55 protein-coding genes (1 of these 55 running past the window's edge) are annotated in these 55929 nt (G+C 64.7%); 28 read left to right on the plus strand and 27 right to left on the minus strand.

The window, feature by feature from the left end; genetic code table 11:
* Positions 1-44: 44 nt before the first annotated feature.
* Entirely contained in the window at positions 45-815 is a 771-nt protein-coding gene (locus U5A57_RS23555) for a transporter substrate-binding domain-containing protein (protein WP_321914043.1), read from the minus strand.
* Positions 816-949: 134 nt separating this feature from the next.
* On the opposite strand from U5A57_RS23555, the gene U5A57_RS23560 reads away from it, so the two are divergent.
* The gene (locus U5A57_RS23560) at positions 950-1873 is read left to right on the plus strand and encodes a LysR family transcriptional regulator (RefSeq protein ID WP_321914156.1); all 924 of its coding nucleotides are present in this window, start codon (positions 950-952) and stop codon (positions 1871-1873) included.
* Between the two features lie 8 nt (positions 1874-1881).
* Here the strand turns inward: U5A57_RS23560 and U5A57_RS23565 are convergent, their stop codons facing one another.
* Positions 1882-2784, minus strand: coding sequence for a LysR family transcriptional regulator (locus tag U5A57_RS23565; protein WP_321914044.1), 903 nt, complete (start codon positions 2782-2784; stop codon positions 1882-1884).
* Positions 2785-2914: 130 nt separating this feature from the next.
* Here U5A57_RS23565 and U5A57_RS23570 point away from each other — a divergent pair, with 130 nt between their 5' ends.
* Positions 2915-3928 carry an NAD-dependent epimerase/dehydratase family protein gene (locus U5A57_RS23570; RefSeq protein ID WP_321914045.1) on the plus strand — a complete coding sequence of 338 codons (1014 nt, stop codon included), beginning with the start codon at positions 2915-2917 and terminating at the stop codon, positions 3926-3928.
* A 62-nt stretch (positions 3929-3990) separates the two neighbouring features.
* Here the strand turns inward: U5A57_RS23570 and U5A57_RS23575 are convergent, their stop codons facing one another.
* Together U5A57_RS23575 and U5A57_RS23580 are read right to left on the minus strand one after the other, a co-directional pair.
* Positions 3991-4722 (minus strand): peptidoglycan DD-metalloendopeptidase family protein, encoded by a 732-nt coding sequence (locus U5A57_RS23575; RefSeq protein ID WP_321914046.1) that lies wholly within the window; start codon positions 4720-4722, stop codon positions 3991-3993.
* A 280-nt stretch (positions 4723-5002) separates the two neighbouring features.
* Positions 5003-6745: an IlvD/Edd family dehydratase gene (locus tag U5A57_RS23580; protein ID WP_321914047.1), complete on the minus strand. Its 1743-nt coding sequence runs from the start codon at positions 6743-6745 to the stop codon at positions 5003-5005.
* Between the two features lie 268 nt (positions 6746-7013).
* Here U5A57_RS23580 and U5A57_RS23585 point away from each other — a divergent pair, with 268 nt between their 5' ends.
* The 8 genes from U5A57_RS23585 (at position 7014) to U5A57_RS23620 (ending at position 15801) form a co-directional block, all read left to right on the plus strand.
* Entirely contained in the window at positions 7014-7982 is a 969-nt protein-coding gene (locus U5A57_RS23585) for an ABC transporter substrate-binding protein (protein WP_415765808.1), read from the plus strand.
* Positions 7983-8074: 92 nt separating this feature from the next.
* Positions 8075-9592, plus strand: a complete 1518-nt coding sequence (locus tag U5A57_RS23590) for a sugar ABC transporter ATP-binding protein (protein WP_321914048.1) — start codon at positions 8075-8077, stop codon at positions 9590-9592.
* Positions 9589-10626 carry an ABC transporter permease gene (locus U5A57_RS23595; RefSeq protein ID WP_321914049.1) on the plus strand — a complete coding sequence of 346 codons (1038 nt, stop codon included), beginning with the start codon at positions 9589-9591 and terminating at the stop codon, positions 10624-10626. The genes U5A57_RS23590 and U5A57_RS23595 overlap by 4 nt, the downstream gene beginning before the upstream one ends.
* Before the next feature lie 33 nt (positions 10627-10659).
* A complete protein-coding gene (gene yjfF, locus U5A57_RS23600; RefSeq protein ID WP_321914050.1) occupies positions 10660-11805 on the plus strand; it encodes a galactofuranose ABC transporter, permease protein YjfF in 1146 nt (381 codons plus the stop codon).
* A 256-nt stretch (positions 11806-12061) separates the two neighbouring features.
* On the plus strand, positions 12062-13165 hold the full coding sequence (locus U5A57_RS23605; RefSeq protein ID WP_158763405.1) for a sugar ABC transporter substrate-binding protein: 1104 nt from the start codon (positions 12062-12064) through the stop codon (positions 13163-13165).
* 27 nt (positions 13166-13192) lie between these two features.
* A complete protein-coding gene (locus tag U5A57_RS23610) occupies positions 13193-14203 on the plus strand; it encodes an ABC transporter permease (RefSeq protein WP_321914051.1) in 1011 nt (336 codons plus the stop codon).
* Positions 14203-15021, plus strand: coding sequence for an ATP-binding cassette domain-containing protein (locus U5A57_RS23615; RefSeq protein WP_415765805.1), 819 nt, complete (start codon positions 14203-14205; stop codon positions 15019-15021). The genes U5A57_RS23610 and U5A57_RS23615 overlap by 1 nt, the downstream gene beginning before the upstream one ends.
* 54 nt (positions 15022-15075) lie before the next feature.
* Entirely contained in the window at positions 15076-15801 is a 726-nt protein-coding gene (locus U5A57_RS23620; protein WP_321914052.1) for a FadR/GntR family transcriptional regulator, read from the plus strand.
* An 8-nt stretch (positions 15802-15809) separates the two neighbouring features.
* Here the strand turns inward: U5A57_RS23620 and U5A57_RS23625 are convergent, their stop codons facing one another.
* From U5A57_RS23625 to U5A57_RS23680, 12 genes are all read right to left on the minus strand, one after another.
* Complete coding sequence (locus U5A57_RS23625) at positions 15810-16709, minus strand: hypothetical protein (protein ID WP_321914053.1); 900 nt, start codon at positions 16707-16709, stop codon at positions 15810-15812.
* A 28-nt stretch (positions 16710-16737) separates the two neighbouring features.
* Entirely contained in the window at positions 16738-18318 is a 1581-nt protein-coding gene (locus tag U5A57_RS23630; protein WP_321914054.1) for a hypothetical protein, read from the minus strand.
* A gap of 71 nt (positions 18319-18389) precedes the next feature.
* A complete protein-coding gene (locus U5A57_RS23635; protein ID WP_321914055.1) occupies positions 18390-18959 on the minus strand; it encodes a DUF1906 domain-containing protein in 570 nt (189 codons plus the stop codon).
* Between the two features lie 457 nt (positions 18960-19416).
* The gene (locus tag U5A57_RS23640; RefSeq protein WP_321914057.1) at positions 19417-19545 is read right to left on the minus strand and encodes a hypothetical protein; all 129 of its coding nucleotides are present in this window, start codon (positions 19543-19545) and stop codon (positions 19417-19419) included.
* Positions 19546-19602: 57 nt separating this feature from the next.
* Positions 19603-19797, minus strand: a complete 195-nt coding sequence (locus tag U5A57_RS23645; RefSeq protein WP_321914058.1) for a hypothetical protein — start codon at positions 19795-19797, stop codon at positions 19603-19605.
* Between the two features lie 51 nt (positions 19798-19848).
* Positions 19849-20859 (minus strand): L-arabinose ABC transporter permease AraH, encoded by a 1011-nt coding sequence (gene araH / locus U5A57_RS23650; RefSeq protein ID WP_321914059.1) that lies wholly within the window; start codon positions 20857-20859, stop codon positions 19849-19851.
* 90 nt (positions 20860-20949) lie between these two features.
* Positions 20950-22518: an L-arabinose ABC transporter ATP-binding protein AraG gene (gene araG / locus U5A57_RS23655; RefSeq protein ID WP_321914060.1), complete on the minus strand. Its 1569-nt coding sequence runs from the start codon at positions 22516-22518 to the stop codon at positions 20950-20952.
* 44 nt (positions 22519-22562) lie between these two features.
* Positions 22563-23567 carry an arabinose ABC transporter substrate-binding protein gene (locus U5A57_RS23660; RefSeq protein WP_321914061.1) on the minus strand — a complete coding sequence of 335 codons (1005 nt, stop codon included), beginning with the start codon at positions 23565-23567 and terminating at the stop codon, positions 22563-22565.
* Positions 23568-23623: 56 nt separating this feature from the next.
* The gene (locus U5A57_RS23665) at positions 23624-24553 is read right to left on the minus strand and encodes a Gfo/Idh/MocA family oxidoreductase (RefSeq protein ID WP_321914062.1); all 930 of its coding nucleotides are present in this window, start codon (positions 24551-24553) and stop codon (positions 23624-23626) included.
* Positions 24554-24609: 56 nt separating this feature from the next.
* Positions 24610-25539 (minus strand): dihydrodipicolinate synthase family protein, encoded by a 930-nt coding sequence (locus U5A57_RS23670; RefSeq protein ID WP_321914063.1) that lies wholly within the window; start codon positions 25537-25539, stop codon positions 24610-24612.
* A 40-nt stretch (positions 25540-25579) separates the two neighbouring features.
* Positions 25580-26935 carry an MFS transporter gene (locus tag U5A57_RS23675; protein ID WP_321914064.1) on the minus strand — a complete coding sequence of 452 codons (1356 nt, stop codon included), beginning with the start codon at positions 26933-26935 and terminating at the stop codon, positions 25580-25582.
* A gap of 96 nt (positions 26936-27031) precedes the next feature.
* The gene (locus U5A57_RS23680) at positions 27032-28783 is read right to left on the minus strand and encodes an IlvD/Edd family dehydratase (RefSeq protein ID WP_321914065.1); all 1752 of its coding nucleotides are present in this window, start codon (positions 28781-28783) and stop codon (positions 27032-27034) included.
* Between the two features lie 166 nt (positions 28784-28949).
* Between U5A57_RS23680 and U5A57_RS23685 the strand changes: the two genes are divergently transcribed.
* From U5A57_RS23685 to U5A57_RS23710, 6 genes are all read left to right on the plus strand, one after another.
* Positions 28950-29933, plus strand: a complete 984-nt coding sequence (locus U5A57_RS23685) for a LysR substrate-binding domain-containing protein (protein WP_321914066.1) — start codon at positions 28950-28952, stop codon at positions 29931-29933.
* Between the two features lie 34 nt (positions 29934-29967).
* A complete protein-coding gene (locus U5A57_RS23690; RefSeq protein WP_321914067.1) occupies positions 29968-30828 on the plus strand; it encodes a class I SAM-dependent methyltransferase in 861 nt (286 codons plus the stop codon).
* 269 nt (positions 30829-31097) lie between these two features.
* A complete protein-coding gene (locus tag U5A57_RS23695) occupies positions 31098-31700 on the plus strand; it encodes a DUF1326 domain-containing protein (protein WP_321914068.1) in 603 nt (200 codons plus the stop codon).
* Positions 31693-32493 (plus strand): DUF2182 domain-containing protein, encoded by an 801-nt coding sequence (locus U5A57_RS23700; protein WP_321914069.1) that lies wholly within the window; start codon positions 31693-31695, stop codon positions 32491-32493. Before U5A57_RS23695 ends, U5A57_RS23700 begins: the two co-directional genes overlap by 8 nt.
* Positions 32494-32594: 101 nt before the next feature.
* Positions 32595-33005: a metalloregulator ArsR/SmtB family transcription factor gene (locus U5A57_RS23705; RefSeq protein ID WP_321914070.1), complete on the plus strand. Its 411-nt coding sequence runs from the start codon at positions 32595-32597 to the stop codon at positions 33003-33005.
* Complete coding sequence (locus tag U5A57_RS23710; RefSeq protein WP_321914071.1) at positions 32998-33519, plus strand: SRPBCC domain-containing protein; 522 nt, start codon at positions 32998-33000, stop codon at positions 33517-33519. Before U5A57_RS23705 ends, U5A57_RS23710 begins: the two co-directional genes overlap by 8 nt.
* A gap of 117 nt (positions 33520-33636) precedes the next feature.
* Here the strand turns inward: U5A57_RS23710 and argC are convergent, their stop codons facing one another.
* Positions 33637-34566, minus strand: a complete 930-nt coding sequence (gene argC, locus U5A57_RS23715; RefSeq protein ID WP_321914072.1) for an N-acetyl-gamma-glutamyl-phosphate reductase — start codon at positions 34564-34566, stop codon at positions 33637-33639.
* A 129-nt stretch (positions 34567-34695) separates the two neighbouring features.
* Between argC and U5A57_RS23720 the strand changes: the two genes are divergently transcribed.
* On the plus strand, positions 34696-35580 hold the full coding sequence (locus U5A57_RS23720) for a LysR family transcriptional regulator (RefSeq protein WP_321914073.1): 885 nt from the start codon (positions 34696-34698) through the stop codon (positions 35578-35580).
* 69 nt (positions 35581-35649) lie between these two features.
* On the opposite strand, the gene U5A57_RS23725 is transcribed toward U5A57_RS23720, so the two are convergent.
* Both U5A57_RS23725 and U5A57_RS23730 read right to left on the minus strand, forming a co-directional pair.
* A complete protein-coding gene (locus U5A57_RS23725; protein WP_321914074.1) occupies positions 35650-36120 on the minus strand; it encodes a ribonuclease in 471 nt (156 codons plus the stop codon).
* 555 nt (positions 36121-36675) lie between these two features.
* On the minus strand, positions 36676-37788 hold the full coding sequence (locus tag U5A57_RS23730; protein WP_321914075.1) for an alkene reductase: 1113 nt from the start codon (positions 37786-37788) through the stop codon (positions 36676-36678).
* A 380-nt stretch (positions 37789-38168) separates the two neighbouring features.
* Between U5A57_RS23730 and U5A57_RS23735 the strand changes: the two genes are divergently transcribed.
* Positions 38169-39461, plus strand: coding sequence for a D-amino acid dehydrogenase (locus U5A57_RS23735; protein ID WP_321914076.1), 1293 nt, complete (start codon positions 38169-38171; stop codon positions 39459-39461).
* Between the two features lie 343 nt (positions 39462-39804).
* On the opposite strand, the gene U5A57_RS23740 is transcribed toward U5A57_RS23735, so the two are convergent.
* From U5A57_RS23740 to U5A57_RS23760, 5 genes are all read right to left on the minus strand, one after another.
* Positions 39805-40545, minus strand: coding sequence for a 3-ketoacyl-ACP reductase (locus U5A57_RS23740; protein WP_321914077.1), 741 nt, complete (start codon positions 40543-40545; stop codon positions 39805-39807).
* 348 nt (positions 40546-40893) lie between these two features.
* Positions 40894-41145, minus strand: coding sequence for a hypothetical protein (locus tag U5A57_RS23745; protein ID WP_321914078.1), 252 nt, complete (start codon positions 41143-41145; stop codon positions 40894-40896).
* A gap of 85 nt (positions 41146-41230) precedes the next feature.
* Positions 41231-43186 (minus strand): AI-2E family transporter, encoded by a 1956-nt coding sequence (locus U5A57_RS23750; RefSeq protein WP_321914079.1) that lies wholly within the window; start codon positions 43184-43186, stop codon positions 41231-41233.
* A 189-nt stretch (positions 43187-43375) separates the two neighbouring features.
* Positions 43376-44026 carry an ABC transporter substrate-binding protein gene (locus U5A57_RS23755; protein ID WP_321914080.1) on the minus strand — a complete coding sequence of 217 codons (651 nt, stop codon included), beginning with the start codon at positions 44024-44026 and terminating at the stop codon, positions 43376-43378.
* Positions 44027-44235: 209 nt separating this feature from the next.
* The gene (locus U5A57_RS23760; RefSeq protein WP_321914081.1) at positions 44236-44466 is read right to left on the minus strand and encodes a hypothetical protein; all 231 of its coding nucleotides are present in this window, start codon (positions 44464-44466) and stop codon (positions 44236-44238) included.
* Between the two features lie 397 nt (positions 44467-44863).
* On the opposite strand from U5A57_RS23760, the gene U5A57_RS23765 reads away from it, so the two are divergent.
* From U5A57_RS23765 to U5A57_RS23810, 10 genes are all read left to right on the plus strand, one after another.
* Entirely contained in the window at positions 44864-45730 is an 867-nt protein-coding gene (locus U5A57_RS23765; RefSeq protein WP_321914082.1) for an STAS domain-containing protein, read from the plus strand.
* Positions 45731-45767: 37 nt separating this feature from the next.
* Complete coding sequence (locus U5A57_RS23770; protein WP_321914083.1) at positions 45768-46127, plus strand: STAS domain-containing protein; 360 nt, start codon at positions 45768-45770, stop codon at positions 46125-46127.
* A gap of 53 nt (positions 46128-46180) precedes the next feature.
* A complete protein-coding gene (locus U5A57_RS23775; protein WP_321914084.1) occupies positions 46181-46606 on the plus strand; it encodes an anti-sigma regulatory factor in 426 nt (141 codons plus the stop codon).
* Complete coding sequence (locus tag U5A57_RS23780) at positions 46591-47733, plus strand: ATP-binding protein (RefSeq protein ID WP_321914085.1); 1143 nt, start codon at positions 46591-46593, stop codon at positions 47731-47733. The genes U5A57_RS23775 and U5A57_RS23780 overlap by 16 nt, the downstream gene beginning before the upstream one ends.
* On the plus strand, positions 47726-49132 hold the full coding sequence (locus U5A57_RS23785) for a sensor histidine kinase (protein WP_321914086.1): 1407 nt from the start codon (positions 47726-47728) through the stop codon (positions 49130-49132). The genes U5A57_RS23780 and U5A57_RS23785 overlap by 8 nt, the downstream gene beginning before the upstream one ends.
* Complete coding sequence (locus tag U5A57_RS23790) at positions 49129-50652, plus strand: response regulator (protein ID WP_321914087.1); 1524 nt, start codon at positions 49129-49131, stop codon at positions 50650-50652. Before U5A57_RS23785 ends, U5A57_RS23790 begins: the two co-directional genes overlap by 4 nt.
* Before the next feature lie 49 nt (positions 50653-50701).
* Positions 50702-51169 carry a GNAT family N-acetyltransferase gene (locus U5A57_RS23795; RefSeq protein WP_321914088.1) on the plus strand — a complete coding sequence of 156 codons (468 nt, stop codon included), beginning with the start codon at positions 50702-50704 and terminating at the stop codon, positions 51167-51169.
* 136 nt (positions 51170-51305) lie between these two features.
* Positions 51306-51683, plus strand: a complete 378-nt coding sequence (locus U5A57_RS23800; protein WP_321914089.1) for a DUF2306 domain-containing protein — start codon at positions 51306-51308, stop codon at positions 51681-51683.
* A complete protein-coding gene (locus U5A57_RS23805; protein ID WP_321914090.1) occupies positions 51680-52813 on the plus strand; it encodes a sensor histidine kinase in 1134 nt (377 codons plus the stop codon). Before U5A57_RS23800 ends, U5A57_RS23805 begins: the two co-directional genes overlap by 4 nt.
* Entirely contained in the window at positions 52810-53688 is an 879-nt protein-coding gene (locus U5A57_RS23810; protein ID WP_321914091.1) for a LytTR family DNA-binding domain-containing protein, read from the plus strand. The genes U5A57_RS23805 and U5A57_RS23810 overlap by 4 nt, the downstream gene beginning before the upstream one ends.
* A 24-nt stretch (positions 53689-53712) precedes the next feature.
* On the opposite strand, the gene U5A57_RS23815 is transcribed toward U5A57_RS23810, so the two are convergent.
* From U5A57_RS23815 to U5A57_RS23825, 3 genes are all read right to left on the minus strand, one after another.
* Positions 53713-54501: a helix-turn-helix transcriptional regulator gene (locus U5A57_RS23815; protein WP_321914092.1), complete on the minus strand. Its 789-nt coding sequence runs from the start codon at positions 54499-54501 to the stop codon at positions 53713-53715.
* A gap of 174 nt (positions 54502-54675) precedes the next feature.
* On the minus strand, positions 54676-55437 hold the full coding sequence (locus U5A57_RS23820) for an ABC transporter ATP-binding protein (protein WP_321914093.1): 762 nt from the start codon (positions 55435-55437) through the stop codon (positions 54676-54678).
* Positions 55428-55929: the end of an ABC transporter permease subunit gene (locus U5A57_RS23825; protein ID WP_321914094.1), read on the minus strand. The gene runs 1367 nt beyond the window's last position; the window shows 502 of its 1869 coding nt (coding positions 1368-1869); the start codon falls outside the window, past its right edge; the stop codon is at positions 55428-55430. Before U5A57_RS23825 ends, U5A57_RS23820 begins: the two co-directional genes overlap by 10 nt.

The raw sequence follows: 55929 nt of genomic DNA on the forward strand, positions 1-55929 counted from the left end.
TTTAATGCGGTTTCAAATAAGTGAGCGGCGAAGTGTGCGGCGGCTCAGTTGCCGTACGGATCGAAGTCGAAATAGCGGCGCGCGATCTGCGCGTACGTGCCGTCCTTCAGCATGCCCGCAATCGCGTCGTTCATCTGCGCGGCAAGCGCCGTTTCGTCCTTGCGCATGCCGATGCCCGTGCCGCGGTCGCCCATCGCAATCGGGCCGCCGGCAAACGCGAAGCCGTTGCCCTGCGGCGTGCGCAGGAAGCCGTAGTCGGCTTCGACATAGCCCAGCAACGCAGCGTCGAGCCTGCCGTTGACGAGGTCGGCAAATACCTCCTCCTGGCTCTTGTAGGTGACCACGTGCACGCCCGCCGGCGCCCAGTTCGCGAGCGCATACGTCTCGAACTGCGTGCCCGACTGCACGCCGACCGACTTGCCGGCCAGCGACTGCGCGGTAGCGCCAAACGGGGCGCCCTTGCGCGCGACGAGCCGCGACTTGAACTGGAATAGCTTCGACGTGAAGAGAATTTGCTGCTCGCGCTTCGCGGTGATCGCCATCGACGACATGACCGCGTCGATCTTGCGCGCCTGCAGCGCCGGGATCATGCCCGAGAACTCCAGTTCGACCCACTGGCAACGCGCGTGAATGCGGCGGCAAATCTCGTTGCCGAGATCGACGTCGAATCCTTTGAGCGAGCCGTCGGGCGCCTTGGCGTCCATGGGCGGATAGGTCGGATCAATGCCGAGGCGCACGGTGTCGCCCTCGCGCGCGAAGGCACCGCTGCTCAAGGCCAGTGCAAGGGAAAGCAAGATCGACGGGATTTTTTTCATGATGAACGCGTGATGAACGGCGGCGGAAAGTAGGGAGTCTCTTGCCCGCCCGATGGTAGGACGTCGCAGCGTTCGGGAAAAGCCCGGATTCATCTATCATGATCACATCTACCGATCACCGAAAATCGTCGCCCATGAGTCTCACGCTTTCCCAGTTGCGTGTTTTCGTCGCCGTCGCCCAGCGCGGCAGTGTGCGGGCGGCCTCGCGCGCGCTCGGCGTGGCGCAAAGCGGCGTGACGCAGCAACTGCAGAATCTCGAAGCCGAACTGGGCGGCGCCCTGCTCACGCGCACGAATCGCGGCGTGACACTCACGGTGCTCGGGCAGCGCCTGCTGGTGCGCGCGGCGTCGATTCTCGGCGAGTGCGAGCGCGCAAGCGAAGAGGCGCAGCAGTTGCGCGGCGACTACGCGGGCGAAGTGGCGTTCGGCCTCACGACCGACCCGCTCATGGACGCGCTCGTGCCCGTGCTCGGCCAGTACAGCACGCGGTTTCCGCGCGTGGCGCTGCGCCTGCGCACGGGCACCTCACGCATGATGATTTCGTGGATCCGCGAAGGCACGCTCGATTTCGCGCTCGCGCTCGTTTCGGACCAGACCGATACGACCGATCTTTCGGTGACGGAGCTTTACCCGTCGGACCCGGTGGTCGTTTGCCGCCGCGACCATCCGAAGGCGGGGGCGCGCTCACTGCGCGCGCTCACGCATTGCGACTGGCTCGCAACGCGCTCGCCCAATATCGCGGACGCCTTCGCTTCGAGCCGGCTCACGACGTTCTTCACCGACCACGGCTTGCCGCCGCCGCGCATCGTCGCGACGGTGGAAGGGCTTTTCGAAACGCTGCATTGGGTCAGCGAGACGGATTGCCTCGCGCTGGAGTCGTCGGTGGTCGCGAGGCGCGGGCCGTTTGCCGAACGGCTTGCACACATCAAGATCGCCGAGCGGCCGGCGGCGCAGCAGGTTTGTCTGCTGCAGCGCGCGGCCGTGCCGCTCACGCCTGCCGCGCAGGAACTCGCGACGATGCTGGCTTCGTATGCGCGGGCCGGCCGCGCGCCGCGTTGAGGCGGCCGCTACGCGCCTTGTCCCTGGATATACGCATTCAGCCCCGACGCAAGCGCTGCAAATGTCACGGCGCAGCGCGCGCTCGTGCGTAAGTCCTCATGCATGGCCACCCACGTATCGAGCGTCAGCGAGAACTCCTTGCGCAGAACACGGACCAGTTTCGGGTCTTTTGCTGCCAATGGCGACTGGCACCCGCCAATACCGAAACCCGCGCGTATCGCGGCCAGCTGGGCGAGATCGCTGTCGGCCCGAAATGCAAAGCTGTTGCGGTTGTAGGCCGCAAACCTGGCCTGGAGCGAGCGAATGAACGCGTTTTCCTGATCGAAGCCGATGATCGTATGGCGTGACAGGTCTTTCATCGACTTGGGCGCGCCATGAAGCGCCAGATAGCGTTCGTGGGCGTGCAAGCCGACTTCGATCGCGCCAACGCGTTTGGCGACCAGTGCCTCCTGCACGGGCCGGAACATGCGTATCGCGATGTCCGCTTCACGACGGAGCAAGTCGTCAGCCTTGTTCGACAGCACCAGTTCGATCGACAGCTCCGGATAGTCGTAGCGCAAGGCTGCGAGTATCGGCGGCAGGACCTCAACGCCGATGATTTCGCTCGCCGTCAGCCGCACCGTACCGCGCACGCCCGATCCATGACTGCTTGCCGCGCGGCGCAACGCGGCCGTGGTCATTGCGATGCCGACAGCGTACGGCCTCAGTTCATTGGCCGCCGCGGTTGGCGAAAATCCATCGGACGAACGGGTAAACAGCGTGAGTCCCAGCGCCGCTTCCAGACTGTCGACGTGCCGCCCGACAGTCGGCTGCGTGATGCCCAGCGCGCGGGCGGCGGCCGACAACGAGCCGCTCTCCAGGACCTGGAGAAAACTCCTGTACCACTCCCAGCTCGGTTCCTTGTCGGCCATGTCCGGTTCCCTATTCAGATCGCAGGCTATACGTAAATGTATAGCCTATCTCCTATTTTCGGCAATTTTCTATTGACGGCAAGCGGCGCAGAATGCCCTTCATGACAGCTCACCCGCAAGGAGAACCGGCATGAACGCCATCCCCATCCATCGACAGAACCGCGCGCTCGTGCTTGGCGCAAACGGCGGAATCGGCAGCGAGGTCGCGCGCCAGTTGCTCGACGCCGGCTGGCAAGTCCGCGCGCTGCGGCGCGGCGGCGCGCCGGCCACGGGTGCCGTTGCGGCAAGCGCGATCGAATGGCTAGACGGCGACGTGCTCTCGCGCGAAGCAGTGGTACGCGCGGCGCAGGGTTGTTCGGTGATCGTGCACGCCGTGAACCCGCCGGGCTACCGGCGCTGGGCGCAGGTCGTGCTGCCGATGATCGACAACACGCTCGCCGCCGCGGCCGCCGCGGGCGCGACCGTCGTGCTGCCAGGCACGGTCTACAACTTCGGGCCCGACACCTTCCCGTTGCTGCGCGAGGACTCGCCGCAGCAGCCGCTCACGCGCAAGGGCGCGATTCGTGTGGAACTGGAGCGGCGCATGCGGGCCGCGAGCGAGCATGGCGTGCGCTCGATCGTCGTGCGTGCGGGGGACTTTTTCGGGCCGCGCGTGGGCAATAGCTGGTTTGCGCAAGGGCTCGTGAAGCGTGGCGCGCCGGTGCAGGTCGTGCGCCAGCCTGGTACGCGCGGCGTGGGCCACGCGTGGTCGTATGTGCCCGACGTCGCGCGCACGATGCTCGAACTGATCGGGAAGCGCGACATGCTGCCCGCGTTCGCGACGTTCCATATGGCCGGCCATTGGGACGCCGACGGCTCGCAGATCGTCGAAGCGATTTGCCGCGTCGCCCGCAATCACGGGCTGAAGCCGCAAAGCAAGCCCTTCGCCTGGGCCTTCGTGCGCGCCATCTCGCCCTTCGTGACGACGCTGCGCGAACTGATGGAGATGCGCTATTTGTGGCGCGAGCCATTGCAGCTCGACAACGCCCGGCTCGTGAGGGAACTCGGGCGCGAGCCTCATACGCCGCTCGACGAAGCCGTCGAGGCCACGCTTCTGGGCCTGGACTGCCTCGGCGTCGATGAGCGTACGCCAAAAGCGGCCTGACGGTTGCGTTTTTACGCGCCAGCCGATTTGTTACGGATTCCAAATCATATCGAAAGGCACCGTCAAGGCGTGACCGGCCCCGACCCCGGCGGCAAATACGCGAGTGGGTCCACGGGGCGGCCATCCTCACGCATTTCGAACTGCAACACCGCCTGGCCGTCGCGGCCCGTCCCCATCTCGGCGATGGTCGTGCCGCGCGGCACGCTCGCGCCTTCGGCCACCATGAGCCGGCGGTTGTTGCCATACGCGGTGACGAAGTGGTCGTCGTGCTTTACGATGACCATGAGGCCGTATTGCTTGATTTTGTCGCCGGCGTAGACGATCCGGCCGCCATCCACTACCTTGACCGGCGTGCCGGGGCGCGCGGCGATCTCGATGCCGCGCGAACCTTGCGCACCGAACTCGCGCACCACGGTGCCTGCAACGGGCCAGACGAAGCGATTCGCGGCGCCCTCAGGCTGCGCGGCCGCGAACGGCGGCGCGGGCGAAACGCTCGCAACGCCCGACGGCGGCCCCACGCGCAGCATCTGCCCTGCACGCACGGTGGAAGCCGCCTCCATAGCGTTCCATTGCGCGATCTCGCCAGGCCGCCGCCCGAACGAAGCCGCGATCGAGTCGAGCGAATCGCCGGGCTGCACGCAGTAGTAACCGGCGGCGGCGCTCACACATGCCCCGGCTTCGTAACTGGGCATGCTGAACGGCCGCTGGGCGACACAGCCCGAAAGCAGCCCCAGCGCGACGAGTGCGCCCGCCGCGCTCGTGCGCCATCGCCATGAGCGAAGACGGGTTGGCATGCATCGTTGTTTCATGGCGAATCTCCGCGAATGGCTGAATAGGTCACAGGCGCCAGCCCGCCGGCTGGCCTCCGCTTAACGCGACCCATGTTTTCGCGTTGACCGCCGCATATGACGCATGACAAGCCTTTGCGTGCACACGATCAAACGTTGCGCAAGACCTTAAACAATCAGGAAAACGAAGGTAGGGAAACGCCGACAAAGACTCGTCGAAGTTTTAATTTTCAATGCAAGGACGGGAACCTACGTCTGCCGCAACGCAGGTTCCGCGCGAGAGAGGTTAATGCGAATGGCTCGGCACGTCCGAGCCGCGGCAGCCCACCAGGAAGTCGAAATCGCAGCCCTCGTCGGCCTGCAGCACGTGCTCGACGTAGAGCTTGCGATAACCGCTGCGATCGGCGGGAATGGGCTGCTGATTCGCGGCCCATTCGGCGAGCCGCGCAGCGATCGCCTCGTCGCCGATATCCATGCGCAGCACGCCCTTCTCGCAGTCCAGCTCGATCCAGTCGCCGTCGCGCACGATCGCGAGCGGTCCGCCTGCACGCGCTTCAGGGGCGACGTGCAGCACCACCGTGCCATACGCCGTGCCGCTCATGCGCGCGTCCGACACGCGCACCATGTCGGTCACGCCTTGCGCGAGCAGCTTCGGCGGCAAGCCCATGTTGCCCACCTCGGCCATGCCCGGATAACCCTTGGGCCCGCAGTTCTTCATGACGAGCACGGAATCGGCCGTGACGTCGAGTTCGGGGTCGGCGATGCGCGCCTTGTAGTCGTCGAAGTTCTCGAATACCACCGCGGGCCCGCGATGCTTCAACAGTTTTTTCGTGGCCGCCGAAGGTTTCAGCACCGCGCCGTTCGGCGCGAGGTTGCCGCGCAGCACGCACAACGCGCCGTCCTGCACGAGCGGATTGTCGAGCGGGCGAATGACTTCGGCGTTATGAATGGGCGCTTCGCGCACGTTTTCCCAGAGCGTTTTGCCGTTGGCGGTAAGCGCGTCGGGATGCGGCAACAGGTTCGCTTCGCCGAGGCGCCGCAACACGGCAGGCAAGCCGCCCGCGTAATAGAACTCCTCCATCAGGAAGCGGCCCGAGGGCTGCAGATCGACGATGGTCGGCGTGCCGCGGCCAATGCGCGTCCAGTCGTCGAGTTCGAGCGGCACGCCGATGCGGCCCGCAATCGCCTTCAGGTGGATCGCCGCATTCGTCGAGCCGCCGATGGCCGCGTTCGTGCGAATCGCGTTCTCGAACGCTTCGCGCGTGAGCAGCTTCGACAGACGCAGGTCCTCAAGCGCCATCTCCACAATGCGCATGCCCGACATATGCGCGAGCACGTAGCGGCGCGCGTCCACAGCCGGAATCGCGGCGTTGTGCGGCAGCGTAACGCCGAGCGCTTCGGCCATGCACGCCATGGTCGAAGCCGTGCCCATGGTGTTGCACGTGCCCGCCGAACGCGACATGCCCGACTCCGCCGACATGAACTCGTGGATCGAAATCTTGCCCGCCTTCACCTGCTCGCTCAGTTGCCACACCACGGTGCCCGAGCCGATATCGCGCCCTTCGTGCTTGCCGTTGAGCATCGGGCCGCCCGTCACGGCAATCGCCGGCACGTCGCAGCTCGCCGCGCCCATCAGCAACGCCGGCGTGGTCTTGTCGCAACCTACGAGCAGCACGACCGCATCGACGGGATTGCCTCGTATGGATTCCTCAACATCCATCGATGCGAGGTTGCGCGTGAACATGGCCGTGGGCCGCAGGTTCGACTCGCCGTTCGAAAACACAGGAAACTCGACAGGAAATCCGCCGGCTTCGTAGATGCCTCGCTTGACATGCTCGGCGAGCTTGCGAAAGTGCGCATTACAGGGCGTGAGTTCCGACCACGTATTGCAAATGCCGATAATCGGCTTGCCGGCAAATTCGTGATCCGGAATTCCCTGATTCTTCATCCAGCTCCGGTACATGAAGCCGTTTTTGTCCGTGGTGCCGAACCACGCGGCCGAGCGAAGCTTGGGCTTACGGGTGTTCATGGCTTTGCCCACTTAGTGAGAAAGTCCAATAAATAGCATGACTATATGAGTCAGGCTTATCGGGAAAACGCTAATCGAAACCGTTCCTGACGTTGCATATAGTTTGTCTATTGTGGTCAGCAGGGGCGGCCAACGGTATATCGAAAGGATATAACCGGAGGCCAGGGATGGCGCGATACTTCTCGTGATACTGTCCGGCCGTGATGGACGCGGGTGTAGCGCCATGAATTAAAGAAATACAACGCACAGAGCTACATCGGAGACACGCATGAAACTGGCAACACGCATGGTAGGCGGGCTGGTCGCTGCGGCGGCCGCTTTCTCGTTGGCGGCGGGTGTTGCACACGCCGAAGACAAGCAGATCACGCTAGGTTTTGCGCAGGTCGGCGCGGAAAGCGCCTGGCGCACGGCAAACACGGTGTCGGTCAAACAGGCCGCCAAAGACGCCGGCATCAACCTCAAGTTCTCGGACGCCCAGCAAAAGCAGGAAAACCAGATCAAGGCGATTCGCTCGTATATCGCCCAGAAGGTGGACGTGATCGCGTTCTCGCCCGTGGTCGAATCGGGCTGGGAGCCGGTGCTGCAGGAAGCCAAGCGCGCCAAGATTCCCGTGATTCTCACGGACCGCAACATCGACGTGAAAGACCAGTCGCTCTACGTGACGATGATCGGCTCGGACTTCATGGAAGAAGGCCGCCGCGCGGGCAAGTGGCTTGAAGAGCACTACAAGGACAACCCCGGCCCGATCAATATCGTCGAGCTGCAGGGCACGGTGGGTTCCGCACCGGCCAACGACCGTCACTCGGGCCTCATGGAAGTGATCAAGAACGATCCGAAGTTCAAGATCATCGCGTCGCAAAGCGGCGACTTCACGCTGGCTGGCGGCAAGCAGGTCATGGAAGCGTTCGCGAAGACCTATGGAAACAAGATCAACGTGGTCTACGCACATAACGACGACATGGCGCTCGGCGCGATCCAGGCCATGGAAGAAGCCGGCATGAAGCCGGGCAAGGACATCAGCGTCGTGTCGTTCGACGCCACCAAGGGCGGCTTCGAGGCGATGATCGCCGGCAAGATGAATGTTGACGTCGAGTGCAGCCCGTTGCTCGGGCCGCAACTCATGAGCGCCGTGAAAGACGTGGTGGCGGGCAAGCAGTTGCCCAAGCGCATCGTGACGAACGAAACGGTGTTCCCGATGGACGTGGCGGCGCAGGTGCTGCCGACGCGCAAGTACTAAACTCGGTGCAAGCGGCGCGGCGTGCTTCGTAGCCCTTAGTATTTAAGGGATTCACGAGGCGCCGCGCGCTCTGGCCTCTTTCTCGGTTGCCCATGAGCGTTTCCCCGATACTCGAAACCGTCGGTCTTACCCGAACCTTCCCCGGCGTGCGCGCGCTCGACCGGGTCGATTTTCGTCTGTACCCCGGCGAAATCCATACGCTGATGGGGCAGAACGGCGCCGGCAAGTCCACGCTCATCAACGTGCTGACCGGCGTGCACCAGCCCGAAGCTGGCGAGATACGCCTCGCGGGCCAGGCGGTGCACTTCCCGACGCCGCAGATGGCGGAGGCCGCCGGCATCCAGACGCTCTACCAGGAAGTCAATCTCTGCCCCAACCTCTCGGTTGCGGAGAACATTTTCGCGGGCCGCCAGCCGCGCAAGCGCGGCCTGATCGACTGGAAAACGATTCATCGCCGCGCGGAAGAAGCGCTTGCGGAGCTGAATCTCTCGCTCGACGTCACGCAGTCGCTCGACACCTACCCGATCGCCATGCAGCAGATGGTGGCGATTGCGCGCGCCGTGTCCGTCGATGCGCGCATTCTGATTCTCGACGAACCGACTTCGAGCCTCGACGAAGGCGAAGTCGCGCGCCTGTTCGACGTGTTGCGCAAGCTGAAAGCGTCGGGCATTGCAATTCTGTTCGTCACGCACTTTCTGGAGCAAACCTACGCCATTTCCGATCGCATCACGGTGATGCGCAACGGCGAGCGCGAAGGCGACTATCTCGCGGCCGATCTGCCGGTGCAAACGCTCGTCGCGAAGATGGTGGGCCTGCAGAACGCAGGCGAGCGGCTCACGCACGCCGAAGCCGCGCACAGCGAAAGCGCTGCAACGAATGCCGAACCGTATCTCGCGGCGCAAGGCGTGGCGCGCCGCGGCGTGCTCAATCCGCTCGATCTCGAAGTGCAGCCGGGCCAGATTCTGGGCCTGGCAGGCCTGCTCGGCTCGGGGCGCACCGAAACCGCGCGCCTGCTTTTCGGCGCGGATAAAGCCGACGCTGGCACGGTGCACATCAACGGCAAGCCCGTGAAGCTTTCCTCGCCGCGCGACGCCGTGCGTCACGGCATGGCCTATTGTCCTGAAGACCGCAAGAAGGAAGGCATCGTCGCCGATCTGTCGATTCGCGAGAACATCGTGCTCGCGCTGCAGGCGCAACTGGGCTGGTGGCGCATGATCCGGCGCTCGCGCCAGCGCGAACTGGCCAACGAATATATCGAACAACTCGGCATCAAGGCGCGCGATGCCGAGCAGCCCATCGGTTTGCTTTCCGGCGGCAATCAGCAAAAGGTGCTGCTCGCGCGCTGGCTCGCAACCAAGCCGCGTTTGCTGATACTCGACGAACCCACACGCGGCATCGACGTCGCCGCCAAGTTCGAAATCATGGACCGCGTGCGCGCGCTTTGCGCGAAAGGCCTCGGCATCCTGTTCATTTCGTCGGAGATCAGCGAAGTCGTGCGCGTGAGCGACCGCATTGCCGTGCTGCGCGACCGGCGCAAGGTGGCCGAGCTTTCGGGCGCGGCGCGCTCGGAGCACGAAGTCTACGACCTCATTGCCGGAGACCGTCGATGACGCGCCCCGCCCTTCCCGCCTGGCTCTCGCTCGTCCTCCGGCATCCGCTGGTGTGGCCCGCGGTCACGCTCATCGCCCTTTTCGTCGTCGATGTCGCGCATCGCGGCAACTTCCTCTCGATCACGATGCTGGGCGGCCACCTGTTCGGCGCGCCGATCGACATTCTCATGCGCGCCGCGCCGCTCGTCGTGGTCTCGCTCGGCATGACGCTCGTGATCGCCACGCGCGGCATCGACATTTCCGTGGGCGCCGTCGTGGCGATTGCGGGTGCGGCGGCCGCCACCGTGCTCTCCGCCGATCCTTCGCGCGTGGGCATGGCGTTCGGCGCGGCGCTCGCCGTGGGTCTGCTTGCAGGCATCTGGAACGGGCTGCTCGTCGCGTTCGTCGGCATGCAGCCGATCATCGCCACGCTCATTCTCATGGTGGCGGGGCGCGGCGTGGCGCAGTTGCTCACGGGCGGCCAGATCATCCCGATCGGTGCGCCGGGCTATCTGTTCGCCGGTGGCGGCTATTTCGCGCTCATTCCGTGCGCCGTGTGGATCGCGCTCGCCGTGACCGTGCTCACCGCGCTCATTGTCAACCGCACGGCGCTCGGGCTCTTCATCCGCTCGATCGGCGTGAATCCGGTGGCTGCGCGTCTAGCGGGGCTGTCGTCGCAAGCCGTGGTGTTCGGCGCTTACGCGTTTTGCGGCGTGACCGCAGCGATTGCCGGCATTCTCATCAGTTCGAACGTGCGCAGCGCAGACGGCAACAACGCGGGCCTGCTGCTCGAACTCGACGCCATTCTCGCGGTGACGCTCGGCGGCACGTCGCTGCTGGGCGGGCGCTTCAGTCTTGCGGGCACGGTGCTCGGCGCGCTCATCATCCAGACGCTCACCTACACCACCTATTCGATCGGCGTGCCGCCCGAGGCCACGCTCGTCGTGAAGGCCGTGGTCGTGCTGCTCGTGTGCCTGATCCAGTCGCCCGCCGCGCGCACCTTCGCGTTCCAACAACTCAAGCGTATTGCTCTCGCACGCCGCGCGCGCGCCTGAGCACGAAGCGCACCCATACGGGGGAAGCCGAGCATGAACCGCCCTGCCCTGTCATTCTCGAACACGCTCGCAGCGTGCCGGCGCGGCGCGACCCGCTTCGTCGATCCGCGCGTGCTGCCCATCGTTGTGACCGTCGTGCTCTTTGCCGTGCTGTTCGGCTTCGGCTCGGTCATGTACACCGGGTTCTTCTCGCTGCAGGTGGCGTTCGGCCTGCTGGTCGATAACGCGTTCCTGCTGATCGTCGCCATCGGCATGACGTTCGTGATCATCTCCGGCGGCATCGATCTTTCGGTGGGCGCGGTGGTCGCGCTCACCACGATTCTCTGCGCCGTGGGCACCGAAAAGCTGCACTGGCCCGTGCTCGTGGTCGTGCCGCTTGTGCTGCTCTGCGGCGCGCTCTACGGCGCGGCAATGGGCGCGCTGATCCACTTCTTCCGGCTGCAGCCTTTCATCATCACGCTTGCGGGCATGTTCCTCGCGCGCGGCACGTGCTTTCTCATCACCACCGAATCCATCCAGATCAACGACCCCGGCTTTCACGCGCTCTCAGAATTCAACATACCCGTAGGCAGCGGCTCGCTCACCACGGGGTCGCTCACGGCCATCGCCATGCTCGTTGCGGGCATCGTCATCGCGCACTTCACGCGCTTTGGGCGCAACGTCTACGCGATCGGCGGCAACGAGCGCTCCGCGCTGCTCATGGGCCTGCCGGTCGCGCGCACCAAGATCGGCGTGTATGCGCTCTCGGGGTTTTGCTCGGCGCTCGGAGGCGTGGTGTTTACGCTCTATGTGCTCTCGGGTTACGGGCTGCAGGCGCAAGGCATGGAACTCGACGCCATTGCGGCAACGGTGATTGGCGGCACGCTGCTCACGGGCGGCGTGGGCTATGTGATCGGCTCGGTGTTCGGCGTGGGCATCCTCGGCACGATCCAGACGCTCATTACCTTCGACGGCACGCTCAGTTCGTGGTGGACGCGCATTGTGATCGGCGCGCTGCTCTGCGCGTTCTGCCTCATGCAGCGCGCGACAGAGCGCCATGCCGCGCGCCGCAAGTCCACCGGCACGGGACGCGGCGCGCCGCGCACTGCCGGTCCGCGCACGCAAACCGCCACGCCGATGGACCAGGCCAAGCTCGCCAGCCCGCCGCCACACATGCAGGAAGCGAAGGGCGGCGCGTAAGGCGCTTGTCATCGTCGCTGCGGCCTTATGGATTAGTTACGGGTATACATGGATTAGGAGGCCTCATCACGCTGCACTAAGATTTTTGCGGTACCGTCGGCGCCTGGCGAACCCGCGTTCGCTACGGATGTCTCGCGCGTGATGACTCGATTCAATGAGCGCCATGCGCACGCGAACCCCGGTACTGGCCAGTATCTGCACGCTTTTCGACGAAAAGTCGACTACATCGACCACGAAGACAAGACCGGAGGAAGACATGGCGCAGGATCGGGATGACGCAAAAGACGGCAAGAGCTTGATCGACACGGGCCGGCGCGGCCTGATGCAGGGTGCGGGACTGGGCGCGGCGCTTTCGCTGCTCGGCGCCGTGGGCGGCGGCGGATTGATTTCCACGGCGCAGGCGGCCGAATCGGGGTTCCCTTCGCACAAGAAGTGGAAGATCGTGTTCGTCAATCACGTCACCACGAATCCGTTCTTCGTGCCGACGCAATACGGCATTCAGGACGCCTGCTCGCTGCTCAACATGGATTATCAGTGGACAGGCTCCGCCACGTCCGACGCAGGCGAAATGGTGCGCGCCGTGAATTCGGCCATTGCGGCCAAAGCCGACGCGATCGCGGTGCCGATCGTCGACCCCACCGCCTTCGACAAGCCCATTCAGGCGGCGCTCGACGCGGGCATCCCGGTCTTCGCCTATAACGCCGATGCGCCGCGCGGCAAGAAGAATCCGCGCCTCGCCTATATCGGCCAGGACCTGTATCTCTCGGGCTACCAGATGGGCGAGCGCATCGTGAGCCTCATCGACAGCGGCATGGTTGCGCTCTTCATCGCCACGCCCGGCCAGCTCAACATCCAGCCGCGCCTGGACGGTGCGAGCGACGCCATCAAGAAGTCCGGCAAGAAGATCGACATCCAGACCGTGGCCACTGGCGCGACCGTCAACGAAGAGCTTTCGAAGATCAAGTCGTTCTATCTCGGCCACCAGGACGTGAAGGGCATGTTCGCCGTGGACGCGGGCAGCACCCAGGGCGTGGCACAGGTGATGAAGGAATCGAACCTGCCCGCGAAGGGCGTGCATGGCGGCGGCTTCGACCTGCTGCCCACGACGGTCCAGCTCATTCACGAAGGCTTCCTCGACTTCACGATCGACCAGCAACCGTACGTGCAGGGCTTCTATACGGTCATGCAGGCGTTCGTGACGCTCGCATCGGGCGGCCTGGTCGGCCCGGCCGATACGAACACGGGCCTGAAGTTCGTGACGAAGGACACCGTCGAGCCGTACCTGAATACCTCGACGCGTTACGAAGGCAAGACCACCAAGCCGCAAATCGTGCCGATGAGCGGCGGGATCAAGTCGTAACGACCCACGGGCAATGAACGACGCGTAATGAACTCTGTGAACGAAACCGGCAAGGCAGAAGTCTCCGCGCGGGCCGCCCGCCCGCGCGGGCAATGGCTCTCCGCGTGGGCGCCCGAGCTGCGCATTTTGCTCGTGGCGATGATCCTCGCGGCGTACTTCGAATTTTCCAACCGCGATTTTCTGCTCACCAACGCGAGTCTCGTCAACCTCTCGCAGTTCATCGCGCCGGTGGCGATCATCGCGTTCGGAGAAATCATGCTGATGATCGGCGGCGACATCGATCTCTCGGCAGGCATGGTGTTCGCATTCGCGCCGTTCATGATGGTGTTCGCCAACGACGCCGGCGCGCCCATGTGGCTCGCCGTGATCGCGGGGCTCGTGGCCGCGGCGATCATCGGCTTCGTCAATGGCGCCGTGACCGTGTGGCTGCGGCTGCCCTCGTTCGTCACCACGCTCGGCACGCTCTTTCTCATCAACGGCATCACGCTCACGGTTTCGCGCGGCACGCCGGTGCAGACGCCGGGCTCGCCCGAGTTTGCGGCCTTCATGGGTGCGTGGGGCTATAGCGAGATCCTCTGGACGGTGGCGATCGCGTTCGCCATGCACGTGCTGTTGCGCCACACGCGCTGGGGCCTGCATACGCAGGCGGCGGGCGCGAATCCGCTAGGCGCGAGCGAAGCCGGTATTCATGTGAACCGTCTGCGCCTTGGCAACTTCATCATTGCCGCCGTGCTCGCTGGCTTCACCGGCATTCTGGAAGGCTTTCGCATCACCTCGATCGATCCGCAGGCCGGCGGCAACCAGATCATGTTCCTCGCCGTGGCCTCGGCCGTGATCGGCGGCACGCCGCTCACGGGCGGCTCGGGCACGATCGTGGGCGGCCTGATCGGCGCGGCGGTGCTCGGCATTCTCAACGACGGCTTCACCCTCATCGGCATCAACGCATTCACGTTCAACATCATTCTTGGCGCCGCCATTCTCGCGGCCATGATCTTCAACATCCACGTTGGGCGCCTGCGCCGCAAAGGGAGCCGATGATGGACGAATCGCAAGCCTCCCCGGCCGGTATGAGCGGGGCAAGCGCCACAGCCGACGCCCCGCTCGCCGTGCGTGGCGACAACATCGTGAAGCGCTTCGGCGCGGTCACGGCGCTCGACGGCGTCTCGCTCACGCTCGGCCGCGGCGAAATCCTCGGCATTCTCGGCGACAACGGCGCGGGCAAGTCCACGCTCGTGAAAATCCTCACGGGTTTTCACCAGCAGACAAGCGGCACGCTGCAGATCGACGGCGCCGAAACGCTGCTGCGCTCGGTGGATCATGCGCGCTCGCTCGGCATCGAATGCGTTTATCAGGACCTCGCGCTCGCCAATTCGCTGAGCATTTATCACAACATGTTCCTGAACCGCGAGATCGTGCGGCGCGGCCCCTTCAGACTGCTCGACCACAAGCAGATGCGTGCGCGTGCGGCGCAACTGCTCGACGACATCGGCGTGCACGTGCCTTCTGTGGATCTGCCTGTGGAGCGGCTTTCGGGCGGCCAGCGCCAGGCCATCGCGGTGGCGCGCGCCGTCCATTCGAACGCCAAAATCCTCCTGCTCGATGAGCCGCTCGCCGCGATGGGCGCACGGGAAGCGGGTCTGATCATCGATCTGATCATGCGTTTGAAGGAAAAAGGCGGCCTATCGATTATCATGATCATGCACAACTATGCGCAGACGCTCGATATAGCGGATCGCATCATGTTGATGCAGCGAGGCCGCGTGACATACGAACAGCACAGCGCCAATACATCGGTGGCTGAACTGATGGACATCGTGCGGCGGGAATATCGGGCCATGCGCGCCACCAGCGCGTAAAGGGCTCTACAAACAGGGGGACGCTCCGATCGGGTAGCCCCCGGCCGGACAATCATGGATTACCGCAATCTAGAGAAACGCAAGAGCATGCACGCGCGCATCGTGCAGGAGCTCGGCATGCAGATCGTGGGCGGCACGCTCGCCCCCGGGCAGCGCCTGCCCGCAGAACCCACGCTGTGTGAAACCTATGGCGTGAGCCGCCCTGTGCTGCGCGAGGCCACGCGCGTGCTGGTCGCCAAAGGGCTCGTGGTATCGAAGCCGCGCGTGGGCAGTGTGGTGCGGCCGCGCGAAGAATGGCACATGCTCGACCCCGACGTGCTGTACTGGACCGTCAACAGCATTCCCGAAGGCGAGTTCTTCCGCTCGCTCATGACCGTGCGGCAGATCATCGAGCCCGCCGCCGCGGCGCTTGCCGCGATTTCCGCCACCGACGAAGACCGCGCGCGCATCTCCGCTGCGTACGCGCGCATGGAAAAGGCGCAAACCGCCGCCGACCTGCTCGAGCCCGACCTGGAATTCCACCGCGCGATCATGGCCGCCACGCATAACAACATGCTGGCGTATATCGGCAACATGCTCTCACTCGCGCTTTCCGAGTCGATCAAACTCACGAGCCGCCATCCCAACACGCATGCGCTTTCGTTGCCGCGCCACAAGGCAATTCTCACGGCCATCGAGCATGGCGACGCGCTCGCGGCACGGCAAGCGAGCGTCGTGCAGCTCGACAACGCACGCGCCGATGCCAAATCGATTCTGGGCGGAGCGGGACTGGAGACCTGATTCGAGGGCTACGCGAGGTTGATCTGCTTTTCGAACGCCATGCCGAGCTTCGCGTAGCCTTGCGGCGACGGGTGGATTTCGTTTTCCCAGTCGCCCGTCGGCCCGCGCGAACTTGCCGGCGCGGGGTTCAGCGTACCGATCAGATAGGCCGGGCGGAAGTTCGCGTTCGCCACGCCTCTCGCGGCGAGCAAACCGTTCAGTGACGCCAGGAACTGCGCCCATTGCTGAATCAGATACGTGGTGAGCGGCAGCCAGTCCACGGCCGGAATCTGATAGGCGGTGTACGCGCGTGCGAGCCAGGGGCCGACACCGGGCCCGGCTTGCGCGTCGCGCGGCTGTGGGCAATCGTAGGTGTGCACGAAAATCGGCACGCCTGCGGACTGACTTTTCGGGTCGTCGCGCTTGGCCACGATCTGCGCAAAGTAGCCCACCAGCAGGTTGAAAAACGCGCTCAGCCCGGCGCTTCTCACGTAACGCTTCACATCCGTGCCCGCGGGCACGAGATTGGGCGCCTGAAGCACGCGTACTGCCGCTCTCGCGGGATCGGTTTCGGTCGGCAACGTCAGAATTGCGTCGAACAGATCGTTGCCGCCCGCCGAGAGCAGAATGGCATCCCATTTGTACGAGAGCGTTCCGCCCGCCAGGTAGGTGACGAACTTGACCTCTCGGGTCCAATCCACCATTTGCGCGAGCGTTTTTCCCGGCGAAGCGAGCGAAAGCGCCGCCGCGCTGTTCGGCAAGCGCAGGCTGAAAAGGATGTTCGAAGTGGCCCAGGGCGGCAATTGTCCAATGGAGAACCAGGAGTCGCCTTGCGCGAGGAAGCGCCACGTCGATTCGGTCAGGACGTCGCCGCGCGAATTGTTCAGGTCGCCTGGCTGCAGGACGGCCAACGGGTAGTCGAAAGACATGGTCGTCTCCTTCGAATTTCACCGTGCGTTAGAGGGCGGGGTCGAGCGGCGTGATTTTCGCCAGCATGAGCGTGTACTCCTCGGCCGCGATCTGGCGGAATTTCATCTTCACAATGGCCTCGCGCTGCGCAGGGACGTCATTGGGAAAGAGGCGCGCGGCGGCGTTCGTGATGACGAGGTCCTTCTCGTCGGGCTGAGGCACGGCGCCAGGCGGCAAGGGGATGGCGGGCGCCCCCTTGCCGTCCATTGCCTGCACGAGCAGATAAATCGGTACGACATCGCCCAAACCGATTGGCAGCAGTTTCGCGGCGTCATCCCCTAAATGACGGCGCACGATCGCTTGCGAACCCAGGCGCAATGTGAAGCGAAACGGGAACCCGGTGCGAATGGAGAGTGTGACGGGATCCGCCGACGCCACCTGCTCGATCGATTCGATGCCTTCGACCTGCAGCGCTTGCGAAACGGACTTCGTCACGCCGCTCAGATTCAACAATTGATCGGGTTGATCCTTTTCCGCCTCAAAGGTCGTCACATTCTTTGCCGCTACGCGCCGCACCTGCTTCACAATCTCGCCTAGCGGCAAGGTGGCGATGACGAATGTCAGCAGCGTCGCCCCCGTGCCTGCGCCGTCAATCGCGCCCGCTATCAATGCGAACGGAATGGCGAGCAGAAGCCGCAGCGAATACCAATAGATGTCCGAAACGTTGAGCGCGCGGCGCCTCACCGCAAGAACGGAATCACTCGCGACAAAGAAGAAAGCGCCGCCGAACGCGGCCAGAATGCCCGGCACGGTCAATCCAAACAGGCAGGTGGCTGCGCTCGCGCTGCCGCACGGCGCGCACATATAAACCCAACCCACAATCGCGGACGCTGCATAGACCATTACGACGAGAATGCAATACGGCGGCACGAAAGGCCCGAGACCGTATTGCTGGTGGTAGATGTGCGAAAACAACTGGTCGCATAGCTGGAGGTTGCTATCGGCCTGGACGCGCCAATCCTTGCTGTCGCCTTGTGACGGCGCGGCGTTTGTGGTTGCCGAGGTCGAAGCTATCGTGCCCGGAAATGCACCATTGATCGCATCGATCAGCCACTTTGACCAGAAGCGCTGGAGATACGCAGAAAGCGCTGCGCACTTGAGGCTATTCTCAAACTCACGATAGCGCACATACCAGCCGAGCGTGAGAAAAGCGACGAACGGCGCCGACGCGAGCGCCGTGGTCAGGGCCGCAAGCAGAAAGGTCGGCAGCGGCCATACCTTGATCCTGAACCGGTGCGAACGTCCTTCCAGTTTCGGCGCACCTGCGGGCGGTGTCTGGGACGCGACCTTCGCGGGTTGCAGCGCAGGCGCGTTCGCGGCTTTCTGCCCTGCATTTTCCGCTTTCGATTTCGCTGCATCGCCGGCAACAGCACCCGTACTTGCAGACGTAGACGACGTGGGCGCGCTCGGCAAGTTCACGGCGAACAACGCAATGGCATCGCCCGCAAGGTTCACGAAGATCACAACGAGCACCAGCAGCCACAGCCGCCCCCTCGCTAACCAGTGCGTTTCCGCGAACAGGCGCTGCGCCCACTCCCGGTTCGCCTCCTCTTTCGTTTTCGCGATCATGAGATTCTCTCCCATTACGCAGTCATACTAAATATCCACTTCAACAATTCATGCAACGCGAACGTTGTCGCTCAGCGGCACCACCATGTCGCCTGACCACCCAGGCTGTCTGCAAGCGCCAGATTTCTGTCGATGTTCAGCCCGCACAGCATGTCTGGCGCTGCGGTAATGCGCTGTGTCATCTGATAGCCGCGCTCGGGGAGCGTGGGTACCGTGCTGCCAGACTTCCAGTAATGCTGCGTCTGCAAATTCCAGAACAACTGATCGCCCGTCAAGCCGCAGTTGGCTCCCACGTAAATGCCGGGTTGATAACCGGCGCTCTTGACCGCTGCGAACCACGCGTTGCAATAGGCGATGACGTCGCCGGAACCCACGGCCTTGTTCACGCCTTCGAGATCGAGCCATACCGTCACATCCGGCGGCACGCCAACCGCTTGGGCATTGTCGGCCGCATTCGCTCCGTAGGTCGCGCCTAGCGTTGCGGAAGGCGACCAGCCCTCGGCGCTCACGTGCTGCACCACGCCGAGCGCAAGACCGGCGCCGAGCACCGCATTGGCCTCGCTGGAACTCAGGTCGACAGCCCCCTGCGTCTCCGAGCGCGAAAGATAGCGGATGCAGGCGCCGAAACCGGCTGCCTTCATACCTGAAGCCGCACTGGAAGACACAGGCGTCACACAATCGAAGGCATGCGTTCCGACCGGCAGGGATTGAGAAAAATCGCCATTCGCTACCATTTCGGCATCCTCTATAAAATGACGGCGCGACTTCATTGCCTGAATGGTCTGCCTGACGACAGAATCTGTGCACGAAGCGACTAGCCGAGCGGCGCGGAGCGCGGAATCCCAGTTGCGTAACGCGGGACTGTTGGGGGATCTTGCAAGAAAAAACTACACCGCGAACGCGCGCCGAGAATGTACGCCAGCGAACAAAGGCGGCGCGCGCAGTTTGCGCTTTATGCGAATGGCATCAATGGCGGCGTTGCACCGCGATGCATGGATCTGAAGCGCTACGCGCGCATCGTTCGTGCCGCTTCGGCACACTGAAGCGATGCTTGCAAACTTCGGATGACAAACAAGCTCGCTTGCGCCGGAAGACCGTTCACGCGCTTTCGCACAGGTTCGCGTAGTGCCGTGCATTCTCGCCTTGTACGCCGATGCGCACGAGGCCTTCAAGAAACGCCCGGGCACTCCAGTGTCTTCGGTAGCGCAGGCGATCGATGGTCGCCATGCGCGCTTGCGTCGGCACGATAACGTCCGTGAACAGGATGGCGTCGCCGAAAGCGCATCAGGACAGCGATTTGTCGATCGCGCGTGCGGCGAGCGGCACGTTGATCGTATCGACCGCGCAAAGCGTCACGTCGTGCCACGCCAGCGGGTGGATGTAACTGCATCGGTCGGGGTCCCTGAAGCCGTGATTGACAGCGCTCCAGCATGCTAGCCACGCCGTTCGCTCCAGGAAACGCCCTGCCGACAGATCCATTTTTTTTGAAGCCTCACCCGCAACCGATGCGAATCAAAACCGCTGCCCGTCTCACACCGCGCGCTTGCTGCGGCGGAACTGGTCGAACAGCACCGCGAGCAGCAGAATGCCGCCGCGAATCAGATACTGATAGAACGTCGGCACGTTCATGAGGCTCATGGCATCCTGCACCGCGCCCATGATGAGCACGCCCACCAGCACGCCCGAAATCGTCGCCACGCCGCCCGTGAGCGACACGCCGCCCAGCACGCATGCCGAGATCACACCGAGTTCGAGGCCAACGGACGTCTTGGGGTCGCCAAGGCTCATGCGCGAAGCCAGCATCACGCCCGCAAAGCCCGTAATGAGCCCTTGCAGCACGAACACCGTGATCTTGATGCGCGTGACCGGCAGGCCGGCAAGGCGCGCCGCTTCGCTATTGCCGCCCACCGCGAGCACGTTCTTGCCGAACACGGTCTTCTTGAGCAGAAAGCCGAACACCACGAAGCCGATGATATTGCTCCAGATCGGAAACGAAATGCCGAGGAACGAGCCACCGCCCAGATCGAAGAAGCGCTCTTCCGAGATCATCACGGCGTCGCCATTCGAGGTGAGAAACGCGAGGCCGCGCACCGCTTCCATCATCGCCAGCGTGGCGATCAGCGAGTTGATCTTGAAGCGCGCGATCAGCACGCCGTTCACGAGCCCCACCGCGCCGCCCGCGAGCACGCCCGCCGTAATGCCGAGCAATACGCTATGCGATTGCGTGATGACCGTGGAGGCCACCACGCCCGAGAACGCCACAATCGAGGCGACCGAAAGATCGACCTCGCCGAGCGCGAGCACGAACATCATCGTGACCGCAATCGAGCCGATCAGCGTGACGGAGAGCAGCAGGCCTTGAATGTTGCGGGTCGTGAGGAAGTCGGGGACCGTTGCGGATAGCACCGCAAACAGCACCACGAACACCACCACGATGCCCGATTTGTTGATCATGTCCCATGCACGCGCGCGCTGGGGGGTAATGGGCGCGGCGGCTTCGTTGACGGTAGGCGTGCCCTGTGGCTGCATGGCTTCACTCATTTCTGGTTCATCGTTTCGGATCGGTTGCGCTGCTTCGCTTCATTTCGCTGCGCGCGCAACCGGCAAGGCAAAAAACAAAAAGCGTGCGCGCTAGCGCGGCAGCGCCATCTTGATCAGTTCGTCGGGTGAGGCTTCGGCTTTGGGCAGGCTGCCCGCTATCCGGCCCTCGCGCATCACGATGATGCGGTCCGACACGCCGATCACTTCGGCCAGATCGCTCGACACCATGATCACGGTCTTGCCCGCTTCCGCAAGCTCGTACAACAGGTTGTAAATCTCGGCGCGCGCGCCCACGTCGATACCGCGCGTGGGCTCGTCCATCAGGAACACCTCGATGCGTTCGGCGAGCCAGCGCGACAGAATTACCTTCTGCTGGTTGCCGCCCGAAAGCGTGCCGATGGCCGTATCGCCGTTGCGCGTCTTGATCGCGAGTTTCTTGATGTAGTCCTGCGCGAGATCGCGCTCGCGCCGGGCGTCGAGCAGGAAGCGCGCGGGGCTGAAGTGGCGGCGCGCGCTGATATTCAGGTTGTCGGCCACCGAGGCGATCGCGATGATGCCTTCCTGTTTGCGGTCCTCCGGGCATAGCGCGAGGCCCGCGCGCACGGCGTCGCGGGGGCTGGCGAAATTCACGCGCTTGCCGCCGAGTTCGACGTGACCCGCGCTCGCACGCGTCGCGCCATAAATCAGCTTCATGAGTTCCGAGCGCCCCGCGCCCACGAGCCCGAAGAAGCCGACGATCTCGCCGCGCCGCGCCGTGAACGACACCGGCTCGGCCAGTCCCGGCCCGAGCAGGCCTTTCGCTTCGATGAGCACTTCGCCTGCTTCGCGCGGACGATAGCCGTACACGTCCTCGATCGAGCGGCCCACCATCGCGGCAATCAGGCGATTGCGATCGAGATCCTGCACCGAATCGAACGTTTCGATGCGCTTGCCGTCACGGAACACCGTCACGCGGTCGCACAGCTCATAGACTTCGTCCATGCGGTGCGTGACGTAGATGATCGCGCGGCCGTCCGCGCGCAGTGCGTTGATGATGCGAAAGAGGTTCTCGGTCTCGCGCGCCGAGAGCGAGCTGGTCGGTTCGTCGAAGGCGATCACACGCGCGTCGCGCATGAGCGCCTTGCCGATTTCGATCATCTGCCGCTGGCCGATCGAGAGATTCTTCACCGGCGTGCGCGGATCGATGCGCTCGCCAAGGCGCTGGAGTTCATCCATCGCGCGCTTGACGAGCGTGCCTTCGTCGAGCACGCCGAAGCGGTTGGGCAATTGCCCGAGCATCAGGTTTTCCGCCACCGTCAGCTCGGGCACGAGATGCAGTTCCTGATAGATGATTGCGATACCCGCTTCGAGCGCCGCCTTCGTGGTCGTGAAGCGCTGCTCCACGCCACCTAGCTTCAGCGTGCCTTCCTGCGGCTGGTTCACGCCCGAGAGCACCTTGAGCAGCGTGGATTTGCCCGCGCCGTTCTCGCCCATCAAGCCATGCACTTCGCCGGCACGCACTTCCAGCGCCACGCGGTCGAGCGCACGCACGCCCGGAAAGCTCACGGTAATGCCGTCGAGCTCCAGATACGCGCGATTCCCCTGTTGAGCGCCCGCACTTGCGTCCCGCGCTGCGTTCGCCGCTGCCTGCGCGTTCGCATCCGTCATCGTTTCAGTCATTGCATCCCTGCCCTTTGCATCGCGTCGATCTTTCTACGCAGTCCTTAGATACCCAGCTCGCTGCGCACAGCCGTCCAGTTCTCGCGCGTCATCAGCTTGCCGGTGGTCTGCGTGTCGGCGGCGGGCTGCTTGCCGTCGCGAATCCAGTCGACGAGGTTCTCGGCGCTGTCCTTGCCATGGTTCGTCGAGCTTACGGCGATCGTGCCGTAGAAGCCCGTGGGCTGCTTCTTCTGGAACTCGGCGAACGCTTCGCCCGCGCCGTTGATGCCCACGCCAATCACGTCAGCCGACGGAATGTGCAGCTGCTCGGTCGCGCGCACGGCGCCCAGCACGCTTTCTTCGTTGAGCGCGAACACCACCCACTTCTTGATGTTCGGATGCTGGGCGAGCACCGGCGACGCCGCGTTGAAGCCGCCTTCGTCGTCGGTGGTCTTTTGCGGGGCGTCGAAGATGTTTTCCTTCTTGAAGCCGCCCGCCAGCAGCGATTGCGTCGCGCCGTCCGTGCGCAGCTTGGCCGTCGGCAGTTCATAGTCGGTAATACGCAGCGCGCCCACTTCTTCCGGCTTCCAGCCGCGGCGCTTCATTTCGTCGGTGATCGCCTGGCCCACCTGATTGCCGATCTTGAGCGCCGACATGCCAAGGTGCGGCACGTTGGCGAGCGGCTTGCCCGACGAGTCCACGAGCTGGTCGTCCACCGTCACGAACTTCATGTTGTAGCGCTTGGCGCGCGCCTGAATGGCCGGTCCGAGACGCACGTCGGGCGCGCAGATCACGAAGCCTTGTGCGCCTTGCGCGCCGAGGTTGTCGATGGCGGCGAGGACCTTCTCGCCGTCCGGCGTGCCGATGTTCACCACCGAGAAGTTCTCCTTCTGGCCGAGCGCCGTGGCAGCCTTCTGCTCGTTGATGAACCATGCCTGTTCCGGCATCTTCACGAGGAAGCCGATCTTCACGGGCGAGTCGGCGTGCGCCGCCACGTTCATGCCGAGCGGGGCGATGCACATCGCCGCGAATGCGGCACGAAGGGTCAAGCGGCGGATCTTGCTGGTCATGCTCCTGTCTCCTCAGGTGTGGTTTTGCTGCGTGTGTATCGTGATAAAAGAAGCGCTCAGTGGCCAAAGGCCTCAACTTCGACGTGCCTGCCAAGCAGGAACGCGTCCGCCACGAGGCGCAGCGGGCGTACGTCCACGTCGTCGGTGCCGTGGGCGATCAACCAGTGAAAACGCTCGTAGAGCGCCGAATATTCCCGCTCGGCTTCGAGCGTGACCGGCTCGCCCGCAATCGCGAGGCGCTTGCCGCCTTCCGCGATCGAGAGCAGGCCATCCGTTGTCTCCACATCGATTTCCCATTGCTCGACCGGGCCGTGGCGCCAGTCGAACTCGGCGCGCACGGGCACGCCGTCGGTGTCGATGCAGTCGAGTTCAGCGGCGATCGGCGTCGCGCAGTCGCTCGGCACATGCAGCGTTGCGCCCCGCAGCAGCACTTCGCGCGGCAGGATGCGCGTGACGATGGAAAGCGCGTTGATGCCCGGATCGAACACGCCCAGGCCGCCCGGTTCCCAGATCCACTGTTGACCCGGATGCCAGCGGCGCACGTCTTCTTTCCAGCGCACGTGCACGGCGCGGATCGTGCGCGCGGCGAGCCACGCGCGTGCGGGTTCCACGGCGCTCGCGCAACGCGAATGCCACGTGGTGAACAACGTGCGCCCGCGCTTCTGTGCGAGTTCGCGCAGCGCCTCGACTTCGCTCACGCTCGCGCCCGGCGGCTTTTCGAGCATCACATGCTTGCCTGCTTCGAGCGCGGCGCGCGCCTGCGCGTAACGCACTTGCGGCGGCGCGCACAGCGACACGGCGTCGAGGTCGGACTCGGCGGCCAGCAGCGCGCCAATGTCCTTGTAGTTGCGCACGTTCTCCACTTCTGCATTGCGGCTCGCGGCCGCAACGAGTTCAAACCCGGGATTGCCTGCGATAGCCGGCAGATGCTGGTCGCGCGCAATCTTGCCCACGCCGACGATGCCCAACGTATAGGACGCTTTCATGACGTATCTCCGCCCCTTCGTTTCAGGGAAATTTTTTATTCTGGATGACGAACGATTTATTTACCCCAGCGCAGCACGAGCGGATCGAGGCGGCGCGCAATCTCGATCAACTCGGCGCGCGTGGCGGGATTCATCGCGGGCAGCGGGTGGCGCGGCAGTTCGCACTCGATCACGCCGCCTTCCTTCATCAGCGACTTGCAGGCCAGCAGGCCCGCCTGGCGGTTCTCGTGATTGATGAGCGGCAGCCACTTCTGATAGAGCGCGAATGCGTCGTCGGTGCGGCCTTCGCGATGCGCTTCGATAATCGGGCGAATGCCATCCGGAAAGCCACCGCCCGTCATCGAGCCGGTCGCGCCAGCGTTGAGATCGGCGAGCAGCGTAATCGCTTCTTCGCCGTCCCATGGGCCTTCGGCCGCCTCGCCCGCCAGCTTGATCAGCTCGCGGAGCTTGTTCGCCGCGCCCGGCGTTTCAATCTTGAAGTACGAAACCTGCTCGATCTCGCGGGCCATGCGCGCGAGGAACGCGGCGGAGAGCACCGTGCCGCTCGCGGGCGCATCCTGAATCATGATCGGAATGTCGATCGCGTCGGACACGCGCGCGTAGAAGTCGTAGATCTGCTGTTCGGGCACGCGGAACGTCGCGCCGTGATACGGCGGCATGAGCATCACCATCGCCGCACCCTGCTCCTGCGCGCGCTTGCTGCGCGCAGCGGCGATCGAGGTGCCGTAGTGCGTGGTCGTCACGATCACGGGCACGCGGCCCGCCACGTGTTCGAGCACGGTGCGCGTGATGAGTTCGCGCTCGTCGTCGGAGAGCGAGAACTGCTCCGAGAAGTTCGCGAGAATGCACAGGCCGTCCGAGCCCGCGTCGATCATGAAATCGACGGCGCGCTTCTGGCTTGCCAGATCCAGTTCGCCGGTTTCGGTGAACGTGGTCGGCACGACGGGAAAAATGCCCCGGTAGCGGGGCGTACGGCTCGTAGTCATGTCTTCAGTCCTGCTTGAGAAAGGGTGTCAGGCCGCGCCTTCACGATTCGCTCGCCAGCTCTGCCGTGCCGCGCCCGGGCGTGCGCAGCACCGCGCGCACGGCGAACGTCACGAGCACCGCGAACACCAGCGTGGCCGCGAGAAAGTAAAGCCCGGCCGCCAGGCTGCCCGTTGCGTCCTTGATGAGCCCGATGCCATAGGGGCCGAGATAGCCGCCGAGATTCGCGAGCGAGTTGATCGTCGCGATCCCCACGGCCGCGCTCGCGCCGGTGAGGAACTCGCCGGGCAGCGCCCAAACCACGGCCTGAATCGAGTAGATCGAGAAAGCGGTCAGGCAGATGAACAGCAATTGCAGCGCCGGCGCGTGAAACCACGCGCTCGCGGCCATCGTCAGCGCCGCGACGCCCGAGACCACGGCAATGTGGCCATAGCGTTCGCGATGCTTGTCCGAATGGCGCGGCACGCTCAGCAAGCCCACCACCGCGAACAGATACGGTACCGCGGAGAGCAGACCGGCCGTGGAATCGCTCACGCCGAACGCCTTGATAATGGTAGGCAACCAGAGCGACAAACCATAGATGCACAGCGGAAACGGCAGGAACAGCAGCGCCAGCAGCAGCACGCGGCGGTCCTTGAGCGCGCTGAACGGGTTGCGGTGCGTGTCGAGCCTGTAGGCGCGGTGGTCGGCGGCGAGTTCGCGCTCGATCCAGCGGCGCTCGGTGTCGTCGAGCCAGCGCGCGTGCGCGGGCGACTCGGGCAGCAGGCGCAGCGTGGGAATGCACAGCAGCACGGCGGGCAGGCCGCTCACGACGAAGAGCGTCTGCCAGCTCGACATGCCGAAAAAGCCGTGCGTTTCGAGCAGCGCGCCCGCAATCGGCCCGGTGATGATGCCCGCAATGGGCTGCGCGAGCACCAGCAAGCCGATCACGCGCGCGCGGTGTCGCATGGGAAACCACTGCGTGAGGAAATACAGAATGCCCGGATAGAGCCCCGCCTCCGCTGCGCCCAGCAGGAAGCGCAACGTGTAGAAGCTCTTCGGGCCGCTCACGAGCGCCATGAGCATCGTGATCACGCCCCACGTGAACAGAATGCGCGCGAACCACACGCGTGCGCCGAAGCGCGCGAGCGCGAGATTGCTGGGCACTTCGCAAAGGAAATAGCCGATGAAGAAGAGACCGGCGCCGAGGCCATAGGCGGCGTCGGAAAGGCCCACAGCCGCGTTCATGTGCAGCTTCGCGAAGCCGACCACGGTGCGGTCGACGTACGCCACCACGTAGATCAGCGCGAGAAAAGGCAGAAGCCGGCGCGCGATATGGCCGACGATGAGCTTTTCCTCGCTGCTGGCGCTTGCCAGCGCAGCGGGCTGATCGTGTTGCAGCACCTGCGGATTTGTCATCGTGTCTCCTAACTCTGCATGTCTTCTCGCCGGCGCGCGCCTTTGCTGACTCCGCGCTCAGGGCGCCGGCGCGCCCTGCCTCAGCGCCTCAACCGCTCAGTGCGAATGCCGCGGCACGCCCGCCCCGCGCTTGCCCACGAGGAAGTCGAGATCGCAACCTTCGTCTGCCTGCAGCACGTGATCGACATACAGACGCGCGTAGCCGCCCTTGCCCAGTTGCTCCGCCACGCCAGGCGCGGCCGCCGGATCGACATCGCTCAAGCGGCGCGCGAGTTCCTCGTCGCTGATGTCGAGATGCAGGCGCCCCGATTCGCAATCCAGCTCGATCCAGTCGCCGTTGCGCACGGCCGCGAGCGGGCCGCCGGCCGCCGCTTCGGGCGCAACGTGCAAGACCACCGTGCCGTAAGCGGTACCGCTCATGCGCGCGTCCGAAATGCGCACCATGTCCTTCACGCCCTGGCGCAGCAGCTTGGGCGGCAGACCCATGTTGCCGACCTCGGCCATGCCGGGGTAGCCGCGCGGGCCGCAGTTCTTCATCACGAGGATGGAGTCCTTGTCGACATCGAGCGATTCGTCGCCGATGGTCGCCTTGTAGTGGTCGAAGTTTTCGAACACCACGGCGCGGCCGCGATGCTTGAGCAGCTCGGGCGTTGCCGCCGAAGGCTTGAGCACCGCGCCGCGCGGCGCAAGATTGCCGCGCAGGATACAGATGCCGCCGTCGGCAATCAATGGGTTGTCGAGTTGACGAATCACTTCGTCGTTGTAGTTGGGCGCTTCGCGCACGTTGTCCCAGATGGACTTGCCGTTGACCGTCAGCGCACCCGGATGCGGCAGCAGGTTCGCTTCGCCGAGCCGGCGCAGCACCGCCGGCAGCCCGCCCGCGTAATAGAACTCTTCCATCAGGAAGCGGCCCGAAGGCTGCAGATCGACGATGGTCGGCGTGCCTCGGCCAACGCGCTGCCAGTCTTCGAGCTCGAGGTCCACGCCAATGCGGCCCGCAATCGCCTTCAGGTGAATCACCGCGTTGGTCGAGCCGCCAATGGCCGCGTTCGTGCGAATGGCGTTTTCGAACGCTTCGCGCGTGAGGACCTTCGAGAGCTTCAGGTCTTCCAGCGCCATCTGCACGATGCGGATGCCAGACATGTGCGCGAGCACGTAGCGGCGCGCATCCACAGCCGGAATCGCGGCGTTGTGCGGCAGCGAAACGCCCAGCGACTCGGCCATGCAGGCCATGGTCGAGGCGGTGCCCATGGTGTTGCAGGTGCCGGCCGAGCGCGACATGCCCGCTTCGGCCGAAAGGAACTGGTGCAGGTCGATCTCGCCCGCCTTCAGCTCCTCGTGCAGCCGCCACACCACCGTGCCCGAGCCGATGTCGCGTCCTTCGTGCTTGCCGTTGAGCATCGGGCCGCCCGTCACGACGATGGCGGGGACGTCCACGCTCGCGGCGCCCATCAGCAGCGCGGGCGTGGTTTTGTCGCAGCCGCACAGCAGCACGACGGCGTCGATGGGGTTGCCGCGAATCGCCTCTTCCACGTCCATGGAGGCGAGATTGCGCGTGAGCATGGCCGAGGGGCGCAGGTTCGATTCGCCGTTCGAGAACACCGGGAACTCGACCGGGAAGCCGCCGGCTTCATAAATGCCGCGCTTCACGTGCTCCGCGAGCTTGCGGAAGTGCGCATTGCAGGGCGTGAGTTCCGACCAGGTGTTGCAGATGCCAATGATCGGGCGACCATCGAATTCGTGATCGGGAATGCCTTGATTCTTCATCCAGCTTCGGTACATGAAGCCGTTCTTGTCCGTGGTGCCGAACCACTGTTGGGAGCGCAGTTTGGGTTTGGTATCCGACATCGTGTTCGTCTTGTGGAGCGGGTAGTTCGCCGATGCATCCGGGCGATGGATTCGGCACAGTCTAGGGAGAAGTCTGATAACCTTCTAATGAAAAAATGGACGCTTCCGATATCGAAATCGGCATTGGTATAAACACCTAAAACTATTTGGGAAATCAGGTGGAGACATGCTCGATACAAGCCCCTGGTACGTGCGCACGCGGCTGAAAACGCGGCAACTGCTCCTCGTCGTGGCGCTGGCCGAGGAAGGCAACATTCACCGCGCGGCGGCGGCGCTGAACATGACGCAACCCGCCGCGTCGAAGCTCCTGCGCGAACTCGAAGACATGCTCGGCGCGGTGCTGTTCGAGCGCATGCCGCGCGGCATGCGGCCCACGCTGTACGGCGACGCCCTGATCCGCCACGCGCGCGCCGTGCTGGGCAGCCTCGACCAGGCGCAGGAAGAACTGAGCGCGCTCAAGGCGGGGCGCCTTGGCCACGTGGCGGTGGGGGCGATCACCTCGCCGGGCGTGCGCGTGCTGCCGGCCGCCGTCGCGGCGGTCAAGCGCACACATGCCAACCTGCGCGTTTCCGTGGAGATCGACGCCAGCAACGTGCTGCTCGAACATCTGGCGCAAGACAAGCTCGACGTCGTGCTGGGCCGCCTTTCCGCCGAGCACGACAAGCTCCAGTTGCGCTACGAGCCGCTCGCGGGCGAGCCGGTATGCGCCGTGGTTCGGCCGGGGCATCCGATGCTCGGGCAGGCCGCGGATGAAGCCCGCCCGATCGCGCTCGCCGATATCGCGCGCGCCACGTGGGTCGTGCCGCCGGTGGGCAACGTGCTGCGCCATCGCTTCGAGCTGATGTTCCAGCGCGCGAGCCTCGCGCCCCCGTCGAACGTGGTGGAAACGCCCGCGCTGCTCTTCATCACGCGCGTGCTGGAGCAAAGCGACATGATCGCCGTGCTCACCGAAGACGTGGCGCACTACTACGCGGCGCACGGCATGGTCGCGATCCTGCCCGTGCCGATGGATTGCCAGATGGACGACTTCGGCATCATCACGCGCGCGGACCGCCTCTTCACGCCCGCGGCGAGCGTGATGATCGAGGCGTTGCGGCAAGTGAGCGCCGACATTTACGGGGCCCACCGCCGGGAGCCCGGCGCGCGATAATCGTGCGACGAAACCCGCCGCAGAGGACCGAACCATGACCGCCAGCCAGAGCGCCGCTCCCGACAGCACCGCCATTCGCGTCGCGCTGTGGCGCGCGCTGCACGTCCAGGTCGACGACGCGCCCTACGTGCTCGAAGACGAAACCGGCATGCAGATCGCCGCGCCCGCATCGAACTGGCGCGAGCGGCCCGACATGCACCCCGAAGGTACGCGCGGGTATCGCGCTTCGATCGTCGGGCGCGCGCGCTTCGTCGAAGACCTCGTGGCCGAGCAGACCGCAACAGGTCTCGCGCAACAGTACGCGATTCTCGGAGCGGGACTCGACACGTTCGCGCAGCGCCATCCCGAGATCGCCTCGCGCCTGCACGTGTACGAAGTGGACAAGCCGGGCACGCAGGCGTGGAAGCGTCAGCGGCTCATGGAGCTGGGGTTTCGCGAGCAGGACTGGCTGCGCTTCGTGCCGGTGGACTTCGAAGCCGGCGAGACATGGTGGGAACGGCTCGCCGCGGCCGGGTTCGATGCCGCGAGCCCCGCGGTGATCGCGTCGACGGGTGTCTCGATGTACCTCACGCGCGAAGCGAACCTCGCGACGCTGCGGCAGATCGCGCAGCTCGCCCCGGGCTCGACGCTCGTCATGACGTTCCTGTTGCCGCTCGAACTCATCGACGAGCCCGAGCGTTCGCAGCATGCCGCCGTGTACGAACGCGCGAGGGCGGCGGGCACGCCGTTCGTGAGCTTCTTCGCACCGGACGAGATGCTTGCGCTCGCACGCGTTGCAGGGTTGCGCGACGCGCGGCATGTTTCGACCGCGGACCTCACCGCACGTTATTTCGCAGGCCGTAGCGATGGCCTGAAACCGGCGAGCGGCGAGTCGATTCTCGTGGCGACGGTTTGACCCCGTCCCGGCATTCCATCCGGTTTTCTCGGTTGGCGCTTTTCCCGCTCCATTGCGAATAGGACAAGCTTGTTTGCGGACATACACCGCTTCTGCAGTAGCGAAAAAGCTCGAGGCATGAAGCACGCTCACCCTGGACCGTTTCGACCTAGACTTTAAGGAATTCGCAAGCTTGATCCGGTGTGCCGGAGTCGATATTCACGCGCGCGAATGTTCCGTGCCCGAACGCGAGCACATCCTGTCCGTGACCGACGTCGGAGGTGAAGACAATGGCCGAGAGCTGGAAGGTTGCCGGTACGTATTTCGAGAGCTGCAATTGCTATGCCCCTTGCAGTTGCGTTTGCCTGGGACCGCCTTCGGATGGAGACTGCGCGGTGCTGATCGGCTGGCACATCGATCAGGGGAAGTTCGCCGCCGTGACGCTGGACGGCCTCAACATTGCCCTGTTTGCGTATTCGCCGGGCCACATGTTGCAAAACAAGTGGAGAGTCGCCCTCTACCTGGACGAACGCGGCACATCTGAGCAACTCGACGTGTTGGGCAAGATATTTTCCGGTCAGGCCGGCGGACCGCTTTCGGCGCTCGGCCCGATGATTGGCGAGGTCATGGGCGTCAGGCCGGCCGCCATCAGTTATCAGCAGGACGGGAAGCGTCGCAGCCTCCACATTCCCGACGTGGCAGCCATGGAAATCGAAGCCTTGGCGGGTCAGGACGGTGGCGACGTCACGATCAGCAATCACCCGCTTACGCCTGTCCCGGGGTTCGCGGCGGTCATCGGAAAATCGAAGGAATTTCGCTTCACTGACCACGGATTCACCAGAGAAATCTCGGACCGAAACGGCTTTTATTCTCCGTTCGTCTACCATGACTGAACCTGGCTTGCTGGGTACGCGCGCGACGCGATGGTGGCCGCGGCGCGACCAGGCGGTCGCGCTGTCCGGGCTCACGGCTGCCGCAGCGCTCGCGTGGGCCTACCTCCTGTATATGAGCTGGGGCATGGAGCACATGGAGGTAGGTGCGACCATGGCCATCATGCCGCGCATGACACATTGGCATACCATCGACCTGCTTTTGGTCCTGGCGATGTGGGCCGTCATGATGGCCGCCATGATGCTTCCGTCCATCGTGCCAACGGTGCTGGGTTTCGCGTCCATGAGCAGCCGGCGGCGCCGGCAACATCGGCCATACGTGCAGACTAGCGTGTTCGTTCTCGGCTACCTCGCCGTCTGGTCCGGCTTCAGCCTCTTTGCGACGCTCGTGCAGTGGGGCTTGCTCGAGGCACGACTCGTTACGCCGATGATGGTGAGCGCGACGCCGTGGCTTGCAGGCGCTCTTCTGGTCATTGCCGGGGTCTTCCAGTTGACGCCTGCGAAGCATGCGTGCCTTGCCAGGTGCGTGTCCCCGCTCGGCTTTCTTCTAACCGAGTGGCGCGACGGCACCTTCGGCGCCTGGGTCATGGGATTTCGTCATGGGGCGTATTGCGTAGGTTGCTGCGGACTACTCATGACGCTCCTCTTCGTATTTGGCGTGATGAACGTGCTCTGGATTGCCGTGCTGTCGATCTACGTGATGCTCGAAAAAATGCTTCCGCAAGTGCGATGGCTTCCTTTCGCGCAGGGAGCGCTGCTGATTTGCTGGGGCATTGCCGTTGCCGCAAGGGGGTAGATTCGCGAGCAGGCGGTTACGAATTGCCGATCCAGATTGACATCGAAAATCGGCGCCATCTATACTTCGCCAATCGGTTAATTAAACAAACGGAAAAGTAATTGGAATCGGATCACCTGAGTGCCACCTTCGCTGCGTTGGCCGACCCGACGCGCCGCGCCATCCTCGCGAGGCTGGCGCAAGGCGAAGCGACGGTAGGCGATCTGGCCAAGCCCTTCGACTTGAGTCCGCCGGCAATCAGCAAGCACCTGCGTGTTCTCGCGCATGCAGGACTGATTACGCAAGGACGAGACCGTCAGTTCCGGCCTTGTCGCATTGTGGCTGAGCCGCTAAAGGAGGCGGCCGACTGGGCGCTGCAATATCGCGCGCTGTGGGAACAGCGCCTCGACCAGCTCGACAGCTACCTGCAGCAACTGCAACAGGCGCAGGTCAAGGACGCACCCAAGAAGCCCAACGCGAAGACCACCAACGTTTCTTCACCCCGTACCAGGAAGCCCCGCAACCATGACTGAAAAAGTGTCCGCACCCTTCATCCTTGAGCGCCGCTTCTCCGCGCCGCGGGAACTCGTGTACGCCGCGTTGACTGAAGCCCGGCATCTTGCCGCATGGATGAGCCCGCCGGGAATGGAAATGTCCCACTGCACGGTGGACGCGCGTGTCGGCGGCGTCTTTCACTACGCGATGAAGCCGAGCGGCGCGCCCGACGCCTCTGCCATGTGGGGCAAGTGGACGTTCCGCGAATTGACGCCCCCCGAGCGCATCGTGGTCGTCGTGCAATTCAGCGACGCAGAGGGTGGCGTGACGCGACACCCCATGGCCAGCGAGTGGCCGCTGTATACGCTATCGACAACCACGCTTAGCGAAGTCGCAGGTGGCACGCTAATGCGCCTCGAATGGCGCGCGCTGGACGCCAGCGAAGCCGAAGAAGCCATCTTTGACGCTTCGCACGCCAGCATGTCTCAAGGTTGGGGTGGCAGCATGGATGCGCTCGAGCGCTATCTCACGCAGCGGCAAGCCGATCGCTGAGTCGCGAGAAGAAGAAGTGTGCCTCACGGTGCGCTTTTACGACCGCCCACAAGAGCCTGACGAAGCAATGGCCGCACGGCGCACGCGCGGCCGAACGCTAGCGCAAGCCATCGGCCACTACTGCCGCGTGAGCATGAGGTCCAGGTTCTGGACCGCAGCCCCGGATGCGCCTTTGCCAAGATTGTCGAAGACCGCGGACAGCAGGACGTGCTCGTGTTCCACGTCATGAAAAACGCTTAAGTGCATGTCGTTCGTACCATTCAGCACTTGCGGGTCCAGGTGTTTCAAGGCGCTCGATTCGTGCAGCGGCAGAACGCGTACGTGAGGGACCCCGGCATAGTGGCGTGCGAGGCAAGCGTGCAACGTGCCGCCATCCACGCCCGGTGCCAGCAGCCGCAGCGCCAGCGGCACCGTCAGCACGATGCCCTGGCGGAACGCTCCGTACGCTGGAACAAAAATGGGACGCTGCGCCAGGCAGGCGTGCTGCTGGATCTCCGGCGTGTGCTTGTGCGCGAGTTCCAGACCATAGACCTGATAGGAAGGCGCGCCGGCCGCTCGCGGCCCCTCATGCTCCTCCACGCCGGCGCGCCCGCGCCCGGAGTAGCCGGATACCGCGTGAATGCTGATCGGGTAATTGCCCGGTATGAGCCCGGCCTGCACCAACGGGCGCAGCAGGCCAACTGCGCCGGTCGGATAGCAACCGGGATTGGTGACCCGACATGCGTTCGCAATCTGCTCAGCCTGCCCCGGCGTCATTTCCGGAAAACCGTAAGTCCAGTCCGGCTGTGTGCGGTGGGCGGAGCTCGCGTCGATCACCCGGACGGCAGGATTGACAATGGCGCCCACTGCCTCGCGCGCCGCGGCGTCCGGCAAACAGAGGATGGCGATGTCGCAGGCGTTGATGGCTTCTGCGCGACGCCGCGAATCTTTGCGTTCCGCAGCGTCTAGCGTGAACAGTCTGATGTCGGTCCGGTTGCGCAGCCGTTCGTGGATTTGCAGCCCGGTGGTGCCTTGGTCGCCGTCGATGAAAACTACGGGAGAGCTCATACGTGCATGACTCCGCTGACTATGGGTTGTATCGGGTAAAGCGAGCCCCTATGTTGCGCGGACGGCTAGAATAGAGAAAGTTGAATTTCATAACGCAAACATTCAGTTTTTCTGAATCTGGACGCCGTCATGCGAGAGATCAGCCTGGACCGCTTGCGCACTTTGGTCGCGGTTGCCGACCGTGGTTCGTTTGCCGATGCGGCGCGCGCATTGCACCTGGCGCCGCCAACGGTCAGCCTTCATATCGCGGAACTCGAAGACCGCATTGGGGCTCCGCTCCTGTTACGCAAGCGCGGACATGTGGGGCCGACGTCTATCGGCGAGGTGCTGGTGGAACGCGCGCGCCGGCTGCTGGCCGACGCGGAGCAGGCGTTAGACGATATCCAGCGCCAGGTAGAGGGGCTCGAAGGGCGTGCGCGGCTCGGCGCGTCCACGGGCGTGATCGCGCACCTGCTGCCGCAAGCGCTCGAGGTCCTGCGCGAGCACCATCCCGCCATCGACATTCAAATTGCCGTGCTGACTTCGCAAGAAACCCTGTCCCGGCTGGTGGAGGGAACGCTGGATGTCGGGCTGATCGCGCTGCCTCAGCCCCCGGTGGCCGGACTCGTGATCAAGCCCTGGCGCCGCGACCCTGTGTTGGCCTTCGTGCCGGCGCATTGGCGGTGTCCGGCCCGCGTTACGCCTGAATGGCTCGCCACCCAACCGCTCATCCTCAATGACGCGACCACGCGTCTCTCGCGTCTGACCGCGGAGTGGTTCGCGACCGCAGGGCATCATCCTGCGCCGCGCATTCAGCTCAACTACAACGACGCGATCAAGAGTCTGGTAGCGGCAGGTTACGGCGCCGCGCTGTTGCCACATGAGGCCACGACGCCACTGCCCGACAAGCGCATCGTCATGCGTGCACTGCGCCCAGCCTTGTGGCGACGGCTCGGTATTGCATATCGTGCGGGGTACGTTGAGCGTTCCACGCAACACGTCCTGGATGTGTTGTGGGATTTGCGACTGGCGTAGCCGTTGCCATTCGCCGCCAGGGCCCTTTTCGCTGAAACAATAGCCCTTCACGAAGATCAGAGTCCCGCTTCACTCCGCAATGCGCTTGAAACTGGCGTAGTAATCTTCGGTGTAATAACAGTCGCCAATCTGCTTGCGCGGTCCACCACACACGATCCGGCGCTGCCCGCGGTCCGTCATGCCAGGGGTGCGAACCGTGTATGTGTGGTAGTAGCCACGTGGATGCTTCGGCAGCAAAGCGGCGCTGTTGCGGAACAACACGCCGTCGTCTGCGAAAGGGAAGGGCCCGCCCGCTTTGATCAGCCGTAGCGTCTCGGTTCCTTCCGCCGGCAACTGTGTCCTGGTGATGGTGCCCAGCGTGCCCGCTACTTGCGCGCCCGATGCGGCGGGTGTGCCGCTTGCGCCCTGCGTTGGCTGAGCCGGCGCCTGGCTTGCAGACGCGCCCGATGCCTCCGTGGCGTTTCGCGAACTCTCCTTGCCGCATCCACAGAGGATCGCGCTCAAGGCAACGATGCAGGGGAAAGCCCACGCTCTCTTCACGAAACGATTCTCCTCTCGTTGACCGGAACTCGACGACCAGGATAGACGTAAAGGTAGCGCTAATGGCGCAGCGAATCAATGATCGAAAGGAAACAGGCACTCGGCACGTAGCAACGAACAACGGCCGCTTACACCCGTTCCGATGTAAGCGGCCTGGACCTGCAATAACATAGTGCTGGATGACGCGGTACTTCAACTGCATGCTGCCCTGCTCTTCAACTACGTGTTGCTCTGCACTTCAACGACGTATTTCCCTGCACTCCTCATCGATTCAACAGCATGGTACTTCGACAATAACCGGTTAAGCTCTGCCAGACACGACTACTGCTGCGGGACTGCTGTACTGCAACGGGTACACGGTATGGTCCAACTCGACCGCAGGAGGGGAATCCCGGGATGGAGCCAACGTCTCGCTCCATGACAACCAGTGTAGACGTAGCAGGCATTAACCAATTGCCCGAAACGAGCCCAATATGGCGCCGAGTTCCCGCAATTGACGAGCGTGCCTGCCGGTGCTCCGATGCGTCCGCGCATCCGCCCATACAAGCTCGCATTTCAGGCGACAGCTTCCGCCTCAGACTGATAGAACGGGTAGTCCGTATAACCGATTTGCGTGCCGCCAAAGAAGGTCGGGCGGTCGTACGGGTTGAGCGATAGATTGCGACGCAGCCGCTCCGGAAGGTCGGGATTCGCAATGAAGTGGCGACCGAATGCCACCAGATCGGCATCGCCGGCCTTCAGGATCGCTTCGGCCTTTTCACCGTCGAAGCCGCCGGCCGCGACGATGGTGCCCGCATAGTGCTTGCGAATCATCTGAGCCGCGACCGGATCCGGATTGGCGCTCTCGTTTTCGACATTGCCGAGAATGCGGGGCTCGATGAGGTGCAGGTACGCGAGATTCAGCTTCGCAAGTTCTTCTGCCACATACGTGAACAGGCCGACAGGGTCGCTATCCGACATGTCGCCCCATGACCCGCTCGGCCCAAGGCGCACGGCAACCTTGTCGCTTCCCCACACCGAAATAACAGCACGAGTGGCTTCCATCAGCAGACGGGCGCGGTTTTCGAACGAACCGCCATAGATGTCCGTGCGCTTGTTGCTGCCGTCCTGCAGGAACTGGTCAAACAGATAGCCGTTTGCGGCATGCAGTTCCACGCCGTCGAAGCCTGCCGCGACGCCGCGTGCTGCCGCCGCGCGAAAACTTTCGACGATGCCCGCAATTTCGTGAGTCTCCAGTGCGCGATTCGGCGTATTCGGAACCCAGCCGGCGTCCGTGTATGCGACACCGCCATGAGGCACTTCCGAGGGGCCAACCGGACGCCCACCGTCGGGTTGCAATTCCGAATTCGACTGGCGCCCAGCGTGGTACAGCTGAAGGAAGATTTTCGCGCCCTTTGCATGGACTGCCTCGGTCACGCGCTTCCAGCCGGCAATCTGGCTGTCGTCGTACAAACCCGGCGCACCAAGATACCCGTTGCCGTTCGGCGCAGCGATGGTGGCCTCGCTAATCAGGAACCCGCCGGCCGAAGCGCGCTGCGCGTAGTACTCCGCCATGAGCGGGCCGGGTATCGCACCGCTTTCAGCACGCATGCGGGTGAGCGGCGCTAGAACGACTCGGTGCGAGAACGTGTAAGGACCGACTTTGACTTCAGAAAAGAGCTTGGACATGATTGACCCCAAAAAGGATTGGAAAGCGCATCGATTGCTGGTTGTCCGACGTGACAGAAGCCGAAGCCGCGGAACTGGCTCACTTCCCCGCGACTGCGATGGGTTAGAGTGTATATGCACATATCGATTCATTTGTCGCGATTGCCAGCAATACTGTTCTCGCGTTTCTCAAACAATTCTCTTTCTATTCCACGCCATCCATGCCGGGAACAGGTTTGAAAACATTAATGACTTTTCATCCAGTCGGCGTAGCAATTTCAACCAGAAATAGGCGACCAAACATTATTGAAAACTGTGCATATGTCGCTAGCATCCAGTTATCGACTGCCAGATCAAACACCGGCGGCGGTCATTCACTACAGGCTGGGGAGAGGACGGGTATGCGAGTCCTGGTATTGGGTAGCGGGGTCGTCGGTGTGACTAGCGCGTTTTATCTGGCGCGTGCCGGTCACGAAGTCACTGTCATCGACCGCGAGGAAGGCCCCGCGCTTGAGACGAGCTTCGCGAACGCCGGGCAAATTTCTCCAGGCTATGCAGCACCATGGGCGGCACCCGGCGTTCCGCTCAAAGCCGTTAAGTGGATGTTCCAGAAGCATGCGCCGCTCGCCATCCGCCCGGATGACGCGGACAAGCAGTTCCAGCTTCAGTGGATGTGGCAGATGCTGCAGAACTGCACCGCCGAGCGCTATGCGATCAACAAGAACCGCATGGTGCGGCTTGCGCAATACAGCCGCGACTGCCTGCAGGCACTGCGCGCTGAAACGGGTATCCAGTACGAAGGACGAACCGGCGGCACGCTACAGGTTTTCCGCACGCAGCAGCAGCTCGACGGCGCAGCCAAAGACATTTCCGTACTGAAAGAGGCGAACGTTCCCTACGAGCTGTTGAGCGCAAGCGAACTCTCGCGGGTTGAGCCTGCGCTCGCGGCGACCTCGCACAAGCTAACCGGCGGCCTTCGCCTGCCCGGCGACGAAACAGGCGACTGCCAGCTGTTCACGACCCGGCTTGCCACGCTCGCCGCAGAGGCAGGCGTAACGTTCCGCTACAACACGCCAGTCGATACCCTCGTTGTCGAAGACTGCAAAGTCGTTGGCGTGCGCCATGGGACCAAGCTCATCCATGCGGATGCGTTCGTTGTCGCATTTGGCTCCTATTCGACGAGCTTCCTGTCGGGCCTCGTCAAGATTCCGGTCTACCCGCTCAAGGGGTATTCCATCACGGCGCCTATCGTCGACGAGGCTCGCGCGCCGGTCTCGACTGTCCTGGATGAGACCTACAAAATCGCCATCACCCGTTTCGACAAACGCATTCGCGTGGGCGGCATGGCCGAAATCGTCGGGTTCGACAAGCGCCTGCGCGAGGCGCGGCGCGAGACGCTCGAAATGTGCGTGAACGATTTGTTCCCGGGCGGCGGCGACATATCGAAGGCGACGTTCTGGACCGGGCTGCGGCCAATGACGCCAGACGGCACGCCCATTGTCGGCCGCACTGCCGTATCCAATCTGTTCCTGAACACGGGCCACGGCACGCTTGGCTGGACCATGTCCTGCGGTTCGGCGCAGCTTCTCGCCGACCTGATTTCAGGCAGAAGGCCTGCTATCCAGTACGACGACCTGAACGTGTTCCGCTACGACAAGGAGCCGGCAGCCCCCGCGGATTTCGCACTGGACTAGGCAGCACTGCGTGCGCCTCGCTACGCGAATGCGCCCTGGGTTTCCACGCACTCAACTCACGGCGCGCTCGGCCGTTATTTCACTTATGGAGCAAGGCAGCCGGTCCTATGACTTGCGGATCGTCCTCCTGCCAGGCCCCATACCCTGCCCCTAACTGTCGGGGACCACGCAGAGTCGAAATTGAGCGCCGGGAGCCCGCTCCCGGCGCGTTTTTCTTTCGCCATCCAGCCAGACGTCACACAAACCGGCACCCCAAAATGCGAAGCGGGAGCCGGCTCCACGCCGCTCCCGCCAGATCACTTCGTTGTGCTCACCAGCACCGCGCAAGCAGACGCGGCAACACTCAGCTCATGTGCAAACCGCCATTGAGCGAGAAGTCCGCGCCGGTCGAAAAGCCTGATTCGTCGGACGCGAGCCACGCGACGATCGAAGCGATCTCCAACGGTTCGCCGAGGCGACGCACCGGAATGCTGTCGACGATCTTCGAGAGCACTTCGGGCTTCACCGCCTTGACCATGTCCGTGCCGATATAGCCGGGCGAAACGGTATTGACCGTCACGCCCTTGGTCGCCACTTCCTGCGCGAGCGCCATGGTGAAGCCGTGAATGCCGGCCTTGGCCGTGGAGTAATTCGTCTGACCGAACTGGCCTTTCTGCCCGTTCACCGACGAAATGTTGATCACGCGCCCAAACCCCCGCTCGATCATGCCGTCGATCACCTGCTTCGTCACGTTGAAGAGGCTCGTGAGGTTGGTGTCGATCACCGCGATCCAGTCTTCGTGCGTCATCTTGCGGAAGACGACGTCGCGCGTGATGCCCGCGTTGTTGACCAGAATGTCGATCTCGCCGACGTCCTTCTTCACCTTCTCGAACGCGACAGCCGTGGAGTCCCAGTCGGCCACGTTGCCTTCCGAGGCGACGAACTCGTAGCCCAGCGCCTTTTGCTCGTCGAGCCAGCGCGTTTTGCGCTGCGAGTTCGGGCCGCAGCCCGCGACCACCGTGTAGCCATCCTTGTGCAGACGCTGGCAGATGGCCGTTCCGATGCCGCCCATGCCGCCGGTCACGTAGGCAATACGCTTTGCCATAGATCCTCCTTTTGCTTTAGGGGGTAGGTGAGTTGGGAAAGACTCTGGAGGATGGAGTCAGTTTGACGAGCGCCACCCAGCCGGGCGATGGGGAAATACCCGTACAGGAAAACGCCTGCCGGAACCATTCCGTACGACAGGGTGTGCTGGCGTTTTCTCAATGCCGCCAGCGGACCGAACAAGCCTATCAGCGTCTTTTGGGGGACACAAGGCGATCGCAACGTCAGACGTGGGCAAAAGCACACATTTGCCTGGCATGCCTCAATAAACACACGCGTAGAGATGTGTTTTGCATAAGAATACGGCCCGGCATCTAGCCGGGCCGTGCGCAGGCTGACTGCGAAGGCGTCAGAGACCGGCGGCGAGCCGCTCGTCGCCGAATCCTTCGGGCAGGCCCGTCACATAATCCAGCCGCCCGACCGCTTCGAGCAGCGAGCGGCCGGCAATCGTGAGCGCAAGCCGGCGATGACCTTCCGTCCAGTGCTCGAGCGCGACGAGCTGACGCTCGAGCAGCGTGTCCAGTTCCTGACGATTCATGTCGATCTGGTCCGGCGAATGGCGGACCAGCATCAGCGTGGCGAATTCCTTAGGGCTCAGCAATGTTGTCTCCCAGTAACTCTCATGCCGCAACCAGGGGGCACAGGGCCGCATATATTCGAGGTTCAATGTGACACTGGCATGACTGTCACAATTTCGCGCCGGCGCTGTATTGATCCTGCATATCCGGGCTTGGCGCCCTCTTTTCGGGCGGCGGCGCTTGCGGCGGCACGAGCGCCACGCCGCACTCCTCCACGAGGGTGCGCAGCGAGGTGGGAAAGAGCGTGCCGGGGTCGTCGGCAATGCCTGCGCCCTCGTCACGCAGCGCCGCGCCCACACCCACCACGATGGTCGCGCCGGGCGCGCGCTCGCGCAGGCGCCGCACGAGGTTGCGCAGGTACGGCGGCGACTCGGGTGCGTCGAGCGACACCACGCAGATAGCCGGCGAGCGCTCATCGATCATCGCCCCGCGCGTGGCGCGCACTTCGTCGTACGTGGTGGCCGTACACGGAATATTGCGGCGCATGAGCAGTTGGCCGATGATCGCCACCGCCACGTCGTCGAACGCGCCGCGCCCGGGTACGCAGAGCACCTCGCCCGCGTCCGGCGAGAGCGTGAATTCAATGACCCTCGCGCCTTCGTCCGCGCCCTCGGCGGCTCGTTTCGCGCTCTCGTCCCCGGCTGCGGCGTGGCGCGAATCGTCTACAGATTCGAGGTCCTCGACAATGTCGAGCAACGCCTGGTTGATGCGCGCCACCTGCTCGGCGGGCAGCACGCCGCGCAAGGCGTCGTTGCGCGCGAAGCGCAGGCCCTCGAACACCACCTGCTCGTAGTAGTCGATGAGCGGCATGGTCGTGAGCAGCCGGTCGGCCTGCAGCAGCGCCTCGTGCGGATCGTCCGCGAGCAGGCGCTGGTAGCAGGTTTGCGCGGGCGTGAGCGCGGGCTGGTCGCCCAGCAGGATCGTGAGGAAGTTCAGGCGGTCCACGTAGCGGCCGAGCGTGACGATGCACAGCGTGAGCGGCGTGGAAAGCACGAGCCCCACCGGCCCCCACAGCCAGCTCCAGAAAATCGCCGCCACCACGACGGCGAGCGGCGAAAGCCCCGAGCGCCGGCCATAGAGCATCGGCTCGGCGAACTGGCCGGCCACCACGTCCACGACGATGAAGAAGATCAGCGTCGTGACGGCCATGGTCCATTGCGGCTGCGTGGCCGCGGCGACGAGCGTCGCCATGATCGCGGCGATCCAGATGCCGATGTACGGCACGAAGCGCATGAGCGCCGCCACCGCGCCAAACAGCAGCGCGCCCGGCACGCCAATGCCCGCCAGCCCGAGCGCGATCACCCCGCCTACCGTGACATTCACACCGACTTGCGCGACGAAGTAGCGCGAGAGCCGCTGCGAGGCGTCGTTGATGGCGGTCGTGGTGCGGTGCAGGTCGTCCGAGCCGAACACGCTAATGAGCCGGTCGCGCAGGTCCTCGCGCTGGAACAGGATGAAGATCGTCACCACGAGCACGATGAAGGTCGTTTCGAGCGGCGCGATAGCCGGCGCAAGCGCCTTTTGCGCGAGCGTGAGCGGCGTGGGCGCGGGGTTGTGGATCTCCACCGGCATGGGCTGCTGCGGCTGGTTGCGCGCCGCGCGCCCGCGCGGCTGCGGCGGCGCGGGCGGCGGCGTGGGCGTAATGCGCTGCAGGGTGGTAGCGGCGCGCGACATCAGCGAATCGGCGCGGCCCACCGTCTTTTCCTGCACCGTTTGCACTTTCTGCTCGATCTCCTCCTGATACTGCGGCAGGGAAGCGGAAAGCTGGTAGACCTGCGCGGCGATCAACGCGCCCACGCCGGCGAGCGCGAGCACGGTGGAAAGCACCGCAACGAGGATAGCGAGGAATTGCGGCACGTGGATGCGCCGCAGCGTGGTCACGAGCGGCGCCAGCAGAAAGCTCAGCAGCACCGAGAGCGTAATGGGAATCAGCACCGCACGCCCGAAATACAGGCCGCACACCACGACCACGCCGGTAATGACGGAGGCGAGGCTATGCAGCGTGGGCGGGCTTGGCGGAAACACCCGGTTGCGTCGGCCCTGCGGCGGCAGCGGGAAATTCATGTCGGATCGGATCGGCAAAAAAAGGGAACATCGGGCCGCGCCAGCTCGGGCAAGCGCACGGCCCCTCTACACGCACGAGCACGCGCAAACATGCACGAGGTGCGCCTCAAAATGGTACTGCGCCCACGCACATCGGGCGCGGCCGTCCAGATTTTCGCAGGTCACGCGAGTCGGGCGCAAAAACGCGCGTCACTGCGTTTGCGTCTTGCCCGACACGAGTTCCTGATTTCGCGCGACGAGGAACTGAATGAGCCCGTCCACGCCGCCCTGCTGGATCTTCTCGTTGAACTGCTGACGATAGGTCTGGATCAGCCACGCACCGAGCACGTTCAGGTCGTAAAGCCGCCAGCCCTGCGGCGTCTTGTACAGGCGGTAATCGATTTCGAGCGGATTGTTGTTGGTCTGCGCAAGCGTGCGCACCACGACGTCCGTGTCGCCAGGCGAGCTGCGCATGGGCGGGTAGTCGATCTTCTGGTCGGGCTTCAGTTGCGCGATGGCGCCCGAGTAGAGATGGATCAGCAACAGCTGGAACTGCTGCTCGATCTGCGCCTGCTGCTCGGGCGTGGCCGTGCGCCAATGCGGCCCCATGGCGAGGCGCGTGGTACGGCGGAAATCGACGTACGGAAGAATGTCGCGGTTGACGATGTCCTGAATGCGCGCGATGTCGTCGGGCGCGACAGACTTCGCGCGCACCTCGTCGAGCACCTGCTGCGTGGCGGTCCTGATGAGCGCCTGCGGGTCCGACTGGTCCACCTGGGCCGATTGGGCGAATGCCGCCGTGGCGGGCAGGAACGACAAACACCACGCAACGAGCGCGGTCATACGGAATAACCTGGTCATCGATATCTCTGGGCAATGGCGGGAGGGGCGAGGCGGCGCGAAGTCGATGAGCCGGCAACACCGGCATCCCGGCGCGTGAGCGCCTCAAGCCGGACGCACCGCGCGTGCGCACGCCAGTGCTCAGTCTAGCGGGTCGGGCGCTGTCCGGTCGGATCGCTGTGCGGCTCGTGCGGCTCGTGCGGCTCGTGCGGCTCACGCCGCTCGCGCATTCACGCGCGAGGCGGCCCCGCATGCCCATCGGACTGCGCGAGGAACGCCTCCAGCCCGAATAGCCAGACAACGCAAAACGAGAGGCGCGAAAGCACACCCGGCATCGGGTCGCTGTTGCCATCCTCCGGGTCCTCCTCCAGCGCGGTCTCGCCAGAAGCGAGCGCGCCGCCCAGTGGCGCGGACGTCGTCGATAACGGCGAGTGCTGGCGAGACAGGGATTCGGGCTCCATGGCGACGGTGCTCCTCGGTGCGGACCGGATTGTGATTGGCGCAGGCTATGGAGCAAGACACATGCCATCCGATGACATCACGCTTGACCTCGCCCTCACGCCGATCACGCATCGGTCGCGCGACTTCCGCTCTGTAAAAACTACAAGCGCGTCACGGCAAAGCGGAAAACCCCGCACGCGCCAGGCCCGGCAGCCGTTGCGCGGGCAGGCAGGCACGAAAAACGCATGCAGCCACACGCCCGCCCGTTCGCTCGCCTTGCATACGCACGTAATCGGTTCAATCGCGGTTCCATCGCGGTTCCATCGAAACCGAATTGGGATCGAATCGATACGAAGGTGTAAGGTTCAGCGGTTCGTCTCGACGACGAAGCGCGCGCCCCATCGCTCAGGAGATTGCATGAACACACCGGAACAGGTTCGCATTGCGGACATCCTCGGCCAGCATCGCGACACGCTGCTCGCCGAATGGCTGCGCCTGCATCTGCCGATCGCGCTGCGCCGCGGCCTCGCGATGGAAGGGGAAATTCGCGAGCAGTTCTCCGCGTTCCTCAATGTCTTTCTCGACACGCTGCCCAACACCGAAACCTTCGATGCGAGCCGCCCCGAATGGGAGCCGGTGCGCGCGTTCCTCGCAGACATGTCGGCGCACCGCGCGCGTCAGGGTTACACGCCGGTCGAGACGGCCACCTTCGTGTTCTCGTTCAAGGAGCCGCTCTACGCGCGCCTGCGCGAGGGCTATGCGCACAATCCCGCCGAACTCGCCCAGGTGAGCTGGCAGGTGAATCTGCTGCTCGACGGCTTTGGCCTCTACACCACCGACGTCTTCCAGAAAAGCCGCGAAGCAATCATCGCGCGCCAGCAGGAAGAGTTGCTGGAGCTCTCCACGCCTGTCGTGCAGCTTTGGGAAGGCATTCTCGCGCTGCCGCTCATCGGCACGCTCGACTCCGCGCGCACCCAGGTCGTGATGGAGAGCCTGCTGCAAAAGATCGTCGACACGGGCGCGGGCCTCGCGGTCATCGACATCACGGGCGTGCCCACCGTCGACACGCTCGTCGCGCAGCATCTGCTCAAGACCGTGGCCGCCGCGCGCCTCATGGGCGCGGACTGCATCATCAGCGGCATCCGTCCGCAGATCGCGCAGACCATCGTGCACCTCGGTGTCGATCTCACCAACGTCACGACCAAGTCCACGCTCGCCGACGCCTTCGTCATCGCGCTGCAGCGCATCGGCGCGACCATCATCTCGCCGAAGGCCACGGCCTGAACGCCACTGAGCGTACGACGCACGGGAACCGCACACGATGGAACGCATTCCGATTCTGCGCCTCGGCGACTGCCTGATCGTCACGATCCAGGTGGACATGCACGACCGCCTCGCGATCGCGCTGCAGGACGACCTCACCGAGCGCATCGTGAAGGAGTCGGCCAAGGGCGTGCTGCTCGACATCTCGGCGCTCGACGTGGTCGACTCGTTCATCGGCCGCATGATCAGCAACACGGCCGCCATGGCGACGGTGCTCGACGCGCAAACAGTGGTGGTCGGCATGCAGCCGTCGGTGGCGATCACGCTGGTCGAGCTCGGTCTCACGCTTTCGGGCGTGCGCACCGCGCTGAACGTCGAAAAAGGCATGGCGCTGCTCAAGCAGCGCCAGATCCGTTAAGTCCCGTGACTCCCTCATGACTCCGTTAGCTAGCACGTCTCTTGCATTCGATCATGAATAGCAACGACACGACCGGAAGGCTCGCGGCCCAGGTGAGCCTGCGCTCGGACGAGGAAATCGTCCGGCTGCGACAGATCGTGCGCGACGCCGCCATCGCGCAGGGGTTTTCGCTCATCGAGCAAACCAAATTCGTGACGGCGGCGAGCGAACTCGCGCGCAACACGCTGCAGCACGGCGGCGGCGGCGACGCGCGGCTGGAAGTGCTGGAACGAGGCGTGCGCGTGGGCCTGCGGCTCACGTTCTTCGACCAGGGCCCGGGCATTGCCGACATCGAGCGCGCGCTGCAAGACGGCTTCACGAGCGGCAATGGCCTGGGTCTGGGCCTGGGCGGCTCGCGGCGCCTGTGTGACGAGTTCACGATCGAATCGACTCCGGGTGCCGGCACGACGGTCACCATCACGAAATGGAAAGTACGCTAGACGGCGCGGCCGGTTCTGCCGGCGGCAGCCACCGGTCCTTCGAGATTGGCGACGCAAGCAGCGTCGCCTATGCACGCCGCGGCGCAGCCGAAGCCGCGCGCATTGCCGCGCTCACCGAGACCGACGCCGGGCGCCTCGCGATCGTGCTCACCGAAGCGGCCACCAACATCCTCAAGCACGCCGGCCACGGCGAGCTGCTCGTGCGAGCGCTCGAAGGCGCAGTGGAGCTGATCGCGCTCGACAGCGGCCCCGGCATGACCGACGTGGGCGCAGCGCTCGCCGACGGCCACTCCACGACCGGCACGCCCGGCACCGGGCTCGGCGCGATGCGGCGGCTCTCGAACCAGTTCGCCGTCTACGCTCAGCCGGGCATGGGCACCGTGCTGCGCGCGCTCGTGCAAAAAAGCGCTGGCAACGGCGCCCACGCGGCGTTCACCGGCCCCGAGATCGGCGCGGTGTGCGTGCCCTATCCCGGCGAGGAAGTCTGCGGCGACGGGTGGCTCGCGCAGGCCGACCAGAGCGGCCTCACACTGGCGCTCGCCGACGGCCTCGGCCACGGCGCGGAAGCCCACGTGGCCGCCGCGGGCGCGCTCGATGTGCTGCGCCGCCGCGCCGGGCTCGCGCCCGCCGCGCTCATGGAACTCTCGCACGCGGCGCTGCGCCCCACGCGCGGGGCCGCGCTGGCGCTCGTGCGCATCGACCTCGCGCGCGGCACGCTCGCGTTCTGCGGCACGGGCAACATCTCCGCGGTCGCGTTCGGCGCGGGCCGCCCCGCGGAACGCCGCTCCAGCGATAGCCACGCCCCATCCGGCCATATGCACCGGGCCGCCAGCGCCGGCACACCTTCCGCGCGCGAGTGCTACCAGATCGTCTCGCGCAACGGCATCGTGGGCCACACGATGCGCGGCACCCAGGAGTTCGAGCTGACGTGGAGCGAGAACGCGCTCCTCGTGCTGCATTCAGACGGTATCGGCACCCGCTGGGATCTTGCCGCCTGGCCCGGACTCGCCAACCAGCCCGCCGCCGTGATCGCGGCCGTTCTCTACCGAGACTTCGCGCGCCGGCGCGACGACGCCACCGTCGTCGTCGTGCGCGCCCGCCCCGGAGTACAGTTGAACCATGAATAAGCCCCTGCTGCGCATCCGGCTTGAAACCGCCCAGGACGTCGTCGCCGCACGCCGCCGCGCGCGCGAACTGGCCGCGGGGCTCGGCTTCTCGCCGCTCGACCAGACCCGCATTGCGAGCGCCGTCTCCGAAATCGCCCGCAACGCCTTTGAATATGCGGGCGGCGGCGAAGTCACGTTCGCGCTGGAAAGCGAGCGCTCACACGAAGCGCTCGCCGTGCAGGTGAGCGACCACGGCCCCGGCGTGCGTGAGCTCGAAGCCGTGCTCGACGGCACGTACCGCTCGCCGGGGGGCATGGGCCTCGGCATCACGGGCAGCCGCCGCCTGATGGACCGCTTCGACATTCGCTCCTCGGCGAGCGGCACGACCGTCACCATGGCCCGCGACTTGCCGCAGGAGCGCGGCGCGGTGTGCGGCACGGAACTCGAGCGCATCGTGCGGGAACTGTCCGCCCGCAGTCCGGAAGAAGGCGCGCACGGCGACTCGCTCGAAGAACTGCAGCAGCAAAACCGCGAACTCGTCACGGCGCTCGACGAGCTGCGCGAACGCCAGGACGAACTCTCGCGCCTCGCACAGGAGCTGGAGGCGACCAACCGCGGTGTGGTGGCGCTCTACGCCGAGCTCGACGAGCGCGCCGAGGAGCTGCGCCGCGCCGACATGATGAAAACGCGCTTTCTCTCGAACATGAGCCACGAACTGCGCACGCCGCTCAGTTCGATCCGCGCGCTCGCGAACCTGCTGCTCAACCGGCTCGACGGCGACCTGAGCGTGGAGCAGGAGCGCCAGGTCCGGTTGATTCTTTCGTCTGCGGAAAGCCTGGGCGAGACCGTGAACGATCTGCTCGACCTCGCGAAGATCGAAGCCGGCAAGACCGAAGTCGTTCCCGCGTGGTTCGACGCCGCCGACCTCTTCGCCGCGCTGCGCACGATGCTGATGCCGCTGCTCGACACGCCGCACGTCACGCTCGAATTTGGCGCCACGACAGGCCTGCCGCAGCTTTACACCGACGAACCGAAGCTCACGCAGATCCTGCGCAATTTCGTCTCGAACGCGATCAAGTACACCGAGCACGGACAGATACGCGTGGGCGCCCAGTGCATGCCCGGCGATGGCGACGACGCGCGGATCACCTTCTTCGTCGCGGACACGGGCATCGGAATTGCGCCCGAGCACCACCAGATCATTTTCGAGGAGTTCGGCCAGGTGCAGAACCGCCTGCAGCAGCGCGTGAAGGGAACAGGTCTTGGCCTGCCGCTATGCCGCAAGCTCGCGGCGCTGCTGGGTGGCGAAGTGGGCGTGGAAAGCGAGCCCGGCGTGGGCTCGACGTTCCGCCTGACCATGCCGGTGCGCCTCGCTACGTCCTTCGAGGACGAACGCGAGACCTCCGGGGACGCGCCATGAACGCACCCGCCACGCTCATCCTCAACGTCGACGACAACGAAGGCGCGCGCTATGTGAAGTCTCGCGTGCTGCGCCACGCCGGCTACGCCGTGATCGAAGCCGCCACAGGCCAGGCCGCGCTCGAAGCCGTGCGTGAACAGGCGCCCGCGATCGTGCTGCTCGACGTGAAGCTGCCCGACATCAGCGGTATCGAGGTGTGCCGCCTCATCAAGTCGGACCCGGAAACGAACTCCACGCTCGTGCTGCAAACCTCGGCCGCGGCAGTGCAAACGCGCGACAAGATTCTCGCGCTCGACGGCGGCGCCGACAGCTACCTGACCGAACCCGTCGAACCCGCCGAACTCGTGGCGAACGTGCGCGCACTGCTGCGCCTCTACGCCGCCGAAAAAGCGTTGCGCGACGCCGACCGCCGCAAGGACCGCTTTCTCGCGACGCTTGCGCACGAACTGCGCAATCCGCTCGCGCCGATCCGCAACGCCATCGAACTGCTCGACCCGCGCCACGGCGCGAACGACACCATACGCGCCGACGCGCGGCAGATCGCGAGCCGCCAGGTCGAGCATCTCGGGCGCCTCGTCGACGACCTGCTCGACGTCTCGCGCATCTCTCACGGCAAGATCACGCTGCAGATGAGCACGCTCGACCTACGCGAGATCGTCGCGATCGCTGTGGAAACGAGCCGCCCGTTCCTCGACGCGAAGTCGCAAACGCTCACGGTCGAGATCGACTGCGAGCCGTGCCATGTGACCGGCGACGCAATACGCGTGGCGCAGATCATCAGCAACCTGCTTTCCAATGCGGCGAAGTACACCGCCGAAGGCGGCCAGATCGCGTTGCGGCTCGAAGCGGACGTCTACGAGATCCTGATTCGCGTGCGCGACAACGGCATCGGCATCGCGCACGACGAACTGCCCTACGTGTTCGATCTCTTCATGCAGTCGCGCGAGGCCGTGAAGCGCGCCGACGGCGGCCTCGGCATTGGCCTCGCGCTCGTGCGCGAACTCGCGGAATTGCATGGCGGCTCGGCGAGCGCGAATTCGGACGGGCTCGGGCGCGGCTCGGAATTCGTCGTGCGTCTGCCGCTCGCCCGGGCGCCGCAATGCGAAGCCCCGCGCGAGCAGACGCCGGGCGCCGGAGAACACACTGCGCCGTCGCGCCGCCGCGTGCTGATCGCCGACGACAATGTGGATTCCGCCTCGTCGCTGCTCATGCTGCTGGAACTCGAAGGCCACGAGGTGCGTGTGGCCCACGACGGCCCGAGTGCGCTCGCGCTCGCGCAGACTTTCCTGCCTCACGTGGCGATACTCGACATCGGTCTGCCCGGCATGGACGGTCACGCGCTGGCGAAGGCGCTGCGCGCCGAGCCCGCCACGGCGCGCGTGCAATTGATCGCGCTCACGGGCTACGGCCAGGAGCGCGACCGCCTGGCGGCGAGCGAGGCCGGCTTCGACCGGCATCTCGTGAAGCCCGCACCGTTCGAAGAGATTCTGCGGGAAATCGAACGCACGCCGCCGGGTTGAGGCTGAGGCTGAGGTAATCTGTGCGGTCCGCTCTCAGGAGAAGAACCGCATGGATGTCCGCCCTCTCGATGTTCAAGACCTCGAACTGATCTGCCGTCATCGCGAAGCCATGTTCCGCGAAGCGGGCCGCGACGAGGCCACGCTGCGTACGATGACGGAGCATTTTCGCGCGTGGCTCGCGCCGCGGCTTGCCGATGGCGCGTACTTTGGCTACGTGCTGAGCGAGCACGGCTTGGCGATTGCGGGCATCGGGCTCATGCTGATCGACTGGCCGCCGCATCCTCTACACCCCGAAACGGCCCAGCGCGGCTATGTGCTCAACGTCTACGTCGAACCCGGCGCGCGGCGGCGCGGTCTCGCCCGCGAACTCATGCGGCTCGCCGATGAGGCATTCGCCCGGCGAGGGGTGACGTACGCGATTCTGCACGCCACCGAACAGGGGCGTGGGCTCTATGAAGGCCTCGGGTGGGGCGCGACGACGGAAATGGCGAGGGCGCTGCCGCCCGCTCGCGCCTGATCCGCCACCACCCGCGCCGCGCCAGCCCCCGTTCGCGGCCACTTTCCCACCGTTCGTCGCAAGCCCCTCGCTCACCGCCGCGCCGCTCTCCACACTGCAGCCATCGACTCCGCTCGACCTGCCAAGGAGAGCCAGCATGCCTGTCATCATTGCGGCGCACGTCGTCGCCGCTACGCTTTCTGTCATACTCGGAACCGCCGTCACGCTGGCCGAAAAAGGCAGCATTCGGCACAAATGGCTCGGCCGCCTGTGGGTGCTGATGATGTTCGCGACTGCACTCAGTTCGTTCGACATCCGCGAACTGAATCCGGGGCATTTTTCCTGGGTTCACGGCCTTTCGCTGCTGACGTTCGCGAGCGTCGGGCGCGCCGTCTGGGCAATTCGCCACGGCAACGTGCGCGGCCACCGTCTGGCCATGCGCGGTTCGTTCTTCGCGCTCGTTGCGGCCGGCCTCGCCGCCGTTGCGACGCCACATCGGCTGCTCAATCTCATCGTCACGAGCTGGATCGCATGATTCCTGGCATGCACGTCGAGTTTCCGAACGCCTCCGCCCGCCACCCTGCGCCGGCTGCGAATGTCCTGCTGGCCGGGTTCGCGCGCGAGGGGGCGATCGTCGTCGTCGGGAACACACTGATCGCCGTCGCGCTCACCGCCGTTGGCTTTCACCGATTCATCGACAACTTCGTATTCAGCCAGGCGATCGGGCTCTCGATCATGCTGCTGCTCGACGTCGCCCGCTTCTTCCTGCAGCGCCGCAACGCCCTCACGGGCCCGCGGCTCGCTCTCGCGATGGTGCTGGCCATCATGCTCGGCGCGGAACTCGGACGCTCCATTGCAAGCGTGGTGCTTGGCCTGGGCCTGCGCTACGCGTTCGAGACGAAAGATCTCCCGCTGACGGGCTGGATTGCGCTCACCGCCACGCTGCTCGTCACCTGGTATGGCTGGTCGCGCACACGCATTGCCGAGCTGAGCGAGCAGGTCGCGCGCACGGCGTGGCAAAAGGAAGCCGCCGAGCGCACAGCGCTCAGCGCGCGCCTGCAGGCGCTGCAGGCGCAAATCGAGCCGCACTTTCTCTTCAACACGCTGGCGACGCTCGACAGCCTGATCGCGTCCGATCCCCCTCGTGCGCGCGAGCTGCTCGCCAGCCTCAACCGTTTCCTGCGCGCGACGCTGGAGGCCTCGCGCGCCCAAAGCGAAACGCTCGCGGTGCAGTTCAAGGTGCTCGACGCGATGCTCGCTGTGCACGCCATGCGCATCGGAGCGCGCCTCGTCTACTCGTTCGACCTGCCGCGCGATTGTGCCGATCTCCCGGTGCCGCCCATGCTGCTGCAGCCGCTCGTGGAAAACGCGCTCAAGCACGGCATTCAGGGCGCGCTCGAGGGCGGCAGAATCGACGTCGTCGCACGGCGCGTCGATGAACATGTCGAGCTGACCGTGACCGACACGGGCCCGGGTTTTGGCGCGACGCCGGGCACCCAGGGCGCGGGCGTCGGGCTCGTGAATGTGCGCGAGCGGCTTGCGGCGCTCTACGGCGAGCAGGCGTCGCTCACGCTGATCGAGAACGTGCCGCACGGCCTCGTGGCGCGTGTGCGGCTGCCTTTGCGTCATGCGCTTGACGTGAGCGTGCAGGAGTCCCGATCATGAAAAACCACACGCCCGGCGATGTGACACGAACCCGTGACACCCCGACCGCGCTGATCGCCGAGGACGAGCCGCTGATCGCCGCCGCGCTTGCGCGAGAACTCGCCGCCGTGTGGCCGGAATTGCGCATCGTGGCGACGGCTGGCAACGGCCACGAAGCCATCGAGCAAATCGGTAAGCTACAGCCCGACGTCGCGTTCCTCGACATCGCCATGCCCGGCGCGACCGGCCTCGATGTCGCGCGCGCCTGCGCGAATCTCGCCGCGCCACCGCAAATCGTGTTCGTCACCGCCTACGACGCTTACGCGCTCGAAGCCTTCGAGGCCGCGGCCATCGACTATCTGCTCAAACCCGTGGAAACCGCGCGGCTCGCGCGTACGGTGGAGCGCCTGCGCGCACGGCTCGCGCGATCGGCGGCGAGCGACACCGAGGCGCCGCAAATGCAGGCGGATCTGCAACGCGTGCTGCGCCAGCTCGAAGCGATCACGCAGGACGTTCGCGAAGCGCGGGCCGGTGCGCGAGCGGGCAACACGGATGACACCCCGCGCGCGACGCCGCTGCGTTATCTGCGCGCTTCCAGCGGCAACGACATCCGCATGGTGCCGGTGGAAGATGTTCTGTACTTCGAAGCAGCGGACAAGTACGTCGTGGTCACGACGCGCAGCGGCGAACTGCTGATCCGCACGAGCCTGCGAGAGTTGTGCGCGCAACTGGACCCCGAGCGTTTCTGGCAGGTGCACCGCGGCACGGTGGTCAATGTGGATCAGGTGGAAAGCGCCTCGGTCAGCGCGATCGGGAAGATGACACTGCAGCTGCGCGGCCATGCCGGCGCGCTCGCGGTGAGCCGGCAGTACGCTCACCTGTTCCGGCAGATGTAAGCGGGTCGCGAGGGCACGCTCGGCTCAACGCGGCTCGCTTTTTAGATACCGCTGGGGCGTCTCGCCCATCGTCTTGCGAAACATCGTGATGAACGCGCTCGCATTCGCGTAACCGAGTTCCGCCGCGATCTCCGCCACGCGCACGCCTTGCGCGAGCTTCGAAACCGCCTCGACGATGCGCAACTGCTGGCGCCAGTGGCCGAACGTCAGCCCTGTTTCGTCCTTGAAAAGCCGCGCGAGCGTGCGTTCGCTCGCGCCCACGCGCTCGCCCCAGACGGAAAGCGAGTCGCCATTGGCCGGGTCCGCCAGCAGGACATCGCAAATCTGCCGCAAACGGCGGTCGAGCGGCAACGGCAGCCCTGCGCCCGACGCTTCGCGCGATTGGCGCATTTCACTGAGCAACAGCGGGGTAATGAGCGCGTGGCGGCACTCCGAGTTGCGCTCGCGGTCTTCGACCATCGCCACCACCAGTTCGCGTAGCAGCGACGAAACTCTCACGGCGTGGCATGCGGATTCCGGCCACGGCGACGCCTGCGGCTCGAAGACCACGCGATGCATGCGCACCGCGCTCGTCGCGATCAACTCGTGGCCCACGCGCGGCGCAAGCCACAGCCCGCGATGCGGACCAAGCGTCCACATGCCGATGGGCGTCGCCACGCGCAGCACGCCGCTCGTGGTGAAAACGAGCTGTGCCTGATCGTGCGAGCGCCGCGCCTGCCTCGCGCCGGCATCGTATTCATGGCTTGTCGCCGTGAAGGGCCGTTCGAACGTGCGCTGCGTGAGTTCAGGTCGATGGCAGCTGATCTGATCCATGAGTCCGGAATTTCTTCGCTGATTCACCTAAGTTTGTCTATTTTTGCGCAATTTTTCTGTGATCACATCGCGCGAGGTCGTCGTGTTCTGTATTTTGCATCGGATGATGATGAATTGCTAATGCAAACGAGAATGATTTGCACTTTATACAACACGGATGTTTTGGCAGACTACCTATGCCACCCCACCCTCCTGCGCCGCTGCGCCGCCGCCAAGATAGGTGGCGCGCACCCGGTTGTCGTCGGCCAGCTCGTGGGCCGGACCCGCGAGCGCCACGCGGCCGCCTTCCAGCACATACGCCCGATTCGCAATGCGCAGCGCCTGCCGCGCGTTCTGTTCCACCAGCAGCACCGCCGTGCCTGCGTGGCTGATGCGCGCGATCACTTCGAAGATCGCGCGTACGAGCTTGGGCGCAAGCCCCATTGAAGGCTCGTCGAGCAGCACGAGTTTCGGCTTGAGCATGAGCGCGCGCGCAATCGCCAGCATCTGCTGCTCGCCACCGCTTAGCGTGCCCGCGAGCTGCTCCTTGCGCTCGCGCAGTCTGCTGAATGTTTCGTATGCCTGAGCAATGCCTTGATCGAGCGCGCCGGCGTCGTGCCGCAAGAGGTAACCGCCAAGGCGCAAATTCTCCTCGACGGTCAGGCCGCCGAAAATGCGCCGCCCTTCAGGCACATGCCCGATTCCAAGCGCAACGATACGATGCGACGGCAGCCCGACGAGCGCCTGCCCCGCAAACGCAACGCTTCCGCCGCGCGGACGCAGCAGCCCGGAGATGGTGCGCAGCGTCGTGGTCTTGCCCGCGCCGTTGGCCCCGAGCAGCGCAACGATCTCGCCCGGCTCGACGTCGAGCGAAATGCCGTGCAGCGCTTCGATGTTGCCGTAGTTCACGCGCAGGTCGCGAACGTCGAGAAGTTTGCCGGCCGTGTCTAACTCCATAACGACTTCTCCCCGTCCGCGGCGTCCGGTCCGTCGTCTTCTTCGGCCGTGCCGAGATAGGCGTCGATCACCACGGGGTTGTTCTGGATTTGCACAGGCGTGCCCTCGGCAATGATCTCGCCATGATCCATCACGATGATGCGGTCCGACACGCCCATCACCAGCGCCATGTCGTGCTCGATCAGCAGCACTGTCACGCCCAGGTCGCGGATGCGGCGGATCTGCGCCATCAACGCGTGTTTTTCGGTGGGGTTCATGCCGGCGGCGGGCTCGTCGAGCAGCAGGAGGCGCGGCTGGCTCGCCAGCGCGCGGGCGATTTCCAGCCTGCGCTGATCGCCATACGGAAGGTCCGAGGCATATTCGCTCGCGCGCGCGCCGAGCCCTACGAGATCGAGCCAGCGCTGCCCGAGCGCGCCGTGCTCCGCAGCCTCGGCGCGCGCGGCGCGCGTGCCCAGCAGCTCCGCCACTAGGGCGGTGTGCAGACGATGATCC

This window comes from Paraburkholderia sp. J11-2 (genome assembly GCF_905220185.1).
Classification (GTDB): domain Bacteria; phylum Pseudomonadota; class Gammaproteobacteria; order Burkholderiales; family Burkholderiaceae; genus Paraburkholderia.

Excerpts from the sequence above, each read along its gene's own strand:
- U5A57_RS23755 (WP_321914080.1), bottom strand. The coding sequence starts at position 44,026 with ATGACCAGGTTATTCCGTATGACCGCGCTCGTTGCGTGGTGTTTGTCG.
- U5A57_RS23565 (WP_321914044.1), bottom strand. The coding sequence starts at position 2,784 with ATGGCCGACAAGGAACCGAGCTGGGAGTGGTACAGGAGTTTTCTCCAG.
- U5A57_RS23775 (WP_321914084.1), top strand. The coding sequence starts at position 46,181 with ATGAATAGCAACGACACGACCGGAAGGCTCGCGGCCCAGGTGAGCCTG.
- U5A57_RS23660 (WP_321914061.1), bottom strand. The coding sequence starts at position 23,567 with ATGACCAGCAAGATCCGCCGCTTGACCCTTCGTGCCGCATTCGCGGCG.
- U5A57_RS23625 (WP_321914053.1), bottom strand. The coding sequence starts at position 16,709 with ATGTCTTTCGACTACCCGTTGGCCGTCCTGCAGCCAGGCGACCTGAAC.
- U5A57_RS23780 (WP_321914085.1), top strand. The coding sequence starts at position 46,591 with ATGGAAAGTACGCTAGACGGCGCGGCCGGTTCTGCCGGCGGCAGCCAC.
- U5A57_RS23635 (WP_321914055.1), bottom strand. The coding sequence starts at position 18,959 with ATGAAGGCAGCCGGTTTCGGCGCCTGCATCCGCTATCTTTCGCGCTCG.
- U5A57_RS23585 (WP_415765808.1), top strand. The coding sequence starts at position 7,014 with ATGAAACTGGCAACACGCATGGTAGGCGGGCTGGTCGCTGCGGCGGCC.
- U5A57_RS23810 (WP_321914091.1), top strand. The coding sequence starts at position 52,810 with ATGAAAAACCACACGCCCGGCGATGTGACACGAACCCGTGACACCCCG.
- U5A57_RS23630 (WP_321914054.1), bottom strand. The coding sequence starts at position 18,318 with ATGATCGCGAAAACGAAAGAGGAGGCGAACCGGGAGTGGGCGCAGCGC.
- U5A57_RS23800 (WP_321914089.1), top strand. The coding sequence starts at position 51,306 with ATGCCTGTCATCATTGCGGCGCACGTCGTCGCCGCTACGCTTTCTGTC.
- U5A57_RS23685 (WP_321914066.1), top strand. The coding sequence starts at position 28,950 with ATGCTCGATACAAGCCCCTGGTACGTGCGCACGCGGCTGAAAACGCGG.
- U5A57_RS23760 (WP_321914081.1), bottom strand. The coding sequence starts at position 44,466 with ATGGAGCCCGAATCCCTGTCTCGCCAGCACTCGCCGTTATCGACGACG.
- U5A57_RS23735 (WP_321914076.1), top strand. The coding sequence starts at position 38,169 with ATGCGAGTCCTGGTATTGGGTAGCGGGGTCGTCGGTGTGACTAGCGCG.
- U5A57_RS23700 (WP_321914069.1), top strand. The coding sequence starts at position 31,693 with ATGACTGAACCTGGCTTGCTGGGTACGCGCGCGACGCGATGGTGGCCG.
- araH (WP_321914059.1), bottom strand. The coding sequence starts at position 20,859 with ATGAGTGAAGCCATGCAGCCACAGGGCACGCCTACCGTCAACGAAGCC.
- U5A57_RS23820 (WP_321914093.1), bottom strand. The coding sequence starts at position 55,437 with ATGGAGTTAGACACGGCCGGCAAACTTCTCGACGTTCGCGACCTGCGC.
- U5A57_RS23590 (WP_321914048.1), top strand. The coding sequence starts at position 8,075 with ATGAGCGTTTCCCCGATACTCGAAACCGTCGGTCTTACCCGAACCTTC.
- U5A57_RS23790 (WP_321914087.1), top strand. The coding sequence starts at position 49,129 with ATGAACGCACCCGCCACGCTCATCCTCAACGTCGACGACAACGAAGGC.
- U5A57_RS23740 (WP_321914077.1), bottom strand. The coding sequence starts at position 40,545 with ATGGCAAAGCGTATTGCCTACGTGACCGGCGGCATGGGCGGCATCGGA.
- U5A57_RS23575 (WP_321914046.1), bottom strand. The coding sequence starts at position 4,722 with ATGCCAACCCGTCTTCGCTCATGGCGATGGCGCACGAGCGCGGCGGGC.
- U5A57_RS23675 (WP_321914064.1), bottom strand. The coding sequence starts at position 26,935 with ATGACAAATCCGCAGGTGCTGCAACACGATCAGCCCGCTGCGCTGGCA.
- U5A57_RS23555 (WP_321914043.1), bottom strand. The coding sequence starts at position 815 with ATGAAAAAAATCCCGTCGATCTTGCTTTCCCTTGCACTGGCCTTGAGC.
- U5A57_RS23620 (WP_321914052.1), top strand. The coding sequence starts at position 15,076 with ATGGATTACCGCAATCTAGAGAAACGCAAGAGCATGCACGCGCGCATC.
- U5A57_RS23695 (WP_321914068.1), top strand. The coding sequence starts at position 31,098 with ATGGCCGAGAGCTGGAAGGTTGCCGGTACGTATTTCGAGAGCTGCAAT.
- U5A57_RS23710 (WP_321914071.1), top strand. The coding sequence starts at position 32,998 with ATGACTGAAAAAGTGTCCGCACCCTTCATCCTTGAGCGCCGCTTCTCC.
- U5A57_RS23560 (WP_321914156.1), top strand. The coding sequence starts at position 950 with ATGAGTCTCACGCTTTCCCAGTTGCGTGTTTTCGTCGCCGTCGCCCAG.
- U5A57_RS23570 (WP_321914045.1), top strand. The coding sequence starts at position 2,915 with ATGAACGCCATCCCCATCCATCGACAGAACCGCGCGCTCGTGCTTGGC.
- U5A57_RS23730 (WP_321914075.1), bottom strand. The coding sequence starts at position 37,788 with ATGTCCAAGCTCTTTTCTGAAGTCAAAGTCGGTCCTTACACGTTCTCG.
- U5A57_RS23595 (WP_321914049.1), top strand. The coding sequence starts at position 9,589 with ATGACGCGCCCCGCCCTTCCCGCCTGGCTCTCGCTCGTCCTCCGGCAT.
- U5A57_RS23815 (WP_321914092.1), bottom strand. The coding sequence starts at position 54,501 with ATGGATCAGATCAGCTGCCATCGACCTGAACTCACGCAGCGCACGTTC.
- yjfF (WP_321914050.1), top strand. The coding sequence starts at position 10,660 with ATGAACCGCCCTGCCCTGTCATTCTCGAACACGCTCGCAGCGTGCCGG.
- U5A57_RS23805 (WP_321914090.1), top strand. The coding sequence starts at position 51,680 with ATGATTCCTGGCATGCACGTCGAGTTTCCGAACGCCTCCGCCCGCCAC.
- U5A57_RS23750 (WP_321914079.1), bottom strand. The coding sequence starts at position 43,186 with ATGAATTTCCCGCTGCCGCCGCAGGGCCGACGCAACCGGGTGTTTCCG.
- U5A57_RS23680 (WP_321914065.1), bottom strand. The coding sequence starts at position 28,783 with ATGTCGGATACCAAACCCAAACTGCGCTCCCAACAGTGGTTCGGCACC.
- U5A57_RS23670 (WP_321914063.1), bottom strand. The coding sequence starts at position 25,539 with ATGACTACGAGCCGTACGCCCCGCTACCGGGGCATTTTTCCCGTCGTG.
- U5A57_RS23765 (WP_321914082.1), top strand. The coding sequence starts at position 44,864 with ATGAACACACCGGAACAGGTTCGCATTGCGGACATCCTCGGCCAGCAT.
- U5A57_RS23645 (WP_321914058.1), bottom strand. The coding sequence starts at position 19,797 with ATGGATCTGTCGGCAGGGCGTTTCCTGGAGCGAACGGCGTGGCTAGCA.
- araG (WP_321914060.1), bottom strand. The coding sequence starts at position 22,518 with ATGACTGAAACGATGACGGATGCGAACGCGCAGGCAGCGGCGAACGCA.
- U5A57_RS23605 (WP_158763405.1), top strand. The coding sequence starts at position 12,062 with ATGGCGCAGGATCGGGATGACGCAAAAGACGGCAAGAGCTTGATCGAC.
- U5A57_RS23720 (WP_321914073.1), top strand. The coding sequence starts at position 34,696 with ATGCGAGAGATCAGCCTGGACCGCTTGCGCACTTTGGTCGCGGTTGCC.
- U5A57_RS23615 (WP_415765805.1), top strand. The coding sequence starts at position 14,203 with ATGGACGAATCGCAAGCCTCCCCGGCCGGTATGAGCGGGGCAAGCGCC.
- U5A57_RS23795 (WP_321914088.1), top strand. The coding sequence starts at position 50,702 with ATGGATGTCCGCCCTCTCGATGTTCAAGACCTCGAACTGATCTGCCGT.
- U5A57_RS23640 (WP_321914057.1), bottom strand. The coding sequence starts at position 19,545 with ATGGCGACCATCGATCGCCTGCGCTACCGAAGACACTGGAGTGCCCGG.
- U5A57_RS23665 (WP_321914062.1), bottom strand. The coding sequence starts at position 24,553 with ATGAAAGCGTCCTATACGTTGGGCATCGTCGGCGTGGGCAAGATTGCG.
- U5A57_RS23785 (WP_321914086.1), top strand. The coding sequence starts at position 47,726 with ATGAATAAGCCCCTGCTGCGCATCCGGCTTGAAACCGCCCAGGACGTC.
- U5A57_RS23610 (WP_321914051.1), top strand. The coding sequence starts at position 13,193 with ATGAACTCTGTGAACGAAACCGGCAAGGCAGAAGTCTCCGCGCGGGCC.
- argC (WP_321914072.1), bottom strand. The coding sequence starts at position 34,566 with ATGAGCTCTCCCGTAGTTTTCATCGACGGCGACCAAGGCACCACCGGG.
- U5A57_RS23690 (WP_321914067.1), top strand. The coding sequence starts at position 29,968 with ATGACCGCCAGCCAGAGCGCCGCTCCCGACAGCACCGCCATTCGCGTC.
- U5A57_RS23580 (WP_321914047.1), bottom strand. The coding sequence starts at position 6,745 with ATGAACACCCGTAAGCCCAAGCTTCGCTCGGCCGCGTGGTTCGGCACC.
- U5A57_RS23770 (WP_321914083.1), top strand. The coding sequence starts at position 45,768 with ATGGAACGCATTCCGATTCTGCGCCTCGGCGACTGCCTGATCGTCACG.